General features: G+C 61.7%; 43 protein-coding genes, 5 tRNA genes and 1 riboswitch (1 of these 49 running past the window's edge). Of the genes, 23 read left to right on the top strand and 25 right to left on the bottom strand.

What is annotated here, in order from left to right; genetic code table 11:
• The first annotated feature begins 86 nt into the window (after positions 1 to 86).
• Together BN1120_RS06060 and BN1120_RS06055 are read left to right on the top strand one after the other, a co-directional pair.
• Positions 87 to 172 (top strand) — tRNA-Leu (locus BN1120_RS06060).
• 100 nt (positions 173 to 272) lie between these two features.
• The gene (locus BN1120_RS06055; RefSeq protein ID WP_029314828.1) at positions 273 to 545 is read left to right on the top strand and encodes a late competence development ComFB family protein; all 273 of its coding nucleotides are present in this window, start codon (positions 273 to 275) and stop codon (positions 543 to 545) included.
• Here the strand turns inward: BN1120_RS06055 and BN1120_RS06050 are convergent.
• Complete coding sequence (locus BN1120_RS06050; RefSeq protein WP_010675758.1) at positions 542 to 751, bottom strand: hypothetical protein; 210 nt, start codon at positions 749 to 751, stop codon at positions 542 to 544. The genes BN1120_RS06055 and BN1120_RS06050 overlap by 4 nt on opposite strands.
• A gap of 299 nt (positions 752 to 1,050) precedes the next feature.
• Between BN1120_RS06050 and nhaC the strand changes: the two genes are divergently transcribed.
• From nhaC to BN1120_RS06015, 7 genes are all read left to right on the top strand, one after another.
• Entirely contained in the window at positions 1,051 to 2,460 is a 1,410-nt protein-coding gene (gene nhaC, locus BN1120_RS06045) for a Na+/H+ antiporter NhaC (protein WP_010675759.1), read from the top strand.
• Between the two features lie 105 nt (positions 2,461 to 2,565).
• A complete protein-coding gene (locus tag BN1120_RS06040) occupies positions 2,566 to 3,489 on the top strand; it encodes a LysR family transcriptional regulator (protein ID WP_042015167.1) in 924 nt (307 codons plus the stop codon).
• 196 nt (positions 3,490 to 3,685) lie between these two features.
• Positions 3,686 to 4,831, top strand: a complete 1,146-nt coding sequence (locus BN1120_RS06035; RefSeq protein WP_039039701.1) for an ABC transporter substrate-binding protein — start codon at positions 3,686 to 3,688, stop codon at positions 4,829 to 4,831.
• A gap of 65 nt (positions 4,832 to 4,896) precedes the next feature.
• Entirely contained in the window at positions 4,897 to 5,910 is a 1,014-nt protein-coding gene (locus tag BN1120_RS06030) for an ABC transporter ATP-binding protein (RefSeq protein WP_042015165.1), read from the top strand.
• Positions 5,907 to 6,875: an ABC transporter permease gene (locus tag BN1120_RS06025; RefSeq protein WP_024944801.1), complete on the top strand. Its 969-nt coding sequence runs from the start codon at positions 5,907 to 5,909 to the stop codon at positions 6,873 to 6,875. The genes BN1120_RS06030 and BN1120_RS06025 overlap by 4 nt, the downstream gene beginning before the upstream one ends.
• Before the next feature lie 7 nt (positions 6,876 to 6,882).
• Complete coding sequence (locus BN1120_RS06020; protein WP_010636002.1) at positions 6,883 to 7,698, top strand: ABC transporter permease; 816 nt, start codon at positions 6,883 to 6,885, stop codon at positions 7,696 to 7,698.
• Positions 7,699 to 7,727: 29 nt separating this feature from the next.
• Positions 7,728 to 9,158 (top strand): gamma-aminobutyraldehyde dehydrogenase, encoded by a 1,431-nt coding sequence (locus BN1120_RS06015; RefSeq protein ID WP_042015162.1) that lies wholly within the window; start codon positions 7,728 to 7,730, stop codon positions 9,156 to 9,158.
• Between the two features lie 126 nt (positions 9,159 to 9,284).
• Here the strand turns inward: BN1120_RS06015 and cyoE are convergent, their stop codons facing one another.
• Genes cyoE through BN1120_RS05995 form a run of 4 tightly spaced genes read right to left on the bottom strand, consistent with a single transcriptional unit; the run spans position 9,285 to position 12,539 of the window.
• Positions 9,285 to 10,190: a heme o synthase gene (gene cyoE, locus BN1120_RS06010; RefSeq protein ID WP_042015160.1), complete on the bottom strand. Its 906-nt coding sequence runs from the start codon at positions 10,188 to 10,190 to the stop codon at positions 9,285 to 9,287.
• Positions 10,187 to 11,197 carry a COX15/CtaA family protein gene (locus tag BN1120_RS06005; RefSeq protein WP_042015158.1) on the bottom strand — a complete coding sequence of 337 codons (1,011 nt, stop codon included), beginning with the start codon at positions 11,195 to 11,197 and terminating at the stop codon, positions 10,187 to 10,189. The genes cyoE and BN1120_RS06005 overlap by 4 nt, the downstream gene beginning before the upstream one ends.
• Before the next feature lie 59 nt (positions 11,198 to 11,256).
• Entirely contained in the window at positions 11,257 to 11,739 is a 483-nt protein-coding gene (locus BN1120_RS06000) for a hypothetical protein (protein WP_042015156.1), read from the bottom strand.
• On the bottom strand, positions 11,736 to 12,539 hold the full coding sequence (locus BN1120_RS05995; protein ID WP_233768093.1) for an SURF1 family protein: 804 nt from the start codon (positions 12,537 to 12,539) through the stop codon (positions 11,736 to 11,738). The genes BN1120_RS06000 and BN1120_RS05995 overlap by 4 nt, the downstream gene beginning before the upstream one ends.
• Between BN1120_RS05995 and BN1120_RS05990 the strand changes: the two genes are divergently transcribed.
• Complete coding sequence (locus tag BN1120_RS05990) at positions 12,507 to 12,686, top strand: DUF2909 family protein (RefSeq protein WP_231563079.1); 180 nt, start codon at positions 12,507 to 12,509, stop codon at positions 12,684 to 12,686. The genes BN1120_RS05995 and BN1120_RS05990 overlap by 33 nt on opposite strands.
• 8 nt (positions 12,687 to 12,694) lie before the next feature.
• Here BN1120_RS05990 and BN1120_RS05985 read toward each other — a convergent pair whose 3' ends face one another.
• The 6 genes from BN1120_RS05985 to BN1120_RS05960 form a co-directional block, all read right to left on the bottom strand.
• Positions 12,695 to 13,576, bottom strand: a complete 882-nt coding sequence (locus BN1120_RS05985) for a cytochrome c oxidase subunit 3 (protein WP_039039710.1) — start codon at positions 13,574 to 13,576, stop codon at positions 12,695 to 12,697.
• Between the two features lie 2 nt (positions 13,577 to 13,578).
• Positions 13,579 to 14,133, bottom strand: coding sequence for a cytochrome c oxidase assembly protein (locus BN1120_RS05980; RefSeq protein WP_042015154.1), 555 nt, complete (start codon positions 14,131 to 14,133; stop codon positions 13,579 to 13,581).
• Positions 14,134 to 14,142: 9 nt separating this feature from the next.
• Positions 14,143 to 15,741, bottom strand: coding sequence for a cytochrome c oxidase subunit I (gene ctaD, locus BN1120_RS05975; RefSeq protein ID WP_042015151.1), 1,599 nt, complete (start codon positions 15,739 to 15,741; stop codon positions 14,143 to 14,145).
• Positions 15,742 to 15,750: 9 nt separating this feature from the next.
• Positions 15,751 to 16,881 (bottom strand): cytochrome c oxidase subunit II, encoded by a 1,131-nt coding sequence (coxB, locus tag BN1120_RS05970; RefSeq protein ID WP_231959412.1) that lies wholly within the window; start codon positions 16,879 to 16,881, stop codon positions 15,751 to 15,753.
• Between the two features lie 367 nt (positions 16,882 to 17,248).
• Entirely contained in the window at positions 17,249 to 19,321 is a 2,073-nt protein-coding gene (locus BN1120_RS05965) for a tRNA(Met) cytidine acetyltransferase TmcA (RefSeq protein ID WP_042015148.1), read from the bottom strand.
• Complete coding sequence (locus tag BN1120_RS05960; RefSeq protein ID WP_029314830.1) at positions 19,318 to 19,632, bottom strand: HlyU family transcriptional regulator; 315 nt, start codon at positions 19,630 to 19,632, stop codon at positions 19,318 to 19,320. The genes BN1120_RS05965 and BN1120_RS05960 overlap by 4 nt, the downstream gene beginning before the upstream one ends.
• A 138-nt stretch (positions 19,633 to 19,770) precedes the next feature.
• On the opposite strand from BN1120_RS05960, the gene BN1120_RS05955 reads away from it, so the two are divergent.
• The 3 genes from BN1120_RS05955 (at position 19,771) to BN1120_RS05945 (ending at position 21,296) form a co-directional block, all read left to right on the top strand.
• Entirely contained in the window at positions 19,771 to 19,977 is a 207-nt protein-coding gene (locus BN1120_RS05955; protein ID WP_042015146.1) for a bacterioferritin-associated ferredoxin, read from the top strand.
• Positions 19,978 to 20,107: 130 nt separating this feature from the next.
• Positions 20,108 to 20,587: a bacterioferritin gene (gene bfr, locus BN1120_RS05950; RefSeq protein WP_042015144.1), complete on the top strand. Its 480-nt coding sequence runs from the start codon at positions 20,108 to 20,110 to the stop codon at positions 20,585 to 20,587.
• Between the two features lie 250 nt (positions 20,588 to 20,837).
• Entirely contained in the window at positions 20,838 to 21,296 is a 459-nt protein-coding gene (locus BN1120_RS05945; protein ID WP_041211864.1) for a methylglyoxal synthase, read from the top strand.
• A gap of 64 nt (positions 21,297 to 21,360) precedes the next feature.
• Here BN1120_RS05945 and BN1120_RS05940 read toward each other — a convergent pair whose 3' ends face one another.
• Complete coding sequence (locus BN1120_RS05940; protein ID WP_041213974.1) at positions 21,361 to 21,948, bottom strand: superinfection exclusion B family protein; 588 nt, start codon at positions 21,946 to 21,948, stop codon at positions 21,361 to 21,363.
• A 189-nt stretch (positions 21,949 to 22,137) separates the two neighbouring features.
• Positions 22,138 to 22,245, top strand: a riboswitch (yybP-ykoY riboswitch).
• Between the two features lie 88 nt (positions 22,246 to 22,333).
• Between BN1120_RS05940 and BN1120_RS05935 the strand changes: the two genes are divergently transcribed.
• Entirely contained in the window at positions 22,334 to 23,320 is a 987-nt protein-coding gene (locus BN1120_RS05935; RefSeq protein ID WP_042015141.1) for a sodium:calcium antiporter, read from the top strand.
• 95 nt (positions 23,321 to 23,415) lie between these two features.
• On the opposite strand, the gene ansB is transcribed toward BN1120_RS05935, so the two are convergent.
• The 3 genes from ansB to BN1120_RS05920 all read right to left on the bottom strand — a co-directional run bounded on the left by ansB (position 23,416) and on the right by BN1120_RS05920 (position 25,860).
• Positions 23,416 to 24,474 (bottom strand): L-asparaginase 2, encoded by a 1,059-nt coding sequence (ansB, locus tag BN1120_RS05930; RefSeq protein ID WP_042015139.1) that lies wholly within the window; start codon positions 24,472 to 24,474, stop codon positions 23,416 to 23,418.
• A 129-nt stretch (positions 24,475 to 24,603) separates the two neighbouring features.
• Positions 24,604 to 24,798 (bottom strand): heavy-metal-associated domain-containing protein, encoded by a 195-nt coding sequence (locus tag BN1120_RS05925; RefSeq protein ID WP_042015137.1) that lies wholly within the window; start codon positions 24,796 to 24,798, stop codon positions 24,604 to 24,606.
• A 111-nt stretch (positions 24,799 to 24,909) separates the two neighbouring features.
• Entirely contained in the window at positions 24,910 to 25,860 is a 951-nt protein-coding gene (locus tag BN1120_RS05920) for an AEC family transporter (RefSeq protein ID WP_042015134.1), read from the bottom strand.
• 134 nt (positions 25,861 to 25,994) lie between these two features.
• Here BN1120_RS05920 and treR point away from each other — a divergent pair, with 134 nt between their 5' ends.
• From treR to BN1120_RS05900, 4 genes are all read left to right on the top strand, one after another.
• Positions 25,995 to 26,942 (top strand): trehalose operon repressor TreR, encoded by a 948-nt coding sequence (gene treR, locus BN1120_RS05915; protein WP_042015132.1) that lies wholly within the window; start codon positions 25,995 to 25,997, stop codon positions 26,940 to 26,942.
• 186 nt (positions 26,943 to 27,128) lie between these two features.
• The gene (gene treB / locus BN1120_RS05910; RefSeq protein ID WP_039039721.1) at positions 27,129 to 28,559 is read left to right on the top strand and encodes a PTS trehalose transporter subunit IIBC; all 1,431 of its coding nucleotides are present in this window, start codon (positions 27,129 to 27,131) and stop codon (positions 28,557 to 28,559) included.
• An 88-nt stretch (positions 28,560 to 28,647) separates the two neighbouring features.
• The gene (gene treC / locus BN1120_RS05905; RefSeq protein ID WP_042015131.1) at positions 28,648 to 30,312 is read left to right on the top strand and encodes an alpha,alpha-phosphotrehalase; all 1,665 of its coding nucleotides are present in this window, start codon (positions 28,648 to 28,650) and stop codon (positions 30,310 to 30,312) included.
• Positions 30,312 to 30,932, top strand: coding sequence for a sugar O-acetyltransferase (locus tag BN1120_RS05900; protein ID WP_029314833.1), 621 nt, complete (start codon positions 30,312 to 30,314; stop codon positions 30,930 to 30,932). The genes treC and BN1120_RS05900 overlap by 1 nt, the downstream gene beginning before the upstream one ends.
• 87 nt (positions 30,933 to 31,019) lie before the next feature.
• Here the strand turns inward: BN1120_RS05900 and BN1120_RS05895 are convergent, their stop codons facing one another.
• On the bottom strand, positions 31,020 to 31,478 hold the full coding sequence (locus tag BN1120_RS05895) for an Lrp/AsnC family transcriptional regulator (RefSeq protein WP_039039724.1): 459 nt from the start codon (positions 31,476 to 31,478) through the stop codon (positions 31,020 to 31,022).
• A gap of 96 nt (positions 31,479 to 31,574) precedes the next feature.
• Here BN1120_RS05895 and BN1120_RS05890 point away from each other — a divergent pair, with 96 nt between their 5' ends.
• Positions 31,575 to 32,450, top strand: a complete 876-nt coding sequence (locus BN1120_RS05890; protein WP_080767911.1) for an EamA family transporter — start codon at positions 31,575 to 31,577, stop codon at positions 32,448 to 32,450.
• Between the two features lie 52 nt (positions 32,451 to 32,502).
• On the opposite strand, the gene BN1120_RS05885 is transcribed toward BN1120_RS05890, so the two are convergent.
• Positions 32,503 to 33,996, bottom strand: a complete 1,494-nt coding sequence (locus tag BN1120_RS05885) for a histidine-type phosphatase (RefSeq protein ID WP_042015130.1) — start codon at positions 33,994 to 33,996, stop codon at positions 32,503 to 32,505.
• 383 nt (positions 33,997 to 34,379) lie between these two features.
• Here BN1120_RS05885 and BN1120_RS05880 point away from each other — a divergent pair, with 383 nt between their 5' ends.
• A complete protein-coding gene (locus BN1120_RS05880; RefSeq protein WP_039039727.1) occupies positions 34,380 to 34,712 on the top strand; it encodes a hypothetical protein in 333 nt (110 codons plus the stop codon).
• A 111-nt stretch (positions 34,713 to 34,823) separates the two neighbouring features.
• Here BN1120_RS05880 and BN1120_RS05875 read toward each other — a convergent pair whose 3' ends face one another.
• From BN1120_RS05875 to plsY, 7 genes are all read right to left on the bottom strand, one after another.
• Positions 34,824 to 35,423: a Yip1 family protein gene (locus BN1120_RS05875; RefSeq protein WP_029314835.1), complete on the bottom strand. Its 600-nt coding sequence runs from the start codon at positions 35,421 to 35,423 to the stop codon at positions 34,824 to 34,826.
• Positions 35,424 to 35,660: 237 nt separating this feature from the next.
• The gene (locus BN1120_RS05870) at positions 35,661 to 37,004 is read right to left on the bottom strand and encodes a potassium channel family protein (protein ID WP_042015128.1); all 1,344 of its coding nucleotides are present in this window, start codon (positions 37,002 to 37,004) and stop codon (positions 35,661 to 35,663) included.
• Positions 37,005 to 37,270: 266 nt separating this feature from the next.
• Positions 37,271 to 37,346, bottom strand: a tRNA-Asn gene (locus BN1120_RS05865).
• A gap of 8 nt (positions 37,347 to 37,354) precedes the next feature.
• Positions 37,355 to 37,430: transfer RNA gene (locus BN1120_RS05860), tRNA-Phe, on the bottom strand.
• A gap of 3 nt (positions 37,431 to 37,433) precedes the next feature.
• Positions 37,434 to 37,509 (bottom strand) — tRNA-Thr (locus tag BN1120_RS05855).
• A gap of 52 nt (positions 37,510 to 37,561) precedes the next feature.
• A tRNA-Phe gene (locus BN1120_RS05850) sits at positions 37,562 to 37,637 on the bottom strand.
• Positions 37,638 to 37,684: 47 nt separating this feature from the next.
• Positions 37,685 to 38,347: a glycerol-3-phosphate 1-O-acyltransferase PlsY gene (gene plsY, locus BN1120_RS05845; protein WP_029314836.1), complete on the bottom strand. Its 663-nt coding sequence runs from the start codon at positions 38,345 to 38,347 to the stop codon at positions 37,685 to 37,687.
• Positions 38,348 to 38,518: 171 nt separating this feature from the next.
• Here plsY and folB point away from each other — a divergent pair, with 171 nt between their 5' ends.
• The 3 genes from folB (at position 38,519) to BN1120_RS05830 (ending at position 39,999) form a co-directional block, all read left to right on the top strand.
• Positions 38,519 to 38,890, top strand: coding sequence for a dihydroneopterin aldolase (gene folB / locus BN1120_RS05840; RefSeq protein ID WP_010675798.1), 372 nt, complete (start codon positions 38,519 to 38,521; stop codon positions 38,888 to 38,890).
• A complete protein-coding gene (gene folK / locus BN1120_RS05835) occupies positions 38,890 to 39,399 on the top strand; it encodes a 2-amino-4-hydroxy-6-hydroxymethyldihydropteridine diphosphokinase (protein WP_042015126.1) in 510 nt (169 codons plus the stop codon). The genes folB and folK overlap by 1 nt, the downstream gene beginning before the upstream one ends.
• Before the next feature lie 117 nt (positions 39,400 to 39,516).
• Positions 39,517 to 39,999: a YbaK/EbsC family protein gene (locus BN1120_RS05830; protein WP_042015124.1), complete on the top strand. Its 483-nt coding sequence runs from the start codon at positions 39,517 to 39,519 to the stop codon at positions 39,997 to 39,999.
• 9 nt (positions 40,000 to 40,008) lie between these two features.
• Here the strand turns inward: BN1120_RS05830 and mdtD are convergent, their stop codons facing one another.
• On the bottom strand, positions 40,009 to 40,442 hold the end of the coding sequence (gene mdtD, locus BN1120_RS05825; protein ID WP_042015123.1) for a multidrug transporter subunit MdtD. 955 nt of this gene lie beyond the right edge of the window; only the last 434 of its 1,389 coding nucleotides appear in the window; its start codon lies off the right edge, out of view; its stop codon occupies positions 40,009 to 40,011.

Genomic DNA, 40,442 nt, shown 5'->3' with positions numbered 1-40,442 from the left:
CCTCTCTTCGCACCATGCTTCTGGCATGTAAAACACAGAAAATGCGCTCCAACCGCATTTAAAAACCAGCTGGAGAAAATCAGTGTGCGAAGGTGGCGGAATTGGTAGACGCGCTAGCTTCAGGTGTTAGTGTCCCACGGATGTGAGGGTTCGAGTCCCTCTCTTCGCACCATCATTCTGCAAAGGCCCGTTACGAGAGTAACGGGCCTTTTGTGTTTTCATGCCCCATGGCTATGCTGTTGAAGATGCTGCGCCACCACGGAGGTTTTCCCATGATCCTGGATACCGATATTCACAACTTCTATGAGCATCTGGTGCTCAAGGAGATAGAAAAACAGGGGTTGGCTCGAACATTGACCCCCTATCAGCTGGCAGACCTCTGCTGCCTGACACTCAACCAGCTTCCTTCCCACTACATCCGCCACGATGTCGACATGATCTACTTCACGACAGACGCCGAACGCAGCGAGATGGAGAAGAAGGTCATCGCCTCCCTGCGCCAGGCCTACGACAAGATCCAGGCCGTCCCCACTCGCCAGGCTTAATGCCAGCCCTGCTGCCAGAGCAGAGTGACGACCCCTGTCATTCCCGCAACCGGCAGCAGGATCAACACCGGTCTCAGCCTGGGTTCCAGCATGACCCAGGCAGCCAGCAAGAACCCCAGACTCCAGAACCCGTATTCCTTCTCCTGACCCCAGACCAGCACCGCCAGAAGGGCGGCCAAGAGCAGAGCGCGTGCTATCCAGTTCATTGGCATTAGTCCGAAAAACATTAATGATAACCATTATCATCTTTGGTGTCGCCATCTGCAATCGAACTTGCCTATGGATCTCCGGCTATCAAACGGTGTCGATTGAACAGTGAAAAATGCCGATTAGATCAACTATTTTGTGGGATTTTAAAATTTTAAAGCTGTTTTGCCGAATGAGCAGGGATTTTACACCTCCGCTTTATGGTAGATTGCGCCCTCTTTTGGTAAGCCTCTCGGGATCGACGCATCCGCAGGACGAGAGGGGCTGACCTTGGCGAGCAAGAGTTTAGGGAGCGTCTATGCAAAACCAACAACACCACATCCGATTGCCGGGCATGTCGCAAGTATTTGCCTGCCTGGCCATTTTCCTGGCCTTGGCCTTCTCCTTCACCAGCGTGCTGGATCTGCCAATCCAGCTGGCACTATTCATCGCCTGGTTCGTCATCATGGGACTCGGCATCAAGCTCGGCCACGATTACAAATCCCTGGAGCAGGCGGCAGTCGACGGCGTCGCCAAGGGGATGGGGGCCATCCTGATACTGATCTCCGTCGGTGCCCTGGTGGGCACCTGGATTGCTGGCGGTATCGTCCCCAGCATCATCTACTTCGGCCTCAAGGTGATACACCCCTCCATCTTCCTGCTGGCGACCCTGATCATCTGCTCTCTCACCTCGCTGGCCACCGGCACCTCCTGGGGTTCGGCGGCCACCGCCGGCATCGCCATGATGGGTATAGGCCACAGCCTGGGGGTACCCGCGCCGCTGGTAGCCGGTGCCGTGCTCTCCGGCGTCTACTTCGGTGACAAGCTCTCCCCGCTCTCCGACTCCGTGGTGCTGGCCTCAACCATGTCCAACGTCGACGTGATGGAACACATCAAGGGGATGCTGCCCATCAGCCTGTTCTCCTACGTCATCACCGCCGCCCTGTTCACCGTGGTCGGCATGCAGTACTCCGGCAACGTCAGCCTGGAGCAGGTCAATCTGGTGATGGACGCCCTCGACAAGCAGTTCAACATCACCCCCATGGCCATAGTGCCCGTGGTGCTGGTGCTTGGCCTGTTGGCCAACCGCAAGCCCGCCTTCCCGGTGATCAGCTTCGGCGCCTTGCTGGGTCTTGTCTGGGCCATCGTCTTCCAGGACATGGATCCGGTGAAGGCAATGCACTCCGCCTACAGCCCGTTTGCCATCACCTCCGGCGTCGATTTCATCGACAACATCCTGGGCCGTGGCGGCATGGAGTCCATGCTGGGTTCCGTGGCCGTCATCATCTTCGGCTTGGGCTTCGGCGGCCTGCTGGAGAAGGTCGGCATCCTGGAAGTGATCGCCAGCGCCTTCGAGAAGCGCATCAACAGCGCCGGCAGCCTGACCAGCCACACCATAGGCACCGCCTTCCTGGCCAACGTGTTCGGTTCCGCCATGTATGTATCGCTGATCCTGACCCCCAAGATCATGGCCAAGAACTACGACCGGCTAGGGCTTGCGCGCAAGAACCTCTCCCGCAACGCCGAGTTTGGCGGCACCCTCACCTGCGGCATGGTGCCCTGGAGCGACAACGGCATCTTCATGGCCGGGGTCCTCGGGGTAGCGACCCTCGACTACCTGCCCTACATGTGGCTCAGCTTCACCTGCATCATTGTGACCATCACCCTCGCCTATCTGGGCAAGGGAGTGAACCGTGTACCGGTCACAGAGGCGGTGACAGCCCGCTAATTTCCGTAAAAACAACGACAAAGGCGCCATCACGGCGCCTTTTATCTGGGTACGATTCGAGGTTAAGCTGGCACTCACCTTGATCGCACGTGGCAGGACGCCCAGATGAACTTCACCTTTCGCCAGATCCGCTATTTCGTGGCGGTGGCCGACAGCTTCTCGGTGAGCCGGGCAGCCGCCGAGCTGCACATCTCCCAGTCGGCGGTCACCAGCGCCATCCGCGAGCTGGAGACCGAGCTCGGCGCCGCCCTGTTCGAGCGCAATCCGCGCGGGGTCAGCCTCACTACCCAGGGTCACCAGTTTCTGCTGCACGCCCGTCGCATCCTCGGCGCCATGACCGAAGCCAGCCAGTCTCTCAAGGCGGTGGCCCAGCAGGATCAGGGGCGGCTCACCATAGGCGTGACCACGCTGGTGGCCGGCTACTACCTGTCGGAGGCACTCGGCCGCTTTCGCCGCGCCTTCCCGGCGGTGCAGATCGAGGTGAAGGAGGATGAGCAGCCCTATCTCGAACACCAGATCGTCAACGGCGAGGTGGATGTGGGGATCCTGATGACCAACCGCACCATCCGCCAGGAGGCGTTCGATACCGAGCTGCTGACCCGCTCGCCGCTGCGGGTCTGGCTCGCCGCCAACCACCCGCTCTGCGCCGAGTCTACCCTCTCCCTCAAGGCGCTCGGCGAGGAGCCCATGATCTCGCTGACCGCCGACCAGCTGGACCAGATCATCGGCGGCGGCCTGCGCCGCTACGGCATCTCGCCGCGCATCGTGCTGCGTACCGCCTCGGTGGAAGCGGTGCGCAGCCTGGTGGCGAGCCAGCTCGGGCTCGCCCTGCTGCCGGACTTTGCCTACCGCCCCTGGTCGCTGGAGCAGGAGCGGGTCGAGGCCCGCGCCATCAAGGAGCCCATCCCCGCCATCGACATCGGTCTGGTGTGGCGGCGCGGCTCGCGCCTTGACTGGGCCGCACGCGAGTTCATCGACATCGCCAGAGATCAGAGCCGGCTACGGGCCCGCCAGCACCTCCCCCGCTAGGACTGAGCCTGAACAGCCGTGACTCCGGCAAAAAAATCAGATTCATCCGCACTCGATATCGATTTTACAGATACCCAAGCCGTTAAAAATTGAAATTCTCATTGCTCCCGGCTTCTCCTACGCTCATGACTGGTTAACAGGATGTTAATGCTTACTGTGGCGCCGCCACGGTTGCCAATCATGCAAGGAGAGCAAGATGAAATTGACCCCTCTGACCCTGGCCCTGATCCCGGCGCTGCTGGCAAGCCAGGTCCAGGCTGCCCCCACCACCCTCGGCAAGGGTGAAGGCCAGCTCAACATCGTGGCCTGGGCCGGCTACGTGGAGCGCGGCGAGACCGACAAGAACTACGACTGGGTCACCGGCTTCGAGAAAGAGACCGGCTGCAAGGTCAACGTCAAGACGGCCGCCACCTCGGACGAGATGGTGGCGCTGATGAACGAGGGGGGCTTCGATCTGGTGACCGCCTCCGGCGACGCCAGCCTGCGCCTCATCGCCGGCGGCAAGGTGCAGGCACTCAACCTGGCGCTCATCCCGAGCTACGGCAAGATAGACCCCCGCCTGCAGAATGCCCCCTGGCACACGGTGGACGGCAAGCACTATGGCGTGCCCTACCAGTGGGGCGGCAACATCTTGATGTACAACACCAAGGTGTTCCCCAAGGCGCCCGACTCCTGGAACGTGGTGTTCGAGGAGCAGACCCTGCCGGACGGCAAGTCCAACAAGGGTCGGGTGCAGGCATTTGACGGCCCCATCCACATCGCCGATGCCGCCCTCTATCTGATGAGCCACCAGCCCGCGCTCGGCATCAAGGATCCCTATGAGCTGAACGAGGATCAGTACAAGGCCGCCCTCGACCTCCTGCGCCAGCAGCGCAAGCTGGTGGGACGCTACTGGCACGATGCCTTCGTCCAGATCGACGACTTCAAGAACGAGGGGGTAGTGGCCTCTGGCTCCTGGCCCTTCCAGGCCAATACCCTGATAGCCGACAAGCAGCCCATCGCCACTACCGTGCCCAAGGAAGGGGTCACCGGCTGGGCCGACACCAGCATGGTGCACAGCGAGGCCAAGAACCTCACCTGTGCCTACAAATGGCTGGAGCACTCCCTCAACAACAAGCTGCAGGGGGATCTCGCCTCCTGGTTCGGCTCCGTGCCCGTGGTGCCGGCCGCCTGCGAGGGCAATGCCCTGCTCGGGAAAGAGGGGTGCAAGACCAACGGCATCGACAACTTCGATCGGGTTCACTTCTGGCGTACCCCTGTCTCCCAGTGCAAGAGCCAGGGAACCTGCGTGCCGTATTACCGCTGGGTCTCGGACTATATCGCTATTCTGGGTGGCCGCTAAGACCGGATAACCAGATGGGGCCGGACAGGAGTCCGGCCCGCTTCCCACACAGACAAGGACGCCCCATGAATGCCGTACAATTTGACCGGGTCAGCCGCCACTATGGCGAGGTGAAGGCGGTCGACGACATCTCCTTCCAGATCCCGGCTGGCGAGTTTTTCACCCTGCTGGGGCCGAGCGGTTCTGGCAAGACCACCTGCCTGCGGATGATCGCGGGCTTCGAATACCCGAGCGAGGGGGAGATCCGGCTGTTCGGCGAGCCCTGCTCCACCGTGCCCCCCTACGATCGCAACCTCAATACCGTGTTTCAGGACTACGCCCTGTTTCCCAACATGGATGTGTGCGACAACATCGGCTATGGCCTGATGCTCAAGGGCGTCGCCAAGGCGGAGCGTTACCGCAAGGTGGACGAGATGCTGGAGCTGGTGCGCCTGCCCGGCGTCGGCAACCGCAAACCGGGCCAGCTCTCCGGCGGCCAGCGCCAGCGCATCGCCATCGCCCGGGCGCTGATCAACCAGCCGCGCATCCTGCTGCTGGACGAACCGCTCGGGGCACTCGACCTCAAGCTGCGCGAGCAGATGCAGCTCGAACTGAAAGCCTTGCAGCGCCAGCTTGGCATCACCTTCATCTTCGTCACCCACGATCAGCAGGAGGCGCTCTCCATGAGCGACCGGATCTGCATCTTCAATCAGGGCAAGATCGAGCAGATCGCCGCGCCGGATACCATCTACGACGCCCCCGCCACCCCCTTCGTCGCCCGCTTCGTCGGCACCGTCAACCTGTTCGAGGGGGAGCAGGCCCGCCGTCTGTGCGGCGATGCTCGCCAGATGATGGTGCGCCCTGAGCGGATCCGCCTCGCCGAGGCCGGCACGCCGGGCTGGTCAGGGGAGGTGCGTGAGGTGGAGTACCTCGGCCCCTTCGTGCGCTACCGGGTCGATCTCGGCGAGCAGCTCGAGCTTATCGTCAACCACCCCAACGAGGGCCAGGCCCGCCTGCCCCGTGGCGCCCGGGTCAGCCTCAGCTGGCCGGAGCAGGCGATCCATCGCCTGCACACCGCCCCTCAGGGAGCTCCACCATGAGTGCCCCCCACAGTGCGAGCCTTGCCATGAGCCAACCCACTGCCCCCCTCTCCTATCGGCCGCTGCGGCGCCTCTCCACCCTGCTCTACGGGCGGCCAGGCCTGCTGCTGGCCATCCTGCTGGGGCCACCGCTGCTCTGGCTCGGCATCATCTATGTCGGATCCCTGCTGATGCTGCTCTCCAACGCCTTTTTCGGACTGGACGAGTTCAGCGGCCAGATCCGCCACGAGCTGGGGCTGCAGAACTTCGTCGCCCTGCTACGGGCGGAGAACCTGGACGTGATCCTGCGCACCGTCGGCATGTCGCTGCTGGTGACCCTGGCCTGCGCCCTGCTCGGCTTTCCGGTGGCCTACTACATGGCGCGCTACACCAGCGGCAAGACCCGGGCCCTGTTCTACGTCGGCATCATGCTGCCGCTCTGGTCCAGCTATCTGGTGCGGGTCTACGCCTGGAAGCTGATCCTGGCCAAGGAGGGGGTCATCAGCTGGCTGGCAGATACTCTGGGACTGGACTGGCTGCTGGACGCCATCCTCTCGCTGCCGGTGATCGGCGGGCCGTCGCTGTCATTTTCGCGCATCGGCACCTTCATTGTGTTCGTCTACGTCTGGCTGCCCTTCATGATCCTGCCTATCCAGGCAGCGGTGGAGCGGATCCCGCGCTCCCTGCTGGAGGCGAGCGGCGATCTCGGCGCCACCCCGGCCCAGACCTTTCGCACCCTGATCCTGCCGCTGGCCCTGCCCGGCGTGGTGGCGGGCTCCATCTTCACCTTCTCCCTGACGCTGGGGGACTACATCATCCCCGGCATCATAGGCAACTCCACCATGTACATAGGTCAGGTGGTCTACATGCAGCAGGGCACGGCGGGCAACCTGCCCTTCGCCGCCGCCTTCTCGCTGGTGCCGATCCTCATCATCGCCATCTACCTGACCATCGCGAAACGCTTGGGGGCCTTCGATGCGCTCTAATACTTCCATGAAACGGGACCATGGCAGCCAGCCCTCCGGCCTGCTCAAGTACGCGGCCATCGGCGGCCTCTTGTTCCTGCACTTCCCGATCCTGTTCATCTTCCTCTACGCCTTCACCAGCGAGAGCAAGAGCTATCAGTTCCCACCGCCCGGGCTCACCCTCAAGTGGTTCGAGGTGACCCTCAACCGCCCCGACGTATGGCGCGCCATCCAGCTGTCGCTGGAAGTGGCCGGGCTCGCTACCCTGGTGGCCATGGTGCTCGGCACCCTGGCGGCGGGAGCCATCGCCCGCAGCCGCTTCTTCGGCCAGGAGGTGGTGTCGCTCTTGCTGGTGCTGCCCATCGCCCTGCCCGGCATCGTCACCGGCATCGCGCTGCGCTCAGCCTACGGGGTGATGGAGATCCCCTTCAGCTTCTGGACCATCGTCATCGGCCACGCCACCTTCTGCGTGGTGGTGGTCTACAACAATGCCCTGGCACGCTTTCGCCGCACCAACCAGAGCCTCATCGAGGCGTCGATGGATCTCGGTGCCGACGGCTTCCAGACCCTGCGCTACGTGATCCTGCCCAACCTCGCCACGGCGCTGCTGGCGGGGGGCATGCTGGCGTTTGCCCTCAGCTTTGACGAGGTGATCGTCACCACCTTCACCGCTGGCCAGCAGACCACGCTGCCGATCTGGATGTATCAGGAGCTGATCCGGCCACGGGACAGGCCGGTCACTAACGTGGTGGCGCTCATCATAGTGGCCTTCACCACCATTCCCATTCTGCTTGCCTACTACCTCACCCGCGACGGCCAGGACGTCGCCGGCAGTGGCAAATAACGACTCAACGCGTGCGCAAGGATGCAACCATGAAACTCTCTACCCAACTCTTGATCGACGGTCAGTTCGTCACCGGTGACGGCCAGGCCGAGCCCATCCTCAACCCGGCCACCGGGGAGCTCATAGCCTCCGTGCCAGAAGCCTCGTTCGAGCAGGTGAACCGGGCGGTGAACGGTGCCCAGCGCGCCTTCGCCCAGTGGAGCCGCACCACGCCAGCCCAGCGCAGTACCCTGCTGCTGCGCCTGGCCGATGCCATCGAGCGCCACGCCGAGGAGTTTGCGGCGCTCGAATCCCTCAACTGCGGCAAGCCCTATCTGGCGGTGCTCAATGACGAGCTGCCGGCGGTGGTGGACTGCTTCCGCTTCTTCGCCGGCGCCGCCCGCTGCCTGCAGGGGCCACTGGCGGGGGAGTATATCGAGGGGCACACCAGCATGATCCGCCGCGACCCCATCGGGGTGGTTGGCAGTATCGCCCCCTGGAACTATCCGCTGATGATGGCGGCCTGGAAGATGGCCCCCGTGCTCGCCGCCGGCAATACGGTGGTACTCAAACCCTCCGAGCAGACCCCGCTCACCGCCCTGCGCCTGGCGGAGCTCGCCAGCGAGCTCTTCCCGCGCGGCGTCATCAACATCGTCTGCGGCCGGGGCGAGAGCGTGGGGGCACCGCTGGTGGAGCACCCGCTGGTGCGCATGGTGTCGCTCACCGGTGACATCGCCACCGGCCAGAAGATCCTGCAGAGCGCCGCCCGCACCATGAAGCGCACCCATCTTGAGCTGGGGGGCAAGGCGCCGGTCATCATCTTTGACGATGCGGATCTGGAGGCCGTGGTGGCCGGCATTCGCACCTTCGGCTTCTACAACGCCGGCCAGGATTGCACCGCCGCCTGCCGCATCTATGCCCAGGGCAAGATCTACGACAAGTTTGTCGCCGCCATGACGGAGGCGGTCGCCTCCATCAAGGTGGGCGGTCCGCGTGAGGAGGGGGTGGAGATGGGGCCGCTCATCTCGGATCGGCAGCGCAACCGGGTGGCCAGCTTCGTGGAGCGGGCCCAGAGCAGCGGTCACGTGGAGGTGACGGCGGGGGGCAAGATCCGCCCCGGCAACGGCTTCTTCTTCGAGCCGACCCTGATCGCCCACGCCCGTCAGGAGGATGAAATCGTGCGCCGGGAGGTGTTCGGCCCGGTGGTGTCGGTGACCCGCTTCAGCGACGCCGAGCAGGTGGTGCAGTGGGCCAACGACTCCGACTACGGCCTCGCCAGCTCGGTCTGGACCCGGGATCTCGGCCTTGCCAGCAAGGTGGCCAGCCACCTGCAGTACGGCTGTACCTGGATCAACACCCACTTCATGCTCACCTCCGAGATGCCCCACGGCGGCATGAAGATGTCCGGCTACGGCAAGGATCTCTCCCTCTACGCGCTGGAGGACTACACGGTGCCGCGCCATATCATGGTCAAGCTCTAGGCTCCACTCCATCTCCCTGAAAACAAGATGGCCCCTTGGGGCCATCTTGTTTTGCATCAGGTCTGTGCATCTCTGCAGTGCACCAACGCAGCGTCATCATTCACCCGACCGCGACCCGCATCAACGTCATGACAACCGCCACAGCCAGTGGTGATCCAGAATCAGCAGACCAAACAGCAGCATCAGGTGATAGACGGAGAAACGGAAGGTGCGCATCGCTTGGCCGGGCCGATCCCCATACTTCAACAACCAGCCATGCCAGCAGAATCCGAGGTTCAACCCAAGGCTGCCGACCAGGTAGACAAGCCCCGACATACCGATCAGATAGGGCAGCAGACAGACCAGCGTCAGGATCAGCAGATAGAGCAGGATGGCGGTCTTGGTGAAATCGGTGCCGTGGGTGACGGGCAGCATGGGAATGTCGGCACCGGCATAGTCATCGCGCCGGTGGATGGCCAAAGACCAGAAATGGGGCGGCGTCCAGGTAAAGATGATCATCACCAGCAGCCAGGGCTCGGCCGAAAGCTGCCCCGTGATGCTGGTCCAGCCCAAGAGCGGTGGCATGGCTCCCGCCAATCCGCCGATGACGATATTCTGCGGCGTGGCCCGCTTCAGCAGCAGGGTATAGACGACCGCATAGCCGAACAGGCTGGCCAGGGTTAGCCAGGCAGTCAGGGGATTTACGCCCCAATGGAGCAGAACAAACCCCGACAGTGCCAGACAGATCGCGAAACTCATCGCCTGCCCCGGCGTGATCCGTCCCGTGGCGACCGGGCGCCAGCGCGTTCTGCGCATCCGGGCATCAATGCCGCTATCCAGAGAATGGTTCATGGCCGCCGCCCCGGCAGCGAGCAGCCCAATCCCCGCCAGGCCCAGTATCATCTCGTCCAGAGAGGCGCGTGTCGGCTCGGCCAGCAGCATGCCCACCCAGGCGGTCAGGAGCAGCAGGGCGACCACCTTTGGTTTGGTCAACTGGCAATAATCGCGCACCCGGCGGAGGGCAAAGCGCTGCGCCCGCCCTCTCCCATTCATGTCCGGCTCCTGACCATCCCAGGGGGTCGCAAGGGGTCGTGATGAGGCACAGAGAGCCTCCCGCGCGCCAGCACACAGCAAACCAGAAGGTGGGCTGCCACCAGATTGTGCGCAAGGGCGTTGGCCAACGGCAGGGCCAGATGGACGTTCGCCAATCCCAAGGCAATCTGCACGGTCAGCAGACCCAGCAACAACCAGCCAAACCCTCTCAAGGGGGGCCGCTGGCAGAGCAGCGCGAGGGCGAAAGCACCCACCAGCAAGGCCGTGGTCAGCGCTCCCAGGCGATGGGCGATGTGAATGGTCTGGCGCGCCTCCTTGCCCAGCACGCCGAACTCATAGCTGGCGTGCCCCAGAGGGAGATGAAAGGCTTGCGCCCAATTCAGCTCTGCCTGCCAGTTGCCCTGGCACAAGGGAAACTCCACACACGCCATGGCCGCATAGTTCGCCGACGTCCAGCCCCCCAGCGCGATCTGCAGCAGCAGCACGCCACAGGCCATGCTGCCAAGCCAGGAAACGCCCTGGTGTACGGGCGGGGGTGAAGGGAAACCTGCCAATTCGGCCCGATAGAGCCAAAGCAAGGTCAGGATGGCGAAGCCGCCCAGCAGATGAGTGGTCACCACCAGGGGATGCAGGGCCAGGGTCACCGTCCACATACCCAGTGCCGCTTGACCCGCAACCAGCACCAGCAAGATGAGCGAGAGGTGGCGCAGTCGGCCGCCTGCCCGCCAGCCCAAGCCGGACAGGAGCACAATCACGCCTCCCAGCACCCCGGCGAAGTAGCGATGCACCATCTCGCTGCGCGCCTTGTGAGGAACAAGCGGGCTGGCCGGATAGCGCTGTGCCGCCAGTTCCGCATGCTCGGCGCGGGGAATGGCAAGGGAACCATAGCAACCAGGCCAATCGGGGCAAGCCAACCCGGCATCCGTCAACCGGGTATAAGCACCGAGCGCGATGACCAGTACTGCCAGCGCAATGGCCACGGAGGCCAGCCTCTTGTGCATCTTCATATGCCGCCTCGTTGACCGTGCAGTAGCCAGAAGATGCGAGTCCCATGCCGGCTGCATCGTCACTGCACCCCACGCTGATACTTGAGCAGTTGCTGCAGATCCGACAGTACCGCCTTGCCAAGCAACGGCCAGGTCGTCGTGCTGCCGGGTACCTCGTAACGCAAGATGGCCAGCCCGCGGGCGTCCACCAGCAGTATATCCCCCTCCCTCATTTCACTGTTTGCCTCGTGAGGTGGCGTCAAGTGGACCAGCTCCAGCTTGTCCAGATTACGGCCAAGTGCGGCCTGGATACGTGCCATCAGCGCGGGGACCTGCCGGCATTGCCCCTCGCAGCGAGGGGTCACCAGATAGACCAGTCGCCATTGGTGCTGATGGGCAGGAAGCGGTTTCAACAGGTAGATCTCCTGGTGCAGCCAGTACCCCTTGCTGCGCGTGCCGGGTTCATACCAGCCCTGGTGAAGAGTCAGAGCCGCCAGCACCACAGGCAGCAGGATCACCGCAGCAAAGAGCGCTGGCACCCGCCAGCGTCGCCATCCGCTCATGGGGAGCACCTCCTCGTCAGCATGACCCCCCCTGACAGAACCACCAGCGCCAAGCCGAGCCATTGCACCGCATAGGCCCGGTGTTTTTCAGGAGGCATGACATTGTGCTGGTAGTGATAGAGGAATGGGGTTCGTCTTTGATACAACACGGCGTCTGCAAGCGGGGCTCCGATCGCCTGTCGCAGGGTCTCGACCCTGATGGATTGCAGCCGGTTCGGGTAGGGGCCTGGTTCTATGTTCTGTCCCAGCAGGAAGCCGCCGGGAGCCATGCGCAGAACACCTTCAAGGGTCATTGCGGCGGGAATGGCGGGATTGGGCAATTGCGACCTGTCGGATGGCGCAGGCACCCATCCCAGGTTGACCAGCAACTGTGAGGATCCCCCCTCTGTGCGTACCGGAATGAGCACGTCATAGCCAACCTCCCCGTTGACGATCTGGTTGTCCAGCAACCAGACATAAGGGCTGACCCACTCAGCTTTCCCTTGCAGAGGCTGGCCATCCAGTGACTCCGGGTGTTGCCAGTCGATCTGGGCCAATGTCCTTGGCCCGGCCTGCTGCATCTTTGCCATCTGCGCCAGCCAAGCCGTTTTTTCCATTCCGCGCTGCCACTGCCAGAACGCCAGCTTGCACAAACCGGCCGTCACCACCAGAGTGAACAACAAGACGAACCAGCGTCTGTGATGCCATGGTCGTCGCTTGTCTCGTGCAGCCGAATCGCGCATATCGAGGAGGATCCCAAGATGTTGATCAAGGTCGTTCTGGTACTCATGCTGCTGCTCATCATCGGTCAGCTGTTTCACGCCCTCTGGCTGATGCTCAGTGCAGGCAATACGCAAAAGATGTCGGTACCTCTGGGCCGGCGCGTCTTCTTCTCCCTGCTGGTGGTCATCATACTGCTGCTCTCTCTCGCGATGGGCTGGCTGGAGCCCAACCCGCGCCCCTACTGAGCACGGCATCAAAGCAGGTAGACAAAGACGAACAGACAAAGCCAGACCACATCGACGAAGTGCCAGTACCAGGCCGCAGCCTGGAAAGCAAAATGACGCTGTGGAGTGAAATGATCCCTCAGCATGATGCGCAGCCAGATGATGGTCAGGAAAAGGGTGCCCAGCAGCACGTGCAGTCCATGGAACCCGGTCAGAATGAAGAAGGTATTGCCATAGATGCCGGAATCCAGCCGCAGCCCGAGATCCCGATAGGCATGCAGATACTCATAGCCTTGAAACCACAGGAATGTCAGCCCGAGCACCACGGTTACCAGCAACATCCCCTTGAGCCGCATGCGTCTGCCGTTTTCCAGACTCATGTGTGCAAACAGTAGGGTCACGGAGGAGCCGAGCAGGATCAAGGTATTGATGAGGGGGATCCCCTGCCAGGGCATGGCCTGGGTCGTGGCCCCGCCGGGCGTCTTGAGCAGGGGCCAGTGAGCGGTGAAATCCGGCCACAGCAGCTGGCCCGTCATCACCCTGTGGCCCGCACCATCCAGCCAGGGCACCGCAAGCTGGCGTGCATAGAACAGCACTCCGAAAAAAGCCAGAAAGAACATCACTTCGGAGAAGATGAACCAGACCATGCCCTGCCTGAAGGATCTGTCCATCTGGGCGCTGTAGAGCCCGGTCATGGACTCCCGGATGATGTGACGGAACCAGCCAAACAACATGAATGCCAGCAGGGCGACACCGGCCATCATCAGATACCGGCCGAAACCGGTCTGCCCACTCGCCACTTCATTGACCAGATGCCCCGCCCCCAACGCCAGGAAAAACAGTGCAATGGCACCAATGATGGGCCAGCGACTCTGGTCCGGGACATAATAGGTCTGGTTCACCTTGGCCATGGTCATTTCCTCTGTGCGAGTGCCGGTGCAGGTACGGACTCCGTGATGTCATAGAGCGAGTAAGAAAGCGTGATGGTATTGATGCTGTCCGGTAGTGCCGGATCGATATAGAACTTGAGCGGCATCAGCTTGCTCTGCCCTGCCCTCAGCTCCTGGCGATTGAAACAGAAACACTCCACTTTCTTCAGATAGGCTGCGGCGGGACCGGGAGAGACCGATGGGACCGCCTGACCCACCATGGTCCGCTCCGTGGGATTGAACACCCGAAAGTTGACCATCTTCACCTCCCCCGGCCGCACCGACAGCCGAGCCGTCTCACCGCTGAACTCCCACGGCATCCGGGTATCCGCATGAGCAAGAAACTCGATCTGGATGCTCCGCTTGCTGTCGATCACCGCCCGCTCCGTACTGGCCGCTTGATCAGACGTCTTGCCATTGAGGCCGGTGATCCGGCAGAAGACGTCATAAAGCGGCACCAGCGCAAAGGCAAAACCAAACATGACGAGCACGACCAGAGCCAGTTTTCTGAGCAAGGGGGCATGACTGACCTGGGGCATATGACCTCCCTAACGCTCTTCCGACCGGATATCCGGCGGAGTCTGGAAACTGTGATAGGGAGGGGGAGAAGAGAGCGTCCATTCCAGCCCCTCGGCCCCCTCCCATACCCGATAGCTCGCCTTGGCTCCGCCTCTGATGCATTTGACCACGCCCCAGACAAACAGCAGTTGGGACAGGCCGAAGGCAAAGCCCCCCAGGCTGATCAGCATGTTGAAGTCGGCAAATTGCAGGGCGTAATCGGGAATGCGGCGAGGCATGCCCGCCAGCCCGACAAAATGCATGGGGAAAAACAGCACATTGACCGAGACGAGCGAACACCAGAAATGCCATTGGCCGAGCCGCTCGTCATACATGTGCCCCGTCCATTTCGGCAACCAGTAGTAGGCCGCAGCCAGGATCGAGAAGACGGCACCGGTCACCAGCACATAGTGGAAATGGGCCACTACGAAATAGGTGTCGTGATACTGAAAATCAGCCGGTGTCATGGCCAACATCAGCCCGGAGAAACCGCCAATGGTGAACAGAGTGATGAAGGCGATGGCAAACAGCATGGGGGTCTCGAATGTCAGAGAACCACGCCACATGGTGGCAAGCCAGTTGAACACCTTTACCCCTGTCGGCACCGCGATCAGCATGGTGGTGTACATGAAGAACAGCTCCGCCACCACGGGCAATCCGGTGGTGAACATGTGGTGAGCCCAGACCATGAAGGAGAGCAAGGCGATGCTGCTGGTGGCATAGACCATGGAGCGATAACCGAACAGCTTCTTGCGGGAGAAGGTCGGTATGATGCTGGAGACGATGCCGAAAGCCGGCAATATCATGATGTAGACTTCCGGGTGCCCGAAGAACCAGAAAATGTGCTGAAACAGGACAGGATCCCCCCCACCGGCCGCATCGAAGAAACTGGTCCCGAAATACTTGTCCGTCAGCACCATGGTCACCGCAGCCGCCAGCACCGGCATGACAGCGATGAGCAGAAACGCCGTGATGAGCCAGGTCCAGACAAACAGCGGCATCTGCATCCAGCCCATGCCCGGCGCCCGCAGGTTGAAGATGGTCACGATGACGTTGATGGCCCCCATGATGGAGGAGATCCCCATGATGTGAATGGCAAAGACAAACAGGGCCGTGCTGTTGCCGCTGTACTGGGTGGACAGGGGGGCATAGAAGGTCCAGCCAGAACTGGGGCCGCCTCCCTCCATAAACAGGCTCGACAGGAGGATGAGGAAAGCAAACGGCAGGATCCAGAAGCTCCAGTTGTTCATGCGGGGCAGCGCCATGTCAGGGGCCCCAATCATGATGGGGATCAGCCAGTTGGCGAGGCCGGTGAAGGCGGGCATGACGGCACCAAAGACCATGATGAGGCCGTGTACTGTGGTCATCTGGTTGAAAAACAGGGGTTCCACCAGTTGCAGTCCGGGCTGGAACAGTTCTGCCCGGATCACCATGGCCATGGCGCCACCGGTAAAGAACATGGTGAGGGCAAAGCACAGATAGAGGGTACCGATGTCCTTGTGATTGGTGGTGTAGAGCCAGCGCCTCAGACCGGCCGCTGGCTGGTGGACATGTTCGCTGTGCGGGGTATCCGTGATTCCATCACTCATGCCGACGCCTCACTTGTCCTTGTCCGGATTGGCCGGGTTGAGAAGGGACTGCACCTCGGCTGGCTGCACAAGGTCACCGGTCTTGTTATCCCAGGCATTGCGTTCATAGGTGATGACGGCGGCGAGTTCCTGTGCCGTCAACTGTTTGCCAAAAGGTTGCATCGCCGTACCACTCCGGCCATGCAACACCGTATCCAGATGCTGGGCACGATGCTCCGCCTGTGTGGTCACCTTGCTGCCATTGAGCGCCGGGAAGATGCCGGGCAATCCGGTACCCGCGGGCTGATGACAGGCCGCACAGTGGCCCAGATAGACTTTCTCCCCCAGCGCCATGGCTTGTGGCAACGTCATGGTCTCCGCTGCCTGCGCCTGTTGCTGTGCCTTGGCGGTTGCCTGCTCGTCTCCCTTTCTGGCAATCCACGTCTCGAACTCCTCTGCGGATTTGGCCACCACAACCACGGGCATGAAACCGTGATCCTTGCCGCACAGCTCGGCGCACTGCCCACGATAGGTGCCCGGCTTGTCGATCCGCGTCCAGGATTCGTTGATGTAGCCAGGATTGGCATCTTTTTTCACGGCGAAGGCGGGAACCCACCAGGAGTGGATGACATCGTCCGAGGTCATCAGGAAACGGATCTTCTTGCCGACCGGCAACACCAGAGGGTTATCCACCTCCAGCAGATAATTGCCGCCCTTGGGGGCATCACCCGAGATCTGCTGTTTGCTGGTCGCCAGCAGGGAATAAAACGCCACCGGATACTCGAGGTATTTGTAATGCCATTTCCATTGCGAGCCAGTGACGAGGACGGTGAGATCGGCCTTGGAGGTATCCTCCATCTTCAACAGGGTCGAGGTTGCCGGTGCCGCCATCGCGATCAGTATCAACACGGGGATGGCCGTCCACAGCAACTCGATGCGGGTGCTTTCGTGAAACTGGGCGGCTTTGGCACCGCGCGATTTTCGATGGTGCACGATGGACCAGAACATGATGCCGAAGACGAGCAGACCGATGACGCAACAGATATAGAAAATCGTCATATGCAGGTCATAGACCTGCTGACTGATGGCGGTCGCCCCGCGCGTCATGTTGAACCGGATCTCATTGGCAAAGGCGCTGCTGCTGATGAACCACATCATCATTCCGGCACCTGCCTGAGCTGCATCGTTTCTCACATTGCACTCCCTGTGCACGTTGGAGAAGATGGCCTGCGTTCAATACACCCAACGCTAACCATCTGAAAATAATGCATTTATTAAAATTCATTTCACATTCAAGTATTAGTCCATATTCAGAAAAAACCAAAATGCAGACAGCCTTGACCAGGCTCATCAGAGCAGTGGCAATGGGCAAAACGCGAGCAGGGAAGAGGGAGAAACGGGTCCCGGGGTGCCGCGCCTTGAACAGGGAGAGCTTCAGCCATGGTGAGTCGAATCGATGTGCAGAACCCGGGAGGGGCCATGGGGTCCTCCCGGGCTCCGTGGTTTTCTGCCGTGCCAGAGGCGGGGGTCAGCCCGCTGGTGCTTGCTGAGCCAGCAGTCTGGCCAGCAGGGAGCGCAATGCTTTTATCAGGGCGGGTTTGCCCGCGACGCCCTGTCGGGCAGCCAGCTCGGACCAGGGCGCATATTGCCAGATGGTGGCGATCAGCAACCGTCGTTCATCCTGACTCAACGCATCCAGCATCATCACTTGCCGGAGCAGCCAGCGTTGCAGTGTCCCCTGGCACAATTCGAATGGTTTGTGATGGTGGGCAAAGCAATCGAGTTCCCGATGCTCGAATTCATCCAGATCCGGAACATGAGTGACAGGTCCGCCCCTGAGGGATAGCCAGACCAGTTCGGTATCCAGCCTCTTGAGTTCACCCGCCAGCAGGGCCGGCAACTGGCTCATGAAACGCTGTCGCCATTGCGCCAGCTCGGCGTGATATTCCGATTGCAGCGGCATCAGCAGCAAAGCTGCATGACTGCCGCTGGCCGCATCGCGCTGCAGACCAAGACGTAGCACCTTCAATCCCGCCTTGAGCCAGAATGGCAGCAGATCTGGACTGGCGGAGAAGGCAGATCCCAGATAATCGACCCCTAATGCCCGATAATGTGATACCAGACTGTCTAGCAACCAAGACCCCAGCCCGAGACGATGAAGGGCAGGATGGATGGCGATGCGCATCACCCTGGCATAAGAGCGCTCCCCCGCCGTCACGAAACCGGCGTGGGCCAGCAGCGACTGGGGCAGCAGATGTCCACGAGGGCGCCTTCGTCCGGCCCAGATCGCATGTGCCAGATCAGGGGGTATATTGCCCTCCCGCGCGACCAGCGCCACCCCGAGCAACTCCTGTCCCTGCTCCATCAGATGAATGTCGAGATCCGGCCCCTCCAGCAAATACCGCAGATCACTGGGGCTGGTCTGGTAGTGAGCCAGCACGAGCAGGCCGAACACCCGATTGAGCAGCGCGTCATCACGGGCCAGCTCATCTTGTCCGACCTGGCGCCAGGTCGGTGATGTCGGGGGATGAGGTGCCGATATGTCGGCATTCAGACCAAGGAGCCGGAAGATCAGAGGCTCCAGCGGATCGCTCAGGCTCCAGCGAATGGGCTCCACCAGGCGCAGCTCCTGCCAATCCGGGGTTTGCTCATCGAGTACCCTCTTGAAGCGCAGATGAAAGCCGCGCCCCGTCCCCTCATAGCCGTGCTCCGTTGTAGCGAAGACAATGCGACTGTGACGGGCCAGCATGGCCTCCAGCAGTGGGGTCGGGATTGCGGCGGCCTCATCTACCAGCAGCAGATCCGCCAGTACGTCTCCTTGAGCCACCCGATCAGGGGACACATAGCTCAGACCGGCCAGCCGCTCAGGCATCTCTGCCAGCGCGCGCTCTGCATGGGCAAAAAGTGTCGCCACTGTAGCGTGGGAAGGGGCAGTCACCGCTATCGTCAAGGCCGGATCCCGACTCAGCAAGTCGGCGCTCGCCAGCCCCAGCACGGCGCTCTTGCCACGACCGCGATCGGCGCTCAGCACCAGGGGGCGACGGCGATGGCCGTGCAACACGTTCTGGATGGCGGGCAGCGCACGGGCCTGATCCGCGCTCAGCGGCCGGTCCCCGTCGAGAGGCTGCCAGGTAATATCACAAGAGGCAGGCGTCAGATCTCGCGCCGGATCTTCTTCCAGCAGCCGTACCAGACGGGAGATGAACCCCTGCCCGGCACGATCGACCTCCTCTGGCTGGGCGACCAGCCTCTGACGATCAGGGTCTGGGTAGGTCGGCCATACCTCACGCGGCGGGGTCAGCAGAAGCAAGAGCCCCCCAGCCCTCAATGTCCCCGCCAAGGCACCGAATGCATCGGGATGAAAACCGCTGAAGGCATTGAATACCAGGGTGTCACACTCCTGACCGAGCCGTTGAAGCGCCTTGGCGGCAGGCTGCGGAGCATGACGCTCAGGACCCTGCCCCAGCCAGAACACGGCCCCCCACAGCAAGGATTCGGCACGAACGATGCAGTCATCCTCCTCCCCTTCCAGCCAGATCAGACGCCGCTCGCCGGCATGAGCGATAGCGTGGTGCAAGGCGAGCAGCTCGGCTGACATCATGGAGCGGGGCTGGCGTCTGGCTTCACGCGGGGTTCAAACATGCGCTCCCCCATCTGGTCGATGAAGGTATGGGCCTTTTGCACCATGAAGCGCTCGGCATCCGCCGGGCTGGCAAAGAGATCGGAGCGGATGAAGCGATGGGTCTGTAATTGCCCGTCGATCTCCCTGGTGATGCGACCGGCCAGCCTGTATTGCCCCCCTTCCGCCATGGGCTCGGGATAGATGAGATAACCCATGTATTCGATGGGCTCAACCTCGGGGCTCTGGGCGATCTCTCCCTTGAACAGGGCATTGAATAGTTTTTTGAACATGTTCGCATCCTCTCTGATGAAGGCATTCTCCCCAAGGGTGGAATCACTGGCAAGCACGGGATCTTATTACCATTCGTTCTTTGCACTACGAACCATTCTCATTTAGATTTCATCTCATTCCAGCATGAGGTCCAGATTATGTACGTGTGTTTGTGCCGCGGCATCACAGATAACCAGATCCGCAAGGCGGTACAGGCAGGCAAGACCGAATTCCGACAGTTGAAACAGTCGCTGGAAGTCGGTACCCAATGTGGTAAATGTGTGCGTATGGCGATGGAGATCATCGCTACCGAAATCGACAAGATGGAGTCAAAGCAGGCACCGCTCTATTACGAAGTGGCGTAAAATAGCCGACTTCTCGTCTCATCTCTCCTTCTGCCCTCCAGGGGACGATTTTCCCCATCACGTTATGGTCATGTTTCTGGACTAAGCTCTAGTGATCGTTGCCTAGGCTCGAACACGAGGAGTAATGTCGATGAAAGGAGATCCCAAAATCATTGCCCACCTCAACAAGGTGCTGGCCAATGAGCTGGTTGCCATCAACCAATACTTCCTGCATGCCCGCATCTATGATGACTGGGGCCTCAAGGGGCTGGGGCACAAGGAGTATCACGAATCCATCGATGAGATGAAACATGCCGACGAGCTGGTCAAGCGGGTGCTGTTTCTGGAAGGGCTGCCCAACTTGCAGGATCTGGGCAAGCTGCGCATCGGTGAGACGGTGGAAGAGATGCTGCGCTGTGACTTGTCTCTGGAGATGGACGCCATCCCCGACCTGAAAGTCGCCATCACCTATGCAGAGTCCGTGCAGGACTACGTCAGCCGCGACCTATTTCAGGAGATCCTGGAAGATGAAGAGGATCATGTGGACTGGCTAGAAACCCAGCTCGATCTCATCGCCCGTATCGGTCTGGAAAACTACCAGCAATCCCAGCTCCATGCCGAGTCATCCTGAATCGCGATGACATTAATAGACAATCCCAACCCGCCCAGGCGGGTTTTTTCATGGCACCAGCGGCAGAGATCTTGCCCAACGAAACAGTAGCCAACCTGGCGGCTGACAAGGCAGGCCAAAGGCTGTCAGGATGGCAGGCGCCGGATTGAACCACCTCAGGGATCACAGTTACGATGCATGGGGCAGCGGCAGGCGCCGCTTTCGATTAGGATACGACCCCATTCCCATCATTTTGCTACGGATGACCTCCATGGAACTGATTGCACGCGAGATGGCGCCCCACAAACGGGTTGCCCTGGTGGCTCACGACAACATGAAAGCCCCTCTACTGAACTGGGTGCTGCGCCGCAAGGAGGAGCTCAAGCTCCACCACCTCTATGCGACCGGCACCACGGGCACCCTGCTCGGCAAGAAGGCGCAGCTGCCCATTACCTGCCTCTTCTCCGGCCCCATGGGGGGGGATCAACAGCTCGGCGCCCTCATCGCCGAAGGGAAGATAGACGTGATGATCTTCTTCTGGGATCCCCTCAATCCCGCCGCCCACGATCCTGACGTCAAGGCCCTGCTGCGCCTCGCGGCCGTCTGGAACATCCCGGTCGCCACCAACGAGGCGACGGCGGACTTCATCATGGACAGCCCGCACATGCAGCAGGCATTCAGCGTCCAGGTGCCCGACTACGCCGGCTACCTCAAGGCCAGAACCGAATAAGCAACGCCAGACAGCAAAGAGCCGGAACAGATGTCCGGCTCTTTTCTTTCATGGGGGGAGAAGGTCAGCGCTGGAGGCTTTTCTGCGCGAATTTGGGCCTGGCATTCATGATCTGCTCCACCTGCTCGTCGCTCATCTTGCCCCGCGACAGTCCCAGAACCTTGTAGGTCAGCAGAGGGCGAGCCGGCAGGGCGATCATCAGGGCGCGGATCTGGTTCTCGTCCTCCTTCTCTCGCGCCGGCTTGCCGTAGGCGTAGGTGAGCACGCCGGCATCCATCAGGTTTTTGACGGCGGGTTCGGTGATCGGCAGGTTTATGACGCTTTTCCGTTGCAGTACGAACTCCCGCAGCACCGCCTTCTCGTTGAAGTCGAGGAAGCCAATCATCTGGGCCAGCTGATCCTGCTGGCGGCGGGACTGCCACTCGTCACAGGCCCACTCCCAGGCGATCAGGAAGCCCTGACTGCAGAAATAGGAGATGGCGATCAACATGCCGACTCCAAGCCAGGCCGCATGAGCCGTGGCCCACTGGCTCACGGCACCTTTCATCAATCCGGCCGGAAACAGCAGGATGATGCTGCAGCAGAGCAGCAGCCAGACCATCAGCCAGTTGAGGCGATTAAGCTGGTAAAAATGTTGGATCCACCGTTTCATCGTTCACCCTTCCCAAGTCAATGTGGACAGTAGCCAATTCATAGCAATCGCTGTGCCAGCACAAGGATCCCCGTAAAAAGATCAGGATCCCGGACGGGAGAGTCGAGGGTTGTCACATCCTTTTACAACTTGTCGCGCGGATCATCCCCTGTTGGCCTTGCGCCTCACCGAGCCACTTGGTAAAAAGCCCGCACTGTCACTGGGGAGTAGCAACCCGCCCGAAATCCGGGCAGGGCCCATGTCAACACTCTTGGATCCGCAGATCCATGGCATGGGCGGCGATAGCACCTATCGTCCTGCAAGACCTTTGGCCTCGATACGCAAGCCAGCCGGGCGAACCGTATCGAGTCCATCGGTTGTTCTGCTCGCCTGGCGGTTACTCATCATGCTGATCACCCTGCTGTTATTTCTGATCTCTGCCGTCACCATCTATCTGGCCTGCGAATACTTCGTCAACGGCATCGAACGGACCGGCCATCATTTCAAACTGTCCCAAAGTGCCACCGGTTCTCTGCTGGCGGCCCTCGGCACGGCCCTGCCCGAATGTATCGTCACCCTGACCGCCCTGCTGATGGGGGATGCCCCCGCCCAGCAGCAGATAGGCATAGGTGCGGCCCTCGGCGGCCCGCTGGTGCTGGCTACCATAGGCTATGCTGCCGTCGGCGTGACCCTGCTGCTGTGCATGAGCCGGGAGCACAGAGCCATCAATGGCGAGGTGCAGCGCGAAATAGGCCGCGATCAGACCTGGTTTGCCGGCATCTTCCTGTTGGCCGTGCTGCTTGGCATGGTGGCCTTCACCGGTAAAACCTGGCTGGCCCCCCTGTTCGTGCTGATGTACCTCCTCTATGTGCGACGTGAGCTGAAACAGACCGACAGCCACGAGGCCGAATTGCCCTCCCCCCTCAAGCTGGATCCGCACGCCAGGATCCCGGCGCTCGGCAAGGTGCTGCTGCAAACCCTGGTGGCGCTCGGTGTGGTGGCGCTGGCGGCCCAGCTGTTCGTTCACCAGCTGGAGAGCATGGGCGAGCTGTTCGGTCTCTCTCCGGTGCTGGCGGCCCTGCTGCTGAGCCCGGTGGCCACCGAAATGCCCGAGCTGATGAACGTGCTCATCTGGGTGCGGCAGGGCAAACACCGGCTGGCACTGGCGAATATCTCGGGGGCCATGATGATCCAGGGCACCATTCCCAAGGCGTTCTGCCTGCTGTTCACCCCCTGGCTGCTGGATAGCACCATGATGGCCTCCTCCCTGGTGACGCTGCTGGCGGTCGCGCTGCTGTGGTGGGGGTTCAGTCGGGAGCGGATGACAGCGGGCAGGCTCGCCCTGGTGGGGCTGGTTTACCTGGGTTTCTGCGGCTGGCTGATGATGAGCTGAGGGCCCGGCATCCGCCCCCGGCCCAACAAGAAAGGGCAGAATCCCATCCTGCCCTTCATCTCACGGGGTAGTGTCAATCAGGCCGAGCCGAGGTCTTAGAACTGCTGGAACCAGCGCTGGATCTGGGCCGGATCCTTGCTCTGGGTCAGGGCGAGCATCAGCAGCACCCGCGCCTTCTGCGGGTTGAGGGTCTCGGCGGCGACGAAGCCGTACTTGGCGTCATCGATCTCCGCATCCAGGGTGGTGGAACCGGTCGGCACGCGGGCGGAACGCACCACGCGAATGCCGTCCTTGCTCGCCTTGGCCAGGGTGTCGAACAGGGTGTGGTAGAGGTTGCCGTTGCCCACCCCGGCGCTGACGATGCCGTCAAACTTGGCATCCACCAGGGCCTTGGCCGGCAGGTCCGAGGCGTTGGCGTAGCTGTAGACGATGCCGACCTGGGGCAACTTGTCGAGCTTGCTCACGTCGAACGGGGTCTTGCTGGTGTGCAGACGGGCCGGGCTGCGCTGGTAGTCGATCTTGCCGTTGTGGATGTAGCCGAGCGGGCCGAAGTTGGGGGAGGCGAAGGTCTGCACTCCTGTGGTGTTGGTCTTGGTGACGTCGCGGGCATCCAGCACGGTGTCGTTCATCGCCACCATGACGCCACGCCCCTTGGAGGCGGGGTCAGAGGCGGTCACCACGGCGTTGTAGAGGTTCATGGGGCCGTCGGCGCTCATGGCGGTGGAGGGGCGCATGGCGCCGACCAGTACCACCGGCTTGTCGCTCTTGACGGTCAGATTGAGGAAGTAGGCGGTCTCCTCCATGGTGTCGGTGCCGTGGGTGATGACGATGCCGTCCACGTCATCCCTGGCCAGCAGCGCGTTGACGCGCTTGGCGAGCGTGAGCCACACCTCGTCGTTCATGTCCTGGGAGCCGATCTTGACCACCTGCTCACCCTGCACGTCGGCCACGTTTTTCATCTCGGGCACGGCGGCGATCAGCGCCTCGATGGCCACCTTGCCGGCCTCGTAGTTGGACTGGGTGGCGGACTGGCCCGCCCCGGCGATGGTGCCGCCGGTGGCCAGAATGTGCACGCTGGGCAGCGCCATGGCCATGGGGGAGAGGGTCAGGCCGAGCACGGCGGCGATCAGGGTCTTGCGAATGGGAAGGGTCATGCTGCAATCCTTTTGGATGAGGGAATTGCAGCATTTTTATTCTTTTTAAACGGGATTTAAGTGATCATTCTCACCAATAAAAAGAAGTAAACAGAATATTAGTCTGATTTATACCAATTAAGTGATAATTCACTCTACCTGAAAGCCTCTCGCCTCGATCAGGGCGATCAACTCGGCTTTGCTCAGCTCACTCTCGATGACAGCCTGGCGGCTGGCAAAGTCGACCGTGGCGGTGCGGACTGCTGGCTGGGCCAGCAAGGCCTTTTGCAGGCTGGCAGCGCAACCGCCGCAGGACATGCCGGTAACGGTGAGTTCGATGGTCATGGGCTCTCTCCTCTGTCGATGTGACCTCAGCCTAAAGCTGCCGCCTCCGGCAAGGTCAAGGGCGAATGCCGATCCCGTCAACCCCGGGTCGTGCATCATGGCGGCGCCCCATCACCCCATCAGTCCCAGGTAGTTCATCAGGGCGGCCCCCAGGCTGGTGGTGACGAGCGAGCCCAGGGTGGTGGTGGCGATGATGTTGGCCGCGAGGGCGCTGTCACCGCCCATGGCGCGGGTCATCACATAGCTGGCGGCGGCGGTGGGGGTCGAGCTGATGAGAAACAGGATGCCGAGGGCCTGAGGGCTGAAACCGAGCGTCCAGGCCCCCAGCACCAGCAGCACGGGGATGCAGCACAGCCGGTTGACCGTGGCCCAGCCGGTCAGCATGGCGCCGCCGCGCAGGGCCTTGAGGTTGAGGCTGGCACCGGTGCACAGCAGGGCCAGCGGCAGGGTCATGTTGGCGAAATAGTTGCCCGTGCTGATGACCAGCTGGGGCAGTTCGATGCCGAGCAGACCGAAGGGCAGGGCCGCCAGAATGGCGATGATGAGGGGGTTTTTGACGATCCCCTTGAGTATGGGTGTGAGCCCCTTTCCGCCCCCCAGGCTGCGGGTCAGGGTGATCACCGCGAGGATGTTGTAGAGCACTGTGATGGAGCCCACCAGCAGGGCGGCGGCCCCTATCCCCTCCGGGCCGTAGGCGTTTTGCACATAGGCCAGCCCCATGATCCCCATGTTGCCGCGAAAGCTGCCCTGCACGAAGATGCCCCGCAGTTTCTGCTCGCTGATGAAACGGGCCGCCAGCACCTCCAGCACCAGGAAACCGGCGAGGGTGCCGAGCAGGCCGTAGAGGATGAGCCAGGGGCTCGGCATGGTGGAAAAATCGGTGCGCACCATGCTCAAAAACAAGAGAGCTGGCAGGGTGACCTGGAACACCAGACGGGAGGCGGACTCGACGAAGCTGTCGGGCAAGAGACCCAGCCGCTTGAGCCAGATGCCGAGTACCAGCACCAGACAGATGGGGCCCGTGATGGAGAGAGAGAAGTGCAGACTTGCCAACAGATCCATGATGCGCGTCCTGTGCAACGGCGAAGAAAGTCGCCTGGGAAAGGGCATTCTAACGCCATGGGCTTGTATTCACAGGAGTTAATCACAACAATGTCTGCATCCCGGTTGTCGCCCTCCCCTGTCACGGATCCCCCATGGAAAAGAAACTGACCATCCTCGATATCGCTCGCCTCAGCGGGGTCGGCAAGTCGACCGTCTCCCGGGTGCTCAATCAGGATCCCAAGGTCAATGCCCAGACCAGGGCCAGGGTTGAATCGGTGATCGCCCAGCACGGTTTCGTCCCGAGCAAATCGGCGCGGGCCATGCGCAGCCAGAGCCAGCAGGTGGTCGGCATCGTGGTGTCGCGCCTCGACTCCAGCTCCGAGAACCAGGCGGTGCGCGGCATGCTGGAGACCCTCTACCAGCGTGGCTACGACGCCGTGCTGATGGAGAGCAAGTTCTCCCCCGCCAAGGTGAGCGAGCACCTGGCGGTGCTGGAGCGGCGCGGGGTGGACGGCATCATCCTGTTTGCCTTCAACGATCTGGACTATGCCGCCATGGCGCCGCTCAGGGAGAAACTGGTGCTGATGGCCCGCGAGCGCCCCGGCTTCTCGTCGGTCTGCTTCGACGATGACGGGGCGGTGCGCGCCGTGCTCACCCACCTCGGGGAGCGTGGCCTGACCGAGGTCGCCTATCTCGGGGTGGAACGCAGCGATCTCACCACTGGGCTGCGTCGGCATCAGGCTTACCTCGACTACTGTCGGGAACAGGGGCGCACGCCCCGCAGCGCCCTCGGGGATCTTGGTCTGCAAAGCGGCTATCGGCTCGCGGCCGAGCTGCTCACCCCCACCACCCAGGCCATGGTCTGTGCCAGCGACACCCTGGCCATCGGCGCCGCCAAATACCTGCAGGAGCAGGGGCGCACCGACATCCTGGTGAGCGGCCTTGGCAGCAATCCCATGCTGACGTTCCTCTTTGCCAACACCCTCAGCCTGGATTTCGGCTACAAGGACGCCGGCATCCTGGCCGCCAGACAGCTGCTCGACCAGATTGAAGAGGGGCAGCCCCCCAGAGCGACCATCGCCCCCTGTCAGCCCCTGTAGTCTATCTTTTCCTCCATTCCCGGCGTTTTGCGCTTTTTGTGACCAGCGCCACGAATTGGGAACGTTCCCATTGCCGATGCCAGCCACTGGCTTCATGCTGATTGGGAACGATACCAATAAACGGGCGGTCCTTGGCCAGCCGGTAAAGACACGACCATTATTCATGGAGTCACAGAGGGAAGGCTCATGTCAAAAGTCAACACACAGCATCTGGCGCAGCTGATCGAGCGGATCGGCGGCAAAGAGAACATCACCACTGTCAGCCACTGCCTGACCCGGCTCAGGTTCGTGCTGGCCGATCCGGCCAAGGCCGATCCCAAGGCCATCGAGACCATCCCTTCGGTGAAGGGGAGCTTCACCCAGGGCGGCCAGTTCCAGGTGGTGATCGGCAACGAGGTGGATCAGTGGTACAAGGCGCTCACCCAGGAGATCGGCGTGAGCGGCGGCAGCAAGGAGGCCGCCAAGCAGGCCGCCCGCCACAACATGAACCCGTTGGAGCGCGGCATCTCCCACCTGGCGGAGATCTTCGTCCCCCTGCTGCCCGCCATCATCACCGGTGGTCTGATCCTGGGCTTTCGCAACGTCATCGGCGACATCAAGATGTTCGACGACGGCACCCACACCCTCACCGAGATCAGCCAGTTCTGGGCCCAGGTGCACGCCTTCCTCTGGCTGCTGGGTGAAGCCATCTTCCACTTCCTGCCGGTGGGTGTCTGCTGGTCTGCGGTGAAAAAGATGGGCGGCTCCGAGATCCTCGGCATCGTGCTGGGTATCACGCTGGTGTCGCCGCAACTGATGAACGCCTATGGCATCGGCCAGCAGACCCCGGAAGTGTGGGACTTCGGCCTCTTCGTCATCCAGAAGGTAGGGTATCAGGCCCAGGTCATTCCGGCCCTGCTGGCGGGTGTCTTCCTCGCCTGGGTGGAAACCAGCCTCAAGCGCATCATCCCGGCCTATCTCTACCTGGTGATTGTGCCCTTCATCTCCCTGCTGCTGGCGGTGATCGTGGCACACGCCCTGATCGGTCCGTTCGGCCGCTGGATTGGTGACGGCGTCGGCTTTGCCGCCAAGGCGGCCATGACGGGTTCGTTTGCCCCCATCGGCGCCGCCCTGTTCGGCTTCCTCTATGCGCCCCTGGTCATCACCGGCATCCACCACACCACCAACGCGGTGGACCTGCAACTGATGCAGAGCATGGGCGGCACCCCCATCTGGCCGCTGATCGCCCTCTCCAACATCGCCCAGGCGTCTGCGGTCGTCGGCATCATCCTGATCAGCCGCAAGGAGAACGAGCGGGAGATCTCGGTCCCAGCCGCCATCTCCGCCTATCTCGGGGTGACCGAGCCGGCCATGTACGGCATCAACCTCAAGTACAAGTTCCCCATGTTGTGCGCCATGGTGGGCTCAAGCTGTGCGGCTCTCATCTGCGGCTTCGCCGGTGTGATGGCCAACGGCATCGGAGTGGGCGGCCTGCCGGGCATCCTCTCCATCCAGCCGCAATACTGGGGCATCTACGCCATCGCCATGCTGGTGGCCATCGTGGTCCCCGCCCTGCTGACGCTGCTGGTCTACAAGCGCCAGCAGGCTGCCGGCAAGCTGGATCTGGCCACGGCCTGATCCACACAACCTCGGCGGAGCCCTGGCTCCGCCCTTTATCGTTGCCCTGTTCCAACTAATCCGGTTTCAACCAATGAGCGAACCAACCATGACACAGACACCCTGGTGGCAAAGCGCCGTGATTTACCAGATCTACCCCAAAAGCTTTCAGGATTCCGGCGCCCGTGGCACCGGTGATCTCAAGGGGATCATGGCCCGCCTCGACTATCTCAAGACGCTGGGGGTCGATGCCCTCTGGCTGACCCCGGTCTACGTCTCCCCCCAGGTGGACAACGGCTACGACATCGCCGATTACCTCAACATAGATCCCGCCTACGGCACCATGAGCGATTTCGAAGCGCTCCTGGCCGCCGCCCATGCGCGCGGCATCCGCATCGTGATGGACATAGTGGTGAATCACACCTCCACCGAGCACGCCTGGTTCAAGTCGGCGCTGGGGGACAAGCACAGCCCCTATCGCGACTACTACATCTGGAAAGATCCGGTGGACGGCGGCGTGCCCAACAACTGGCAATCCAAGTTTGGCGGCAGCGCCTGGGAGCTGGACCCGGCCACCGGCCAGTACTACCTGCACCTCTTTGCCCGCGAGCAGGCGGATCTCAACTGGGAAAACCCGGCCGTGCGCGCCGAGGTGAAGAAGATCATCCATTTCTGGGCGAAGAAAGGAGTCGACGGTTTCCGCCTCGACGTCATCAACCTCATCTCCAAGGATCAGGCATTCCCCGACGACGAGGTGGGGGATGGCCGCCGCTTCTACACCGACGGGCCGCGCATCCACGAATTTTTGCAGGATGTGAGCCGCGACGTCTTCGCCCCCGTGGGGGCCATGACGGTGGGCGAGATGTCTTCCACCAGCCTGGAGCACTGCCAGCGCTATGGCGCGCTGGATGGCTCCGAGCTCTCCATGGTGTTCAACTTCCATCACCTCAAGGTGGATTACCCGGGCGGCGACAAGTGGACCAAGGCCCCGTTCGATTTCCTCGAACTCAAGCGCATCTTCAACCACTGGCAGAGCGGTATGCATGGCAAGGGGTGGTCGGCGCTCTTCTGGTGCAACCACGATCAGCCGCGCATCGTCTCCCGTTTCGGCGATGAGGGCGAGCATAGGGTGGTCGCCGCCAAGATGCTGGCCAGCACGCTGCACGGCCTGCAGGGGACGCCCTACATCTATCAGGGGGAGGAGATCGGCATGACCAACCCCGGCTATCAGTGCATCAACGACTATCAGGATGTGGAGAGCCGCAACATCTTCGCCATCAAGCAGGCGGAAGGGATAAGCGAGGCCGAGATCCTCGCCATTCTCGGCGCCAAGTCCCGGGACAACTCGCGCACCCCGATGCAGTGGAGCGCCGCCTCCAACGCCGGTTTCACCAGCGGGACGCCCTGGCTCAAGCCCGCCGCCAACTATTCCGAGATCAATGCCGAGGCGGCGCTCGCCGACCAGCACTCGGTGTTCTGGCACTATCGGGATCTCATCGCCCTTCGCAAGGCGTACCCCATCTTCACTCAGGGGGATTATCAGGAGCTGCTGACCGGGCACCCGCAGATCTGGGCCTATGTCCGCCGCGCCAACGGTCAGACCCTGCTGGTGGTGAGCAACTTCTATGGCAAGCCGGCGGCCTTCGAGCTGCCGGCCGAGCTGGCCGGTGGCAAGGGGCAGCTGCTGCTTGGCAACTACCCGGATAGCCCGGCCCGCCCGCAATCCTGCAAGCTGCGCCCTTACGAATCCCTGATCTGGCTGATGGAGCAATGATGACTGACGCAACAACAGTGCAGCGGCCCGCCGTGCGTGGCCCCGAGTGGCAGAAGATGGTGGCGGGAGCGCCCTATGATGCAGGGGACCCCGAACTGCGGGCTGCGCGGGAGCAGTGCCGCGCCCTGCTGGGAGAACTGAACCGGGAGCGAACCGATGCCCCTGGTTGGGATGAGCGCCTCACCCGCCTGCTGGGTGGCCGCGCAGAACGCTGTTTCATCACGCCCCCCTTCTTCTGCGACTATGGCGCCAACATCTTTGTCGGCGAGAATTTCTACGCCAATTTCAACTGCACCATCCTGGATGTGTGCGAGGTACACATAGGCGACAACGTGCTGCTGGCCCCCGGAGTGCAGATCTACACCGCTACCCACCCGGTGGCGGTAGCGCCGCGCATCAAGGGGGTCGAGTTCGGCAAGCCGGTGCGCATCGGCAACAACGTCTGGATTGGGGGCAGCGTCGTCATCTGCCCGGGCGTCACCATAGGGGACAACAGCGTCATCGGGGCGGGGTCCGTTGTCACCAGAGACATTCCGGCAGGCGTGGTGGCGGTCGGCAATCCCTGCCGGGTCTTGCGCCCCATGACGGCAGAGGAGCTGGCGCCCGGGGAACCTGGCTGACACAGAAGGGGCAGGCCGTACCTGCCCCTGTTCCTTTCCCTGACGGCGCTCCCGCAATGCCGGCAAGGCTTCGGCGCAACCCCCTCTTTACCCGGGCAGCAAGGCGCCGCAACGCTTGTGCTGTCCCATGACCACCAGAGTCTTGAAACTGCGCACCTGGTCCCTGGCATGGAGCACCCGACGGGTGAACTGCTCGTAACTTTGCATGTCCCTGGCGGCCACTTGCAGCACGAAGTCCTGCTCCCCCGTCACATACCAGAGATCCATCACCTCGGGTTCCCGCTGCAGGCTGGCGATCATCTCATCGACGATGCGGCCATGATCCCGCTCCAGGGTCACCAGCACCAGCATGGTGATGGGCCAGCCCATGGTGGACGGTGCCACCAGCGCCACTTCCCGCTCGATGAGACCGGACTCCCGCAAGGCGCGGACGCGGCGGTAGCAGGCTGGGGCGGAAAGACCGACCCTGTGGGCCAGCTCCGGCGTGGGCAGACGGGCATCCTGTTGCAGCTCGGCGAGGATGAGCAGATCAAATTTGTCGGTCATGGGGTTCATTAGATAAAAATTATCGCACAAGGCCAGTATTAGACCGGTTTTACCCAAGTATCCAGATATATTTTATTGCTCATCGTCCTGCCCGGTATGAACACCATGCAACCCAATCCCAATGCCCTCTCCTCTCTTCTGGCCGTCCTGCTCGCCATGTTGTCGATCACCCTCGGCGCCTCCCTGGCCAAATCCCTGTTTCCCTTGCTGGGTGCCGCAGGTACGACCCTGTTCCGGCTGGGGTGCGCCGCCCTCCTCCTCTCCCTGGTGTTTCGCATCTGGCGTGCCCCCCTCGACCGACGCACCCTGCTGAGCGCCATCCCCTACGGTCTGTCGCTGGGAGCAATGAACCTGCTCTTCTATCTCGCCATCGCACGCATTCCCCTCGGCGTAGCCCTGGCCATCGAGTTCATCGGCCCCCTGACGGTGGCCCTGCTCTCCTCACGCCACCGGGCAGACTTCATCTGGCTGATACTGGCCATCGCCGGGCTGCTGCTGCTCTTGCCCCTGCGGGCAACACAGCAGGCCATCGATCCCCTGGGGGCCGCACTGGCTCTCGGGGCTGGCCTCTTCTGGGGGCTCTATATGCTCACCGGAAAGCGGGCAGGAGCCTTGCTGGGCGCACAGGCTCCGGCGCTGGGCATGTGGGTGGGCACCCTGCTGGTATTGCCCTTCGGGCTGGAGGGTGCGATCGAGGCGTCATTCACCGTCCCCGTGATCCTCACCATCATCGGGGTGGGGCTGCTCTCGAGCGCCATCCCCTACTCTTTCGAGATGTTTGCCCTGCGCCGCCTTCCCCTCAAGAGCTACGGCATTCTCACCAGCGGTGAACCGGCCATGGGGGCCTTGATGGGACTGGTATGGCTGGGTGAGCAGTTGCCCCCGTCCCAGTGGCTCGGGATAGCCGCCATCATCGCCGCCTCCATGGGCACCACCTGGCAGGCGGGTCGTCGACAAGCGGGCTCCGCCTGAACCAAAAAAATCGGGGCCGGCGATGACCGGCCCCGGGGATGGCACGAGCGCGTCAGGACGAGTAGTCGTAACAGCGTTTGAGCTCGCCGAAGTCATAGAAGAAGCTACCCACCGCAATGGGGGCGCAACCTGCCTTGAAGGCGAGCTCCTTCTCGTTGTAAAGCATCTTCACCAGCACCCGGCCGGCCTCGTTGCGGTAGACATCCCACTGGATATTGGCCGCATAGGGAGAGACCCAGCCGCCACGCCATTCGTTGTTTTCCTGGCTCATCAGCACGCCAGGCTGGGCGCTCTGACGACTCCCTTCCAGCTTCATCAGGGCCGCCAGCGGAATCAGGGTCTCCGCATGGGCGAAGCGCAGCTTGGCGACATGCTCGCCCGCCTCTTCCACCACCTGGGTCTGTACCTCGTTGAAGAGGCCGTCAAGCAGGGGCTGGGCCACGGCGTAGGTGGCGCTCTGGCTGGCAAGACTCGGCCCCTTTTCGTAGAAGTCCTCGGCATCGGAGAGGTAGGAGAACCAGGCAGACTCCTCTGGCGTGATGAACTGCTCGAGATCCCAGGACCCGCCTTGTGCCTGCGCCTCCCGGATCATCCCCGGGCCGATGATGAAGAGGTTGTAGAGCATGAGGGCGGCGTCCACCTCGTCGCGCACATGGGTCTTGCCGCCGTCTTCCGGGTTCACCGCCACATAATCCACCCCGGCGGCCAGCTCGTCGACGAAGGCCTTGCTGTAGAGACGCTCGAGCATCTCGCGGGCCATCACCCGGGTCCTGGGCAGGGCCTTGAGCGCATCGAGGGCCTCGGTCAGCTCGGGAGCGGGAGCCACCCCGTTGTCTTCGTCCCCGACAAAGGCCTGATAGGCCTGGAAGGTGGGCAGATACCGGATGTACTCCCCCTGCGGCTCGGTCTTGTGGAAGTAGAGCTCGAACTTGTTGCGCAGCCCCTTGTCGATCTCGGAAGGGTTCTCCTGGCTGACGTAACAGTCGGGGCTGTCCGTCACCAGAGAGGCCCGTTTGGCCAGGCTCTGCATGAAGAAGTAGGCGCTTTCGTTGGCGCGATCCTTGCCCGATGTCTCGACCTTGAGGCAGAGGGGAGTCGATTCAGTGGTCAGCAGGGTGGGCAGCCGTTCGGCGAGCCGGGTCGCCAGGTTGGCGTGCTCCTCCTTGCCGAGCGCACTCAGCAGGCCATAGCCGAGGGTCTGGTTGGCGGCCGTGACGGCGTCCACCTTGGCGCCGAGCCGTTGGCCCAGCTCGGTCAAGGCCCCCTGTCTCGCGGCCTCCTCCCACACCAGCTTGGTCAGCACATCGTATTTGGGGCTGGACAGCGAGCGGGAGCCATGGCGTGCCACCAGTTCAGTGAAGACGGGACTAAAGCCTTCAGGGGCCACCTCATAGCTGTTCATTGCCTGACGGGCGGCATAGACCGCCTTGGTGCTGTATTGATAGTCGCCGACGGCAGGCGAGGAGGAGTCGTTGCCCGAATGGCAGCCGCTCAGCAGGGTGGCCGCCACGCAGGCGGCAAGGGAAGAGACGCGAAACATAGTCATCCTTGAACCAGTGTGAAAATGAAGCCGCACAGTACGCACCGGATGTGACAATCCGGTGTCAGGTCTGGGACATGCACCTCTCTCCTGAAGGGTGACTCCCCTCCAACCGGCCTGCTTCCTCCCCACAAAACATCATTCACATTTTTTGAACGTGTAGGCCAGTTTATCTCGCTAACAATGACCGGGTGAGGCGCTTAATATTCACACATCGCTTAGGCAGGAGCGCCAAGCCGCAAAACAACTGGTCGTTCATGGCAGTCCCCCATACACATGGGTGACAAACATCCGTGACAAAACAACACACCATTTGAATGACCTCTTGCAAGGATGCATTGATGCAGGCCTGTCAGGCCTTGCCAATGACATAAAAACCAAGAGAGTGAATGAACATGAAAAACGTGATCAAGATGCTGGCCGTGGCAGGCCTGATGAGTGCCGGTGTTGCCCAGGCTTCCGTCCCCGCCGACTTCAATGCCACCCCGGGTGTGCTGTTCGTGAACTGGCATGCCAGCGCCGCCATGGCCGGCAAAGCCAACCCCATGCTGGAGGTGCGCGATGAATCCGGTGATCTGGTGGCATCCGTCCACGCCAACCTGATGGGTACCCAGCAGGTACAGATCCCGAGCCGCGCCCAGGGCAACCTGACCGTCAGCCTCGGCGATCAGAGCAGCGATTACCGCATCCCGTTCGGCATCGGCAGCGGCAATCCCCGCTGATCAACGCAGACGACTTCCCTCCCGGGTCTGGCAAAGACACGCCGACCAGAGAGATCAACGACAAGGGCGCCATCAAGGCGCCCTTGTCGTCGTTGCCGTCGGCATACACGGCTACTGGGTGAAGACGGGACCGAAGCCGGATCCCCACAGGATGGCCGTGGCAGCCAGCACGCAGACCAGCAGCACCAGGCCGACCGTCACCACTGAGCTGGCGTAGATGAATCCCTGCTCCTTGGTGATGTGCATCAAGATGGGCACGCCGATATAGAGCAGGTAGACGGAATAGGTCAGCCCGACCAAACCGATGAGCATCACGAACCAGAGATGCGGGAAGAAAGCGGAGAAGCCCACCATGAAGAGTGGCGTGGAGGTGTAGGCCGCCAGCTCCAGCGAGGTCGTGTAGCTAGGATCCGAGCCGAAGGTATGCCCCATCCAGTGCACCAGATAGGAGAGTGCCAGCACGCCGATGATAAGGGTCACGTACATGGCGACCGACAGCTTGAATGCGCTGTTGGCGGTCAGGGTGATGGGATCGCCGACCCCGATGCTCCAGCCGATGTGAACGGCGGAATAGTAGGCGCAGATGGGAGGGATAAGGGCCACGAGCAGGATGTGGGTCAGACTGTTTCTGAAGCTGTCGTGCCGCTCGTCTATGGTATGCCATTCGGTGTGGGGATGGGCATACAATCCCCATAAGTGATTCAATATCATAGCGTTATTCCTTCTCTACATCGGTGGTTGGCGGATCGATACCGGGCTTTCTCCTCTGATTGCGTCATGTCCGGGCGCTGGTGGCGCCATCGCTTGCCATGGCATGCGATGACTTTAAATAAAGTCGCTCCACCGCCGCTGCGTCAAGCAGGGTCGCCGGGCCAGCCGGGAGGGATGGGAAGACAGCAGGAGGGCACCGGAGGCGGGCACTGATGGCACCCGCCGCCGGCACTCCCGTCAATACTGCTTGGTTTTCGAGGCAAAACCCGCGAGGAAGAGACCGGTCAGGAACATGCCGCAGAAGGCCTCGATGGCCGACAGCAGTTGCAGCGGCGAGGAGGTCTGGGAGATGTCCCCATAACCCAGGGTCACGAAGGTGACGATGCTGAAATAGAGAGAGCGCCCCAGATGGCCGTGGGTTGCAGACTCCGGCGCCAGGAAATAGGTCAGGGTCGCCAGCAGGATCACCCCCATCGACATCAGCAGGCTTCTGATGGGACGCTCCCCAAACCCCCAGGTGATGAAGCTGATGAACTTGCCCGCGCACTTGAGATAGCACAACAGGGAGAGCCAGCACTTCGTCATCGGACCGCTTCGCAGCCAGCGCTCCCGGTACAGCTCCCGCGGGCTCGCCAGGGACTTCATCTCGTGCAGCTTCTCCTTGTAGTAACACTCGCCGGCATCGACGGTGTCACCCACGCTGGAGAAGAGGCGCTTGGCATTGCGATAGAGTTTGCTCGCCTCGTTGTGGTCGATCCGCCCATTGTCGTTGTAGACCACCTCCACCTTGTCCAGGTTGGTGTGCTCCATGGTGGCATCGAAGTTCTTGGCGCTGACGCTGAAGTTTTTCAGCACCGCCCGGGAGGAGTGGAAGCGGATCTCCTCGCACTCTATGGTGAAGTCCTGAAAGACCCCGTCCTCCAGCGCCAGCTCCCGCTTCTTGGCCCAGGCCCTGTGGTCCCACAGCAGGGAGTCGAACAGATCGAGCCCGATCACCCCGCCATTGACCCTGACCCCCTTGGCCGAGCAGTGCCACAGATAAACCTTGGAGTTGTTGACGGCCCCATCGAGAGAGAGCTCGTCGAGACAGGTAAAATCGAGCAACCGGCCGGAGATGATGGGGCTTTTGAGGGTAACACCGCCGATGTTGAGCAGACGATGCTTGCCCAGCACCTGGGCCTCCCCCTTGTTGTTCTCCGAGACCGAGAGCAGGCTTTGCACCCGTTTCACCTCGTCATTGCCATGTTTTCCCGCCAGCCACATGCTGTAAGGCTCGAAACGGGTCTCCGAGCGGATGAGGCCGCTCTTGCGCAGGGATTCCAGTGCACTCGAGGCGCTCTCATACAGGCGGACCTTGTCGTCGCTCATGTAGACACAAAGGCTCAGCACGCAGCGGGAGCTGATGAAGCGGGCGATGCCGATCTGGAAGATCACGCTTTTTTCTATCTTCTGCTCCGCCATCCAGTCGTCGAAATGGGGCAGCGACGCCACCAGCAGCGCCCAGATACGGGGATAATCGTTCTCACGCCGCCACTCGTTGAATTGCTCGGGGGAAAGCTGCCAAAGCTCTGTTGCATTCATGCATGACCTCACTCAAGAAACCGATCCCGTTTTGCCGGGCCGGGGTGACGGCAAGCGTCGATCACGACAGGGTGATCCGGCGGGCACAGCATAGGGACTCACCACGCCATCATACTCGGCAGACGGGCCAAGTCACTGGGAGGAAAGATTCAAGAGGGGCGCTGCGACAGCTTTGTCACCGGACAGGACGCTTTTCGAACAGCGGGAAGCGGAACATCGAAAAACGGGAAAAGAAAAAGCCCAGCATTGCTGCTGGGCTTTTTATTTGGCTCCTCCTGCTGGGCTCGAACCAGCGACCTGCGGATTAACAGTCCGTCGCTCTACCGACTGAGCTAAGGAGGAATTATTCGTGGTGCCCAGAGACGGAATCGAACCGCCGACACGGGGATTTTCAATCCCCTGCTCTACCGACTGAGCTATCTGGGCAAATGGTGCCGGCTACCGGAATCGAACTGGTGACCTACTGATTACAAGTCAGTTGCTCTACCTACTGAGCTAAGCCGGCACACTTCAAACCATTGTGCATGAACACGTTTTTATTTCATGGCACCAAAATATGGTGCCCAGAGACGGAATCGAACCGCCGACACGGGGATTTTCAATCCCCTGCTCTACCGACTGAGCTATCTGGGCGTGGGCGCTATTAAACGGATTTTAGGGCAGGTGGTCAACGGGAAATTTCACTTTTCGTCTCGTTCGTCTCTTTTTTGCGCAGCATCATCCATTTTCATCACTTCTGCTGGCGGGACCGCTCCCCGGCGCCCCCAGAGGCGGGACTCCTCCCCCTTGAGCAGGCGGGTAATGTTCTCGTGATGACGGATCAGGATGAGACAGGAGAGCAGGGAGACCGGCAACGTGTATTCCGGTTTGAGCAGATAGGTAAAGAGCGGAGTCAGCAACACGGTCACGATGGACGCCAGTGACGAATAGCCGCTCACCAGCAGCACCAGCAACCAGGTGGTGATGACGGCGCCCCCCATGGCAAAGCCGATGGGCAGCATGGTACCGAGGGCGGTAGCGACGCCCTTGCCGCCACGGAAGTGGAAGAAGAGGGGGTACATGTGGCCCAGACAGGCGGCCACCCCGATAAAGCCGAGGTAGACGGGCTTGATCTGCAGATACCAGGCGAGGTAGACGGGGGCCATCCCCTTGAGCACGTCGAGAAGCAGTACGATCAGCGCCGCCATCCGGCCGCCGAGGCGCAACACATTGGTCGCCCCCGGGTTGTGGGAACCATGGTCACGGGGATCCGGCAGACCCGTGATGCGGGAAACCAGCACGGCACTGGACAGCGAGCCGCCCAGATAGGCCAGAATAATCATCAAAATCGTCAGGGCCGTCATCTTGGTCGTTTTTACCACGATATGAATGGGGTATGATGCGGGCCACATTCCCAGGCCCGGGCTTGCCCGAAAGCGTGTCGCCCAAACCGGCCGCCAGCGGCAATCTGCTTGCCGGGCCTGCATCCCTGCGCTGTTTTCACAGCCCATCAAGAGTAAAGAAGAAGTACTGTCATGGACAAGGTGTTTATTCGCGGACTCGAGGTTTTGACCACCATCGGGGTATATGAGTGGGAGAAGGGCATTCGCCAGAAGCTCTGTTTCGACCTCGAGATGGGGTTTGACAATCGCCCAGCCGCCGCAACCGACGATATCAATCTGGCGCTGGATTACGCCACCCTCTCTCGCAAGATCTGTGATCACGCCCAGGGCAAGATAGTGGAGCTGGTCGAGACCATGGCCGAGCAGGTCGCCGCCCTGGTGCTGGAAGACGAGCGGGTACAGTGGGTCAAGGTGACCCTGACCAAACCGGGTGCCGTGCCCAATGCGGCAGGTGTCGGGGTCGAGATCCTGCGCCATCGCACGCCGGCTGCGAGCGCCAACTGATGACCCGCATCTATATCAGTCTGGGATCCAACATCGATCGGGAACGCCATATCCGCGCCGGCCTCGATGCCCTGCACGCCGAATTCGGCGAGTTGCAGGTCTCCCGGGTATTCGAGAGCGAGGCAGTGGGCTTCAACGGCCGCCCCTTCTACAACCTGGTGGTGGGTGCCGATACCGAGCTGCCCCTGGCGACCCTGTGCCAGCGGCTGCGCGCCATGGAGTTCGCTCACGGCCGCGAGCCGGATGCCAAGAAGTTCGCCCCGCGCACCCTGGATCTCGATCTGCTGCTCTACGGCGAGCTGGTCTGCGAGACGCCGCTGGTGCTGCCCCGCGGCGAGATCCTCACCAACGCCTTCGTGCTCTGGCCGCTGGCGGAGCTGGCTCCCACATTCCGCCATCCCATCGATGGTCGCACCATCGGTGAGCTGTGGGCAGGTTACGACAAAGCCTCCCAGCGCCTTGACCCCATTCCCTTCCACTGGGAAGCGGGCGAATTGCAGCATCACTGAACGACAAGGGCACCCTCGGGTGCCCTTGTTGATGACTCCGCTGATGACGGATAAGAAACGGTGATTGGGCCTGCGCCGGTGCAAGTGGCAGGATGACCGCCATCACAGGAGAACCCCATGCCACTCGATGCCATTCACGACTTCAACCGTCAGTTGCTCACCGACCTGCCCCACCAGCACTTCGAGCACGAACCCATCCTCGATTACGCCACTGACGAGCGGGTCAAGGCTCGCCTCGGCTGGCAGGCCGAGTTCAGCAAGACCCTTTTCCTCAAATTCAAGGATGGTCGCTTCGCCCTGCTGCTGACCCACAGGGACGGCCGGCTCGACAGCAAGGCGGTCAAGGCGGCGCTCGGTGCCAAACCCTCCATCTGCACCGCCGACGAGATGCAGACCGAGATTGGCTGCCTGCCGGGAGCCGTCTGCCCCTTCCTGCCCCGCGCCGACATCCCCCTGCTGGTGGATCCCGTGCTCATGAATCACCACGCCTTTACCTGGACGCCGGGCCACCCCGAGCAGACTTTCCTGCTGGAGACCACCCACCTGGCCGGACTGCTGGCCCGATTGCCCTGCGACGTGAGCTACCTGCCCGCCCCCTGAGCCTGGGACTCAGCGCTTTTCCCGCGCCAGCTGGGCGAAGATCAGCGCCGCCAGCATGGACATCAGGCCGATGCACAGATAGGTGAGGTGGAACCCCTCCAGCCAGCGGCCACTCTCCTCGGGCTGGCCGATGGAGAAGAGCCCCAGCAGGCTGGCGGCGATGGCCACCCCCAGGCTCATGGAGAGCTGCATCACCACCGACAGCAGACCGTTGCCGCTGCTGGCGTGCTCGCTGCTGAGATCCTGCAGGGTCAGGGTGTTCATGGCGGAAAATTGCAGGGAGTTGATGGCACCAAAGACCGCCAGCCACACCAGCAGTACGCCGTGGGGCACCTGGTTGTCGATGAAATAGAAGCTCGCGATCATGGCCCCGAGCGCCAGGGTGTTGCCGATGAGGATGCGGCGATAACCGATGCGCGGAATGAGCTTGTTCACCAGCGTCT

Origin of the sequence: Aeromonas caviae (genome assembly GCF_000819785.1) — a bacterium.
GTDB lineage: Bacteria > Pseudomonadota > Gammaproteobacteria > Enterobacterales > Aeromonadaceae > Aeromonas > Aeromonas caviae.
Note: the sequence above shows the minus strand (reverse complement) of the source record. Positions and strands in the feature narration are given on the sequence as shown.

What these genes read in the sequence shown, in the direction of transcription:
- BN1120_RS06055 (WP_029314828.1), top strand. Translation starts at nt 273, where the DNA reads ATGATCCTGGATACCGATATTCACAACTTCTATGAGCATCTGGTGCTC.
- BN1120_RS06050 (WP_010675758.1), bottom strand. Translation starts at nt 751, where the DNA reads ATGAACTGGATAGCACGCGCTCTGCTCTTGGCCGCCCTTCTGGCGGTG.
- nhaC (WP_010675759.1), top strand. Translation starts at nt 1,051, where the DNA reads ATGCAAAACCAACAACACCACATCCGATTGCCGGGCATGTCGCAAGTA.
- BN1120_RS06040 (WP_042015167.1), top strand. Translation starts at nt 2,566, where the DNA reads ATGAACTTCACCTTTCGCCAGATCCGCTATTTCGTGGCGGTGGCCGAC.
- BN1120_RS06035 (WP_039039701.1), top strand. Translation starts at nt 3,686, where the DNA reads ATGAAATTGACCCCTCTGACCCTGGCCCTGATCCCGGCGCTGCTGGCA.
- BN1120_RS06030 (WP_042015165.1), top strand. Translation starts at nt 4,897, where the DNA reads ATGAATGCCGTACAATTTGACCGGGTCAGCCGCCACTATGGCGAGGTG.
- BN1120_RS06025 (WP_024944801.1), top strand. Translation starts at nt 5,907, where the DNA reads ATGAGTGCCCCCCACAGTGCGAGCCTTGCCATGAGCCAACCCACTGCC.
- BN1120_RS06020 (WP_010636002.1), top strand. Translation starts at nt 6,883, where the DNA reads ATGAAACGGGACCATGGCAGCCAGCCCTCCGGCCTGCTCAAGTACGCG.
- BN1120_RS06015 (WP_042015162.1), top strand. Translation starts at nt 7,728, where the DNA reads ATGAAACTCTCTACCCAACTCTTGATCGACGGTCAGTTCGTCACCGGT.
- cyoE (WP_042015160.1), bottom strand. Translation starts at nt 10,190, where the DNA reads ATGAATGGGAGAGGGCGGGCGCAGCGCTTTGCCCTCCGCCGGGTGCGC.
- BN1120_RS06005 (WP_042015158.1), bottom strand. Translation starts at nt 11,197, where the DNA reads ATGAAGATGCACAAGAGGCTGGCCTCCGTGGCCATTGCGCTGGCAGTA.
- BN1120_RS06000 (WP_042015156.1), bottom strand. Translation starts at nt 11,739, where the DNA reads ATGAGCGGATGGCGACGCTGGCGGGTGCCAGCGCTCTTTGCTGCGGTG.
- BN1120_RS05990 (WP_231563079.1), top strand. Translation starts at nt 12,507, where the DNA reads ATGCTGCTGCTCATCATCGGTCAGCTGTTTCACGCCCTCTGGCTGATG.
- BN1120_RS05985 (WP_039039710.1), bottom strand. Translation starts at nt 13,576, where the DNA reads ATGGCCAAGGTGAACCAGACCTATTATGTCCCGGACCAGAGTCGCTGG.
- BN1120_RS05980 (WP_042015154.1), bottom strand. Translation starts at nt 14,133, where the DNA reads ATGCCCCAGGTCAGTCATGCCCCCTTGCTCAGAAAACTGGCTCTGGTC.
- ctaD (WP_042015151.1), bottom strand. Translation starts at nt 15,741, where the DNA reads ATGAGTGATGGAATCACGGATACCCCGCACAGCGAACATGTCCACCAG.
- coxB (WP_231959412.1), bottom strand. Translation starts at nt 16,881, where the DNA reads ATGATGATGTGGTTCATCAGCAGCAGCGCCTTTGCCAATGAGATCCGG.
- BN1120_RS05965 (WP_042015148.1), bottom strand. Translation starts at nt 19,321, where the DNA reads ATGATGTCAGCCGAGCTGCTCGCCTTGCACCACGCTATCGCTCATGCC.
- BN1120_RS05960 (WP_029314830.1), bottom strand. Translation starts at nt 19,632, where the DNA reads ATGTTCAAAAAACTATTCAATGCCCTGTTCAAGGGAGAGATCGCCCAG.
- BN1120_RS05955 (WP_042015146.1), top strand. Translation starts at nt 19,771, where the DNA reads ATGTACGTGTGTTTGTGCCGCGGCATCACAGATAACCAGATCCGCAAG.
- bfr (WP_042015144.1), top strand. Translation starts at nt 20,108, where the DNA reads ATGAAAGGAGATCCCAAAATCATTGCCCACCTCAACAAGGTGCTGGCC.
- BN1120_RS05945 (WP_041211864.1), top strand. Translation starts at nt 20,838, where the DNA reads ATGGAACTGATTGCACGCGAGATGGCGCCCCACAAACGGGTTGCCCTG.
- BN1120_RS05940 (WP_041213974.1), bottom strand. Translation starts at nt 21,948, where the DNA reads ATGAAACGGTGGATCCAACATTTTTACCAGCTTAATCGCCTCAACTGG.
- BN1120_RS05935 (WP_042015141.1), top strand. Translation starts at nt 22,334, where the DNA reads ATGCTGATCACCCTGCTGTTATTTCTGATCTCTGCCGTCACCATCTAT.
- ansB (WP_042015139.1), bottom strand. Translation starts at nt 24,474, where the DNA reads ATGACCCTTCCCATTCGCAAGACCCTGATCGCCGCCGTGCTCGGCCTG.
- BN1120_RS05925 (WP_042015137.1), bottom strand. Translation starts at nt 24,798, where the DNA reads ATGACCATCGAACTCACCGTTACCGGCATGTCCTGCGGCGGTTGCGCT.
- BN1120_RS05920 (WP_042015134.1), bottom strand. Translation starts at nt 25,860, where the DNA reads ATGGATCTGTTGGCAAGTCTGCACTTCTCTCTCTCCATCACGGGCCCC.
- treR (WP_042015132.1), top strand. Translation starts at nt 25,995, where the DNA reads ATGGAAAAGAAACTGACCATCCTCGATATCGCTCGCCTCAGCGGGGTC.
- treB (WP_039039721.1), top strand. Translation starts at nt 27,129, where the DNA reads ATGTCAAAAGTCAACACACAGCATCTGGCGCAGCTGATCGAGCGGATC.
- treC (WP_042015131.1), top strand. Translation starts at nt 28,648, where the DNA reads ATGACACAGACACCCTGGTGGCAAAGCGCCGTGATTTACCAGATCTAC.
- BN1120_RS05900 (WP_029314833.1), top strand. Translation starts at nt 30,312, where the DNA reads ATGACTGACGCAACAACAGTGCAGCGGCCCGCCGTGCGTGGCCCCGAG.
- BN1120_RS05895 (WP_039039724.1), bottom strand. Translation starts at nt 31,478, where the DNA reads ATGACCGACAAATTTGATCTGCTCATCCTCGCCGAGCTGCAACAGGAT.
- BN1120_RS05890 (WP_080767911.1), top strand. Translation starts at nt 31,575, where the DNA reads ATGAACACCATGCAACCCAATCCCAATGCCCTCTCCTCTCTTCTGGCC.
- BN1120_RS05885 (WP_042015130.1), bottom strand. Translation starts at nt 33,996, where the DNA reads ATGACTATGTTTCGCGTCTCTTCCCTTGCCGCCTGCGTGGCGGCCACC.
- BN1120_RS05880 (WP_039039727.1), top strand. Translation starts at nt 34,380, where the DNA reads ATGAACATGAAAAACGTGATCAAGATGCTGGCCGTGGCAGGCCTGATG.
- BN1120_RS05875 (WP_029314835.1), bottom strand. Translation starts at nt 35,423, where the DNA reads ATGATATTGAATCACTTATGGGGATTGTATGCCCATCCCCACACCGAA.
- BN1120_RS05870 (WP_042015128.1), bottom strand. Translation starts at nt 37,004, where the DNA reads ATGAATGCAACAGAGCTTTGGCAGCTTTCCCCCGAGCAATTCAACGAG.
- plsY (WP_029314836.1), bottom strand. Translation starts at nt 38,347, where the DNA reads ATGACGGCCCTGACGATTTTGATGATTATTCTGGCCTATCTGGGCGGC.
- folB (WP_010675798.1), top strand. Translation starts at nt 38,519, where the DNA reads ATGGACAAGGTGTTTATTCGCGGACTCGAGGTTTTGACCACCATCGGG.
- folK (WP_042015126.1), top strand. Translation starts at nt 38,890, where the DNA reads ATGACCCGCATCTATATCAGTCTGGGATCCAACATCGATCGGGAACGC.
- BN1120_RS05830 (WP_042015124.1), top strand. Translation starts at nt 39,517, where the DNA reads ATGCCACTCGATGCCATTCACGACTTCAACCGTCAGTTGCTCACCGAC.